Raw genomic sequence first — 57,671 nt, forward strand, 5'->3', positions numbered from 1 at the left:
CCGAAGCTTTCAGCTGCGTGCGCTACGTTTACTCGGCCCTTGCTGCGAATGCTGAGGCGAAACTGGTTGTCAGATGGCAGTTCGCGCAGGAACACAGCAGACTCGACCCCTGCGATGCTAATCAGGTGGTTTACGACACCTTCGCAGTCCTCCGGGGTAGCGCCTGCGCGATGCAGGTCCTGCTGCGTGACCCAACTCCATGCTATCTGACCGTCACATTCCAGATTGGAGAGTGCTGCGCCTAGAAGTTTGACCTTGCTCAAGGGCGAGGTGAAGAGGACGTCACGGGCGATCTGGCTTGGGCTTGCACCTTTGACAGCAAGGGTATGAGCAAGTTCGAAGGTCTCCGCCGAGGTGCCTGGATAGGTAAACGACCCGGTATCGGACATGACGGCTGTATAAAGACAGGTCGCCATGGATGGGGTGAGGTCAACTTTCGTGGCCTCCGCGATGCGGTAGACCAACACTGCGACGGCACATGCGTTCTCATCAATCCAGTTAAAGGCACCGTAAGGTCGGCCGCTCGCATGATGGTCGATGTTGATGACAAATCTGCTGCCCAGGTCCAGTAAACCGGTGCGCTCGATGCTGTCACACTCCAGAATGACGACAGCGCCTTCCTTGCCTCCGACGCGGGTAGCTCGCCGGATTCGCCCCACATTGGGGAGCGTCGCATAGATCTCCGGAACCGGGTCGGCGAAGACGATCTCTACATCGTGGCCCATCTGATCGAGGATTTCAGCCAGGGCGAGCGCCGAGCCAACTGCGTCGCCATCCGGCCGGGCGTGAGCTGTGACGATCACATGGTGGTGCGCTTGCAGAACCTGCAGCAAGGCGACGATATTTTCTTCGTGGGTCATGACTTAGCTGCGCTCTCCGTCGGGGCAGCAGCGGCATCTGCGCGCTTCTTATCGCGTTTCCGCATACGGCCGAGCAGCTCATCCATGCGCTCTGTCATCTTCTCGGAACGGTCAATTGCGAAGGTGAGTTCAGGTACGTGGCGCACACCCATTCTGTCGCGGAGCATGGAGCGAATGTAGCCGCGGGCGGTCATCAGGCCGGCGAGTGTCTCATCCTCCTCCGCGGCGTCTCCATGGACAGCCACGAAGATGCGGGCAGCCTTGCCGCCGGGGGTAAGGACTACCTCGGTGACGTAGCAGGGAGCTATTCGGGGATCCGAGAGTTCGCCCTCCAGCATGGCTCCGATTTCCTCGGAGAAGGTACTGGCAACGCGATTTCTATGATGTGTTCTTGCTCGAGGTTCTGGCATTTGTTTTTCTAGTACAACGCTTTAGCATACCAAGTTCCAGCGGGGTCGTTCTGTAAAACTTGCAGGGGGAGGCCTACTCCGTGATAACTTCGGCAAACGAGTCCGAGAGTTCCGCCCCGAGATGGGTGAGAATTCGGTTGACAGCGCTATCGATTTCTTCGAGCTGGCCCATCAAATAGGCGTTTGATCCGGAGATGCAGACGATGCCAAGGGTTGCTCGGTTCCAAACGACACCTTCGTCAAGCTCGGCGATGGAGAGATTGAAGCTATGCCTAAGTTTGTCCTTGAGAGATCGAACGACATGGCGGCGGTCCTTCAGCGACTGCGCATGAGGAATGCTCACCTCCAGCATCAGCTTTCCAATCGGCATCGATCATTTCCCCTTTGCAACGAAGAATGGCTGCTCGGAGCATAACCCGAGCAGCCGTTCTTCGCGGTAGTGCAGTCTAGTTCAGGTTATTTAATGGCTCCTCTTCGCGTCACAGGCACCTTCTTGGCTAAGACGGCCATGGCAGGTACTTGGACTGCATTCGACGTCGTTGGCAGATAGGCGTCGGGAGTCGAAGGCATGTACGTGGCTGAGACCTGATGTGAGATTGCGTCCTCAGTAAGGCCACTAAGGGTATAGACACCGGTTTGCGTTCCGAGTTGGATGCCCAGACTGACGCTGGCAAAGCTCGTGACAGCAAAGTCCGGTTTCCCATCCCCGTTCAGATCGCCGATGGACAATTGATATGGTGCTGAGACGGAAGGAAATGTTACCTGCGCATTGAAGGTACCGTCACCCTTGCCCGTAAGAACACCGATGGTGTTCGAACCGTAGTTGGTGACTGCCAGATCCTGCAATCCGTCGCCATTGAAATCGACGACCGCAATCGAGGTTGGTTCGATGCCTGTTGCATAGGTTGTCGTGGCGAAGCCTCCACCGGCCTGGTTGAGCAAGATGGTGACACTTCCCGTGGTAGGAGGAGCATTTGGGTCGCCGAGGTTGCTAATAGCCACGTCGGGAAGCCCATCCTGGTTGAAGTCACCGACGACAGCTGAATACGGCGTTCCGCCCGTGGCGTACGTGATCGCTGCGGAATGATTGAAGCTCCCACTGCCATCTCCTCGCAGGTAGAAGACGTTATTCGGGAAGCTGTTGACCACCATCAGGTCAGGATTACCGTCGCCGTTGAAGTCCGCCACAACCGAGAGGAATGCATCTTTTCCGACGGGAGTAGAGGTGGGTGCAGCAAAGCTGCCATCGCCGTTACCCAGCAGGATACTGATGGTCCCTTCCGTCATATTGGTGGTCACTAGGTCCTGGAAGCCATCCTTATTGAAGTCTGCGATGGTCAGGCCGTACGGCTCAGGGAACGTCATTGCGCCGGGCGTACCGGTGCTGCCGGTGTTGTAGCTCTGTTGAGCCTGGAAGGTTCCGTCTCCAATCCCAAGCAGAATGCTTACTGTGCCGCTGACAAGGTTACTGACCGCGAGATCTGCCTTGCCATCGTTGTTGAAGTCGCCAACAACGACACCATATGGTGCTCTGCCGGTTGTGTAAGCTACCGGTGCTTTGTAGGAAGGAGTTGCACCACCGTTACCGAGGAGCACGCGAACCGTATTGTCTCCTAGGTTGGTGATCGCGAGGTCTGGAATGCCGTCCTTGTTGAAGTCGCCGATAGCGGAGACCAGGGAACTCGTGCTGGTTGCGCCGGTGTTCAAGATGGTAGGTAGTGCCATCGTTGGGGTGAGCGAGGCTAACGTGCCGACAGTATCGGTGCTGGCCGTGGAGTCGTTGAAGTGGACCTGGCCTCCTGGTACGGACAAGCCCGCGAAGGTCACGGTATCCGTCAGGCTGTACGAGGAGCCCGAGGTGGTGAAGGTCAGCAGGCTTGAGGTGAGATAGGTGGAGGTTGGTGTGACGACGAAGGAACTTTGCTGCGAGTTGGAGGGAAGAACGCTCGTCGTGCCCGGGAACTGTGCCTGAAAGCTGTGGCTTCCTGCGCCGGGGGTGAAGGTGAAGGTTGCTGTTCCCGCAGAGGTCAGCTCCGCCGAGCCAATGAGCGAGGAGCTTGTCATTGTGTCATAGAAGTTGACTTTGCCGGCGGCGACGGGAGCTCCTGCGGTGACCGTCGCGGTGAGCGTGACGACAGTGCCGCTGTTGACAGGGGAGGCAGGGCTGGTTGCAAGCGAGGTCGTTGTGGCGGCCTTGATTGCAGCGACTCCCTGACCTGATAGCGATGAGGTGTAGGTGGCGTTGCTCATCGCGACGATCAGCGTTCCAGTGCGCGTGCCGGTGGTGATTGGCGTGAGGGTGACGTTGATCGAGCAGGTGGAACCGACCGCGAGCGTAGTGTTGCAGTTAACGCTGGCGGCGTAATCGCCCGTGGCGGTGACCGAGGTAAAGCTTATGGCAGTTTCGCCGGTGTTGGTGATGGTGAATACCTGACCGGTGGAGGCGACGCCGACGGTGTTCGTCCCGAAGTTAGCGGACGTCGGCGTGAGCGTGGCGCTTGAGATCGGAGCAGGAAGGATGAAGTAACCTACTGCAGCATCATGATCCGAATTACGGTCCGGGACTGTTGCGTTGTTGTACGACGACTCCGGGAAGTCCGCGTTCATGTGGGCGTAAGCAAGGTGAGCACCCGCGCTTGCGAGATCCTGTGTAACGACCATATGGTCGAGGATCTGCGCGCTCCCGTCCTCCTGATACGACCAGCGTTCGGGCTGGGGCAGAGTAAGCGCGAGATCGACGAGCGGAGGAGTTACAAGTCCAGCAACACCGGGCTGCACGACCTGATCCGCGGGAAGGACGTTCACGTTCGTGTAGGTTGCGAGCGTGTCTGTGTAGCCGTCTGAGAACTCAAACGCGTTGAAGTCGCCGCCTGAGATGACGTGCTTGCCGGCTGCCTGGAGGCTCTGGATGTACCTGGTGATGTCCTCGGCTTGAAGCTCTTTCTTCTGACGAGTGGAGGTGGAGGTGGGACTGTTTACGTTGATCAGCGACTTCATGTGGTTGACGATGACGGTGACCGGGTAGTCCGTGGCACCGGCGCGCTTGATACCGGCGTTCAGGACCAGCCATGGCCGATCGTTTAGCGTGATCGGGCTGCTTGCGCCTGTGGGTGTAAAGGTCTCACCCGCACCGAACTGGGAGAAGCCGAGGTTGTCGACTGTGTTCTTGACGAGGAAGCCGACTGAGATGCCGGTGCCGTCCTGCGTGAAGTAGGTTGAGTTGTCCGTGCTGATGCCGGTATACAGTCCGGGTGTTCCCGCGTCGCTGTTGATCTGATTGGCGATGTCGTTCGCAACGCTCTGGTTCTCAACCTCTTCGATGGTGACGACGTCAGGAGAGTTGAGAACGTTCCGAACGGCAAGTGAAACTTTTTGCAGTCGGCGCGTGTAGGCGGCCTGCGTCAGGTCGGGATGATCCGGTGTAGCAGTGGCGCCGGTCGACGTCTTGTAGATGTCGTCAGAGGCCAACGTGTTGAAGAAGCGTTCAATGTTGTAGGAAGCGACGGTGAACTCATTCGCCGCCTTCGGAGCTACAGGCTGGACTGTCAGACCCGGCGTCACCTGCGAGCGGTCATAGGTCGCGTCGAGAATGAGGCGGCTGGGATCGTAGAAGCTGTCTGTGGTGAAGGTGAAGTCGAGAACGCCGGTGACGTTGTTGAGAACGGTTCCGGTCGAGAGCTCGATCGCGCTTCCGCCAGCTATGTCGGAGTCGACATAAATCCGCTCTGGGTTGTCATCAAAAACTGCGACGTTGGCCGGTCTTCCGGGGACAGTCGGGTCGCGAAGATCGATACCGGGTTCGCGGAAGGGTCGTGGGGTGCTGCCGATGACGGTATAGAAGGTGCCATCGCTGGCGATTGTCTCGCTGGCCTCAGTGAGGCTTCCAGCAGTGCCGGAGGTGGTTGTCAACGACGAGAAGGCAACCCGCATACCTTCATACGGCGTGAGTTGGAAGAGGCCCCCGCCGGGGGTGAGGTCTGCGGGAGTGAGTGTGATGGGTGCCGGGAGCGGACTACCTACGCCGTTGACAGTAGTCGTCGGTCCGCTGATCTCCGTCGCCGGCGTGCTGCTGCCTGCCACGGTCGGAGTACTAAGAGCAGGAAAGGTGGCAACAAGCCCAGTCACCGTCACGTTGGCACCCACCACTACATTCGTGGGAACTTTACCAGTTCCATAGAAAACCTGGATGCCCTCTGGGGTAAGAGGATCACCGTCCTTTGCGGAATCGGGAGTCTGTATGAAGAAGGCGGCCGGAATGACAGCGGTGACGATACCGTTGGTGGTGACCTGCTGTCCCGCGTAGGGCGATAGCACTACCGAGGACTTGGACTTGCGGCCTTGAATGACGTCAATTGCGACCGTAGCAGTAGGCTGATTGACCGTCAGCGAGATGCTGGCGGAAGCCGTATGCGCCTGGGCATCCGTGACCGTAATCGGGAGCGAGATGGCTCCTTGTGCAGTCGTTGTTACCGTTGCCGTGGCCGAGTAGGTCCCGTCGCCGTTGATCGTGAAGGCCTGGGTCTGCGAACCACCGATGAGTCGAAGGTCACCGACGACGGTGATACCAGTGCTCGCAGGGGAAGTGGCAGGCGTTACGATCACTGTAAGCGTGACAGGATTGCCCGCGGTGACTGCTGCTGGATTTGCGCTACCAGTTGCGCTGAGGGCGCCTACTGCACCGCCGCTGCTTGAATTGCGCGGGTTCGGGGGGCTCAGAAGCGTGAAGTCGGTGTTGTTGTTGCCTGAATAAGCTCCGCGCACGTCAGAGTGGGTGGCGTCAGGTGCAGGGGCGAAGCTGGTGCCCTCAAAGCAGGTTGCCGTGGTGCCGTAGCCGACAAAATCAATAATTCTTGCGTCAGCCAGAATGATCGGGCATGTATTGTCTGCTGACAGCAGACTGGTGATGTTCGCCAGAAAGATCTTACCGGCGCTGGCGGCTGCGGAAATCGCGGGTGCTGCGGTGGCATCTGGCGTAGGCAACGCAGCGCCAATGCCAGTCGGTGTAGACAACTGAACAAGAAAGTAGTGGCCCGGGACGATGGTTACATTGGGCAATGCAAATGAACTTGATGGCGCACCGCCTGCGGACGCGTACTGAACCGAAAGGCCGCTGGTGCTCAGACTGCCGCTAGTTGGATTAAAAATTTCGACAAAATCGGCGTTGTACGTCGCGCCAGAATTGCCGCCTGCGCCGTACATCTGGGAGATGACGAGGTGATTTGGAGTCTGGCTATAGGCCGACAGTGTTGAAAGAGCGATGAGCGAGGAAAGCAGATAGGAGAGTCGGGTGAAGACTGATTTTTTCAAGTAAACCTCGGACAGAATGGATGACCGTGAGACATGGCATGATGAAACGGATAAAGTTGGAAAGCCGTCGAGAGGCACGGTGCCATGGAAAGTACTAATTAGGTGTGTATTTGTTTGTAGCATTCAGCGCGTGGAAACAGGCAGGCAGACGTATTAATTCTTACGAAATACTTAGTGCTGGGGACAGTAAAGACCCGCGAAAGCTATCGCTGTAGGGCTTACTCACGGCGAGCACCTGATCGAGCATGGTGCTCCTAGAGTGATCTTTATTTGGTCGAAGGAACGTCAAACTTCCAACAATGGCCCGGCCGAAAGCGTCGGGCCATTATTGCGCTGGTCTTTGAGAATTCAAGATCAGATCCAGGTAAGTCGCATGGCACTTAGCGTTGCAGATACATGTGACAGCAACAATCGGAGCACACCGACAGCATGTCAGTTCCTGGTGGATGCAATTCGAAGCAGGGTGACGCCATGTGCCGGAACCTGCGTGTCGAATCGATCACCGGTCGTGGCTACGGCGGCGTGCTTCCAGAGATCGCGCGCCTGAACCTTCTTGCCACCGAGACCGCCGGGGAGAGTAGCCCAGGCAAATCCCGACTGAGCAGACTGGTCGCCGCGATTGAAGATGCCGACGATGATCGAACCGTCCTGCATCCCTCTCCATAACGTCTCGACCGAGCCATCCTTGGAGAGCGACTGTGTCGGCTTCGCAGCAGGGTCTTGATCGATAGCGATGACCTCGCCGTTCATCAGGATGGACTTGGTCTCATCCGTCATGGTGCGAAGGTCGTTGCCAGCCAGCAGCGGAGCCGAAAGCATCGACCAGAGACTCATGTGCGTGCGGTACTCGTCGGCGTTCATGCCGCCGTTGCCGACTTCGAGCATATCCGGATCGTTCCAGTGACCGGGCCGCGTGTACGAGGCGATGGCGATCTGGCTGAATCCGATCTTGTCCATTGACGCCCACTTATCCTCGATGTCGCCAGTAGTCCGCCACGAATTGCCGCTGACCTTTGCACCCCACTTCCAGGGGTCAAAGTCGCCGTACTGACACAGGCTGTAGACGATAGGCCGGTTGGTCTTTGCAAGTGCCTCACCCATCTTCTGGTACAGCCCACGCTCCGTTGCTTCGGAGAGGGTGTAGACATCACGAGCGCCGCAGAGGTCGTACTTCAGATAATCGAACCCCCATGCAGCGTAGGTCTTTGCGTCCTGTTCTTCGTGGCCGAAGCTGCCCTCATAGTTGGCGCAGGTCTTTGGTCCGGGCGAAGAGTAAATGCCGATCTTCAAGCCCTTCGAATGCACGTAGTCCGCAAGGGCCTTCATGTTCGGAAACTTGCTGTTCGTCGTGATGTTGCCGGAGCTATCACGACCCAGCTCCCAGGTGTCGTCGATATTGATGTAGACATAACCAGCCTTACTCATACCGCTCGAGACCATAGCGTCTGCCATGGTGCGTACGTCGGCATCGGTAATTCTTCCGGCGAATTTGTTCCAGCTGTTCCAACCCATCGGCGGCGTGCGGACGAGGCCGTTGTCTGGCAGATCGCGGAGCACGGGCAGGGGGAGGGGAGCTGGTGGCAGGGCAGCCTCTTTGGTCGTACGCACTGCATCGCCCTTGCTGATCTCGCTGCGGCGGTTTTTGGATTCGAGCGTTAGCTTATCTCCCTGATACGTGCCGTCGAAGATCATCGGGGGACGGGTCCTGCCTGCCTCGACGGGCGGGGTTGCGACGAGATGCACCGCGCTGCCGCTGATCGTGCCCGCAAGGGGAATACCGTGTGGTCCTCTGCTGAGAAGACGGCCCGTGATGGCTTCGCCATTGGCGTTGAGCTCGAAGAAGGTTTCTCGGGAGGTGCCGTCACCGACAGGGATTCGCAGATCCCAATAGCCAGTGATGCTGTTTTGCGCGTGGGCAGAGGGAGACGCTGCGGCCAACAGGTTGAGCGTGCAGGCAAGCCCAACGCCCAGGCGCAACGAACGAGACATGCGAGTTGCGGACATTGATGGTTCCTCTCAGATCAAAGACGTTGGACTGGGTGCGTAAATACGGGTCTAGAGCGAAGCCTCTGAAATGTAACCAACTACATCACTATGTGCAAGTGGAGAGACTACGCGACTTCGTAAAGCTCTCTCGCGCGCGCCAAAGTCTCAGGGGTATCTACATCGAGTTCACCGCCGGGCAGGTCGACTGTTCTCGCGGTCTTCAATAAATCGCGAGCACCAGTGTCGCCCTGCAACTCCATCAAATCCTCGAAGGTTGCCGCAGGGAAGTACGCTGGAACACCGCGGCGTCCCGCATAGGCTGAGGCGGCGACTTCGTTCGTCTGCATGAGTGCCAGTAGATGCGACACCGTAAGAGCAGGCTGATCGCAAGCTAGCACGACAGCAGCATCGACACGGCCGTCTATCGCAGCGACGCCGCACACGATCGACTCAGCCATCCCATCTTCCCAATCGGCATTGATGACGATCTCTGCGTTGCCAAGATTGGAGGCTGTAAGGATCGTTTCAGCCGATGCTCCAAGTACGACGATCACCGGTTCGCATCCGGCTTCGGCAGCGATGCGCACCGTTCGTTCCAGCAACAGTTCACCGCTGAACGAGATGAGCTGCTTCGGCTCTCCCAACCGGGTCGACGCGCCTGCAGCAAGGATGATCGCGCCAACGCTCACGAGGCTGCATCCAGAGCGCATTGTGCCTGGAGGTAGTGGTTCGCACCGCCTTTGGCAATCTGCTCGTCGACATCCTCCGAACGGAGCTTGCGCGAGACGCCGAGCTTACCCATGCAGCAAGCCTGCACCTCGGCGATTACTGCGAGGGCAATTGCTTCAGGGCCGTCACCGCCGAGGTCGAGACCAACGGGCGCGTAGATTCGGTCACAGCACGCCGCTACACTCCAGCCAATGCGAGCTGCTGTCTCGCTTACCAACAAGGCACTGCGATGGCGTGCGCCAAGCAATCCTAAGTAGCGTGGCCCAAGCGGGAGGATACGCTCAAGCAACTCGCGATCCTGCTCATAACTGTGCGTCATGAGGACGACCGCATCATCCTTCCTCATCTCTCGAACGGCCAACTCCGCATTCATCACGCTCTCTGCCGCAGGGAAACGCTCGGCGCGCGCGAACTGAACCCGGCCATCGGCGACCGTTACATGCCAACCAAGGAGTGCTGCCATACTCACGAGCGGCTTTGCGTCATCGCCCGCTCCCATAACGAAGAGGCGCTGCGGCGCGAGTAGCTCCTCGACGAAACGACCCTCATAGACTTGCCCCGGCTGAAGTTCGCGTGCGCAGTCTAGCTTGACTCGATCCACTCTGTCGCTGGCGAAGATGACGTTGCCATCGGTGTCATAGATCGCTCGGCGCAACCCCCTGCCGTTGCCAGGCAGAAAGGTGACAACGCGGCTTTCATGGCCACGCAGGGAGTCTCCGATTGCAGAGACCAGGGCCTCGAACTCAGGCGTTCCCGTGGGCTCGATCAGGAGGTCTACCGTGCCGCCGCAACCCAGGCCGAAGGGGATCTCGGCGGTGTCGTCGAAAAGAGTCGAATAGCGCTCGACGATTGCGCCCTGGCGCACCATCCACGCGGCTTTGCGGATCACCTCGGCCTCAAGGCATCCGCCGCTTATGGTTCCGGCGTACTCGCCTGAACTGCTGATCATGAGTCGCGCGCCTGGCCGACGATAGGTCGAGCCTTCGGAGCCTACCAAGGTGACCAGTACCGAAGCGGTGCCTTGCCGCCATAAGTCTACGATCTGTCTCCGCTCCATGGATCTTCCCTCTTTACCTCCGATCCTCGCATACTCAGCGAAGCTCATGAGGAATGGCAATTGGATGCGTCTGAGCTCTCTTCAGCACCCAAACGCTATTTCCTTCGGATTGGATAGAGGTTCGAGTTGTGTTGGCGGCTTCGATACTCTGCTAAACTATGTCAGTCGGTATAGCGGATCAGCAAGCCTGCCCGAGGCGCTTGAGCTACACGAAATGCGAGTTCTGACAGTTCCTCCACAGTATGTTCGGAATGTAGCGCAGCCTGGTAGCGCACCTGCTTCGGGAGCAGGGGGTCGAGAGTTCGAATCTCTCCATTCCGACCATTTCCCAATCCCCATCTATAGCAGGCGCAGGAACTCTTCGAGGAGATTCGCGGCGACGGCGCTGCGATATTTGCCCGTGCTTCGGATGTCATCGATTGGGCGTGTCTCGCTCAGCAAGGCTGCCCGTGCTTCGGCGATTGTACTGTCGGATATGCTTTTGCCGCGAAGGGCGGCTTCCGTCGCGGTGAGGCGAATCGGTGCGTCGCGCATGCTGGCTGCGCCGATGCGGATATCTTCGATCAGACCATTGCTTACTCGAGACAGCGCGGCGATGGCGACCTTTGAGATAGCTTGTGCATTGCGCGTTCCAACCTTGCGCGAATAGGGAACATACCCGCTGAAGTCACGTCTCATGGTGATGCTATGCAGTAGTTCGTCCGGGCGAATCGCCGTCTTCTTGTAGCCCAAATGGAAGTCGCGATAGGGAATCGTCCGTGTTCCGCTTGCCGAGATCAACGTGAGAACAGCGTCGTAGACGAGCAAGGCTGGCAGCGAGTCGGCGGCAGGCGACGCGTTGATGACGTTACCGCCGAGCGTGCCGCGATTCTGATTGGCGATGCTGCCTGTCCAACTTGCAGCCTGGCTAAGAAGGGTGAAGTCGCTGGCGATGACGGAATTGCGGCGCAAATCGGTGAACGTCGTGCCTGAGCCGATGGTGATGGAATCGCTGGTGATATCAAGGAAGCGGAGTTCCTTCAGGTGATTGATTGACAGGAGAGGCTTGTGGGGAAGACGTCCTGCTGCGAGAGCGACCATCAGTTCGGTGCCTCCGGCGATCGGCGTGTAACGGCCGTCACTGAGTGCGGCAAGTGCGGCGTCGAGCGTCGCCGGAGCGATCAGGTCGTACTCACTTACATTCGCGCGCATGGGCTCCTTTCGTTTAGTGCGGGCTGAAGTTACCGAGGATGCCGAAGCAGATAAGTACCGTTCCGACGAAGTTCAGGACGGCTCGGCAGAACCACTGCGGGTTTTCACCGTCAGGACTTGCACAGGGAGAGAAGCTACTTCCGCCACGCACAATGCCGATCAGGATGGCGAGAATACCGAGGGCGAGAGGGATGTCTCTGAGGATGTTGATGTGCATGGAAGACCTCCATGAGCAGCATTCTTACTTGCGCAGGATTGTACAGCGGCGAAGATACGGCTGTAACCAGTGCAGCGGCAGAGATTTCCGGCGAGACCTTCCTGGATCTGGGGCAAAGTTGGCGTCGGATGTTTTGCAAGCAGATGATGCGTTGCGAGAATCATGCCAGGAGTGCAGATGCCGCATTGAGCACCGCCCTCTTCGAGGAAGCATTGCTGGATCGGGTGGAGCGTTTCGCCTATGGCAAGTCCCTCGATGGTGATGATGGTTGCGCCGTTCGCCTGAAGAGCAGGAACGAGGCAGGAGTTCACAAGGTCGCCGTTCATCAGGACAGAGCAGGAGCCACATTCGCCTTCGCCACAGCCTTCTTTTGCGCCGGTGAGTCGAAGATCTTCGCGCAGTAGATCGAGCAGGCGTTTCATGGGAGGTGCTGCGAGCGCGTGAGTGTTGCCATTTAGCGTAAAAGCGATCTCTGTGTTCTGGCTCATCCATACGCTCCTTTATGGTGCAGGTGGGGCGACCCCTCCCCCCGTACCAAAGTGACAAAGTATTCAAAGTAAACTACTTAGGTGGGTACTTAGAACGCCTTAGGTACGAAGTAATTAACATTCGGCCATGCTGTTACAGTGCAGTAGGAGAAGCGATCTGTCCATAGTATAGGGATGTGACCAGAGTGGCTCTGCCGCGTCCGGTAGGCGGTGGCGGTGTGTTCCGCTAGGATTCGAGTTGAGTGAGGAAGGACCATGATGGTGTACCGCTTCAAGAGTTTTCGTACCCGGGGAACCATGTTCCTGCTTGTGGCCTGTGCCGCGTGGTCTGCGCGGGCGAACGGGCAGGACCCGCTGAAGACATTGCCGAACAACTACAAGCTCGCCTTTGAGAACAGCGCGGTGGCGGTGATTCGGGCTCACTATGGACCGCATGAGAAGGTTCCGGTCCACGACCACGCCAGTTCTTCGACCGTGTTCGTTTACCTGAATGACTCGGGGCCGGTGCGAATCGAACATGAAGACGAAGGAGTTATCTCGTCGGTGGTGCGGCCGCCGACGTTCATCGGATCGTACCGTATCGCTCCGGCGCTGAAGGAGCGGCATCGCATTGAGAATATGGGCGACACGAGCTCAGACTTTCTGCGCGTTGAACTGAAGCAGGTTTCGCTTGACCTCAAAGAGCCGTTTCGTGGGAAGGCGCCCTCGATGCCGCTACAAGCTGAGGATCTTGTTGAATTCACCGCTCCTGCCGTCCAGGTTGAGCGGATTGTCTGCGCAGAGAGGTCTCCATGCGACCTCAAGGCTGCCTCAGCACCCTCGCTAGTAATTGCACTGACTCCGCTCGAGATGGGTGAGAAACTTGCGGTTGGAATGACACGCTGGGTTGCTGCCGGGCAGGCTTTGACGATGCGGCCGGATGGAGCTTCACCGGCGCATATACTCCGGATACTGCTTCCAGACACGGCTAAATAAAGACCTATCTATATAGATAGATGTAAGCGCCGATTAGAAGCATTCGACCTGCGCCTGGAGTTCAGGACTGGACTTGTAGTAGATGCTCATTGCTGACATGAGCCTGTTGACGGCGGGTTCGCTGATCCGTTCTCGCAGCTTCGTAATGACTTCGGGTACGCTGCTCAGATCGAGGCAGACCTCGCAGATGCCCGTGTAGCTGCTTCGAACGGGCAGCGTGTCCTTCAAAGAAGGCTCATCTTTAATAAGGTTGAAGAGCGCGTATGGGCCAACATTGCTGATCGCCTCAAGCAGGGGATCGTTGACTGAGCGACTGAAGATGCTCTCGAGCGATTCATCATTGGTGTTGCCGAGGGTGAGCGGCGAATCTGGATTCTTGAGGCCGCGCGATGGCCCGCAGCAGCCGTAGACCTGACCATTCGGCTCGATGACGGGCTGGAGGACCGTGCGACAGCCGCGCATGTGCGGCATCTCCCCGAAGGTAAAGTGGCTTTCCGGGAGCGTTGCAGCAGCGCCAAGGCGCAATATTTGTGCTTTTTCGTACCGAACACCGATGGTGATCAACTTCTGTTCGATGCGCGGGATAGGGCCGGCTGTGTTTACGACGCCGCGAACTTCGACGGGCAATCCAATTTCCTTGGCCGTTTTGACGACCAAAAGAGCGTTCTCCTGCGGCGAAAACTCTTCATGATACTCGTCCCAACTGACCGTCAGCGAGTTGAGTCCCGCTTCCTTCAAGCCGGCGATACGCTCCCTTGCGATGTGGGGCTTTGCCGTGCTGACCCAGCCGCAGCCGGTGACGAGGGAGACGCCGAGGCCAAGGGCCCTGGCTTCGCGGATGAGCGGAATAATTTCGTTGTAGTAGAGGAGCGGCTCGCCGCCTGTAAAACAAACCTGGTCGGAATACCGGGCGATGACTTTGATGTATTCGCTGGCCACGCTCTGTTCCATCTTCTCCGCAACTTTGGGGGAAGACTCAATGATGCAGTGTCTGCAGGCGAGGGGGCAGGTGCGGGTATAGAGCAGACCGATTGTGAGATATCTCATCATGGTTTGGTGTACCGGGCTCGATCTTTCGCAGCGGCGAGAGGGAATTGCCCGAAGGTGCGTACGAGCACATTAGTACGCACCTTCAGAAGAACTTGGCTCAATGGAGCTTAGAACGTTACCGAGGTAACAGACTGAATTACGACTGCGACTGCATCGGGAGATGCGAGGTCTGGGTTGATGAGACCAAACACTTTCGTGCTCTCGACAAGAGAGCCATACTCTGTCACGGTTGGCTTGCTATAGGGACGTTTTGATACCTTTTCGGAGATGTTGTTCATAGAGTGCTCCTGTCCGGGAGAAATTGGTGTTGTTTCGAATGTACTAAAGTTCTCGAAGTAATCAAGTAAAAAGTTACTTCGGCTAGTATTTGTGTCTTAATGCTCGGAAGCAGACAAGTTGCTCGTGAAGTGTGAAAAAGATCTACAAGCAAAACCAAACTACCCCTAAGTAGTTTTGTTTGCCATCTTTATGTCCGCATGAACTTAATTGAGGGCACGGAAAGGTTTGACCTTTGTTAGAAATGTGACTTTAGTTTTTGTGAGTTGTAATGGGAGTAAATTGTGCCTTATGGGTTCAAGAGAACTCTACCGGGAGATCATTTTATGTCGCTGCGGCAGTTCAGTGAGTCATGAGCTGGAAGATGTCTTCAGGAAGCAGCGGTATCTCGGTGAAGGCAATATCGGTAGCGTGCTCGATGGCGTTCAGAATGGCCGGGGCGGGACCATCCATGGGAAGCTCGCCAATGCCCTTTGCTCCGAAGGCTCCGTGGATGCTTGGGATCTCTTCGAAGTGAACGTGGATGGGTGGGAGATCGGCGCTGGTAGGCATGATGTAGTTCGTCATCTGATTGTTGGTCATGCGGCCGTCGTTGTAGACGCATTTCTCATAGAGGGCATAGCCGATGCCTTGTGCTACGCCACCCTGAATCTGACCAGCAGCGAGGATGGGATGCAGCACCTTGCCGACCTCCTGCAGTGCGTGGAAGTTCGTTACGGTGGCGGCGTAGGTGGTGGTGTCGACCGCCACCTCGGCCACGTAGACGGCCCAGGCATAAGTGGGATAGGCGTCGCCTTTGTACTGGTCGTCATCCCAGAAGATGGGCGGTGCGCCAGAGGGTAGCTCGTAACGGGCGCTGACATTGAGTGACCCGTGCTGGGCGAGGTAGTGCAGTGCTGCCGTCCGGAACTGCTCGGGCGTGTAGGGCAGTTCGAGATGGCCTGAGCTGACGAGTGCGGCGCAAAGTTTCTGTGAGGCTGTTTCAACGAGTTTGCCGACGATCATGGCGGTACGGCTGGCGACGGTTGGCCCGGAGTTGGGAACGCGGGCGGTGTCGGGCTGGGCAATGAGGACTTCGCTATAGGGTAGGCCGAGCGTCTCGGCCGCTACCTGGGTGAGGATGGTGTTCGTTCCCTGGCCGAATTCGGTGGAGGAGGCGAGGAGGTTGGGGCGACCTTCCGGGGTGAGTTCGATCTCGACGAGGGAGTTGAGGCGGCGCTCGCCGGAGCCGGTGAAGCCTGCGCCGTGCATGAAGCTGGCGAAGCCGATGCCGCGCTTGATGGTGCTGCCGGGGTTGGTGCGGTCGAACTCGGCGCGGCGCTGGTGGTAGTTCGACTCGGTGAGGGCGCGGGTAAGGAGATTCTGCATGTCGACCGGATCGCTGAGGTGCTGGCCCGTGGCGGTGTGGCCTCCGGGTGCGAGGAAGTTGCGGCGGCGCAGCTCTTCGGGGGTGAGCCCGATGACTTTGGCGATCTTGTCCATGTGGCGCTCAAGAGCGAAGATGCTCTGCGGTGCGCCGAAGCCGCGAAAGGCTCCATGTGGCGGGACGTTGGTCGCCATGGCTTTGGATGAGACGCGTAGAGTCGGCCAGTGATAGGGTCCGGGAGCGTGGATGGTGCCGCGCGAGAGGACGACGGGCGAGAGGGTGGCGTAGGCTCCGCCGTCGATGGCAAACTCGATCTCGCCGCCGAGGAGTTTGCCGTCCTTCGAAACTGCGGTGCGGTGGCGGGTGCGGCTGGGGTGGCGCTTCGTGGTGCCGGCCATGTCTTCTGCGCGGTCGTAACAGATCTTTACGGGGTGGCCGGACTTCATGGCGAGCAGGGCGGCGTGCGAGCCGATGACGCTAGGGAAGTCTTCCTTGCCGCCGAAGGCTCCGCCGGTCTCGGTCTGGATGACGCGGCACTTTTCGGCGGGAAGGTTGAAGACGAGGGTAAGGGCGTGGACGAGATAGTAGGGACACTGCATGGAGCCCTGGACGGTGACGCCGGCCTCGGGGGAGTATTCGGCGATGATGCCGTTGTTTTCGATGTAGAGCTGCTCCTGCGCGCCGGTGCGGTACTCGCCTTCGACGATGAAGTCGGCCTCGGCGAAGATGCTCTCGAGGTCTTCCGGCGAACCTTTCTCCATGAGGTAGGTCTTGAAGGTGTTGGGGGTTCCACCGTGCTGGCTGCCGTGCCAGATCACCCTGGAGGCATCGCCATCGGCTCCGATCTCCGCGTCTTCGATGGTGAAGACGCCGGGTAGTTCGTCGTAGGTAATCTCTACGGCGAGAACAGCGGCGGGCAGGACGGAGCGGTCGGGATGGGCGAGAAGGACGATGGGCTCCTCGGGATGGTTGACGTAGCCGTCGGCGAGGCAGGGGTGATCTTTGGTGAGATGGACGATGGTGTTTTCGCCGGGAATGTCGGCGGCGGTGACGATGGTGAACTCGTGCCAGGGAATGTGCGGCGGGAAGGTGATGGAGGTGATGCGGCCACGCGCCACGGCAGAGCGAACGGTGGCTCCAAACCACATGCCGGGAAGGCTGATGTCGTCGACGTATTGAGCTTTGCCCAGGACCTTGGCGCGGCCTTCTTTGCGGATGGGGGAGCGACCTACGGTCTGGAGAGGATCGGACATTTCGGGTGTTCGGTAAGGATAGAACGAAAGGCCGAGCGCGTCATTTTTCTGACGGTGTGGACCATGCAGAAGGCCCATCCGGGTGAGCGGATGGGCCTTCTGCAGTACATGGCGCGAGCCTTACTTTGCGGCTTTGGCTTTCTTTGCAGCTGCCTTGTTCGTTGCTGCGGCAGCACCGAGCAACGTGACGATCTTGTTGCCGATTGGGGAGCCGAGGCCGGTGCAGGCGTCCCAGCCGGGGCCAGCCTTGTAGGTTCCATTGTTGCCGGAGGTAATGTCGCGGAAGGCAGACTTGCCCTTCGCGGCGTAGATCGTCGGCTGGATGAAGCCTGCGGATTTTTTGTTGGCTGCATTGCTGACGGCGATGAGACCGGCCCAGAGTGGAGCGACGGCGCTGGTGCCGCCGATCACAATGGTCTGGCCGTCAACCCGGATGGTGTAGCCGGTTGCCGGGTCAGCGTCACCTGAAACATCGGGGACGCCTCTGCCGACGAAGGTGCCGATCTTTGGCACGGCAGAACTGGCCTGCCAGGAAGGAAGGGCGAACTTGGTGCTGACGCCGCCACCAGTTGCGCCTTCATTTGCGGCAGTCTCGTTCCAGACGACCTCAGAGGAGATGGTCGATCCGGAGCCGACGAGCTTGGTGCCTCCGCAGGCGAGGACGTGAGGGCTGGAGGCTGGAAAGTCGACGTTGTTGCCGGAGCCTCCGTCGCCTGAGCCGTTATCGCCGGCGGCTACGGTGATGGTGATGCCGAGGGCTGCGGCAGACTGGCAAGCGGCGTCGAGCGCGGTAAGCGACTGCTGCGTCCAGCTGGACTCGCGCCCGCCCCAGCTGATGGAGATGACGCTTGGCTTGTTCTTGGTGTCATGGACGGCAGAGGCGATCGCGTCGATGAAGCCCTGGTCGGTGTTGGGCGCGAAGTAGACAACGATCTTTGCGCCGGGAGCGACTGCGGCGGCCACCTCGATATCGAGCATCACCTCACCGTCGGCTCCGTTGATGCCGTCGGACTTGCTCTTGCCGCCGTCTACCGAGACTGCGGTGACGCTGGGAGCTTTTTGGCCGAGCGTCTTGAAGTAGGCGGTGAGGTCTGCTGTCTTGTAGCCGCCGCCGAGTTCGATGATGCCGATGGTCTGGCCTGTTGCGCCGGTAGTTGGGAAGCCGTAGAGCGCAGCGATCTGGACGGGAGTGAAGGAGGTGTTGGCAGCGGCAGCGTTTGGACGGATGCCTGACCCTGGTGCCGACTCTTTCAGAATGCGAAAGTGGGGCTGTGCCTGAGGACGATTGTCGAGGCCGAGAACGGCGACCACAACGCCGGCCAATTCTGAGGGAACGTAAATGGCACCTTCACGAATGCGAAAGCTTCCGCTGTCGGTAGTGACCTGCTTCAGCGTGACGCCGAAGGCCTTCTGCATGGCGGCTGCCGATCCAGAGATCAGGACGGTACGGCGTTCGGGCTTGGGTGTGTCTTTCTCGACCGTCAGGCCGTACTCGGTGGCAAAGGCTTTGATGAGCTTCAGGTCGGCCTTGTCGGCTGCGTGATTCTTGGCGTACTCCGTCCGGGTGAGGCGTACCTTACCGAGGGTTTTAGTGTTGAGCGGCGACTTGCGCCGTACGACGACGGAGACAACAATCTTACCGGTCGCGGCCTTTTCAGCCGCAGTGTGAAATGCCTCTTTCTCGCTTCCGGGGAGAACCTGCTTTTCCTGTGCTGCGAATCGAGCTGCAATTTTCTTGGGAGCCATGGACGTTCCTCGTAATTGAAGTGTGTTGCCTGTGAGCGGTGGCCCGGGCAGATGAGTATGTAGTCTTCCGCGCAATGATAGTAGCCCGAGATGAACGGAGAAGAAAGAAAATATCGCTCATTTTTAGGACGTCCTGTGGAAGAGACTACGGCTTGTGTCTGGGTTAGACTGACACCACTTTGACGGGTTAGGTTTCTGAGAGAAGGATAGGGCTTATGGCAACGAAGAAATTTCAGACGATCGACGCGCACCATCATCTTTGGCGATATTCGCGGAGCGAGTTCGGTTGGATCGACGATTCGATGGAGACGTTACAAAAGAACTTTTTGCCAGCCGACCTGATTCGCGAGATGGCAGCGGCTGACGTCGATGGTGCCGTCGCGGTGCAGGCGCGTCAGACTTTGGACGAGACGCGATGGCTGCTGGATCAGGCAGAAGATTGTGCAGCGATTCGCGGTGTGGTGGGATGGGCACCGATCGCCGGTGAAGAGTTCCCGGGGATTATGGAAGAGTTCGAAGACAGGCCGAAGTTGAGAGGGCTGCGGCACGTAATCCACGATGAGGTGGACGATGAGTACATTTTGCGTGAGGACTTCAACTCAGGAATACGTGCGATGCGGGGGAGTGGGCTGGTCTACGACATACTTATCTTCGCGCGGCATCTGCCGCAGACAATCGAATTTGTCGATAAGCACCCGGAGCAGGTCTTCGTGCTGGACCATGTGGCAAAGCCGCTGATTCGGGATGGTGTTCTTGAGCCATGGGCGGCGCAGATGCAGGAGCTTGGGCGGCGCGATAACGTGTGGTGCAAACTCTCCGGCCTGGTAACGGAAGCAGACTGGACATCGTGGGATGACGCTTCCCTGAAGCCGTATTTTGATGCCGCCGTGACGGCATTTGGCCCGGCGCGGCTACTGGTTGGATCGGACTGGCCGGTGTGCCTGCTGGCTTCGGAGTACGAACGATGGTTTGCGGTGTTGCGGCGGTACTTCGCGGCCTACAGCGAAGATGAGCGAGCCGCGATATTCGGCGGCAATGCTGTAGAAGTGTACGGATTGTAGGAGAGGGATCGATCCCTCTCCTACACATCAGAAGTGGCGCAGCGGTTCGGCGGTTTCGCGGACGGGAACGGCCGGATCGACCGGGTAGATCGGGTCCGGCTTGTTGTCGACGGTGCGCTCAAGAGAGCGGCTGACGATGTCGCGAGAGCCGAGTCCGACGGCGAGCGCAAGGGTAAGAACGATGCCGCCAAAGAGAATGCCAAAGGCGAGTTCAACGACCGTCCCGCCGATCTGGAGATGATCGAGGACCATCGCCGCAGTGAGTACGAGAACGAGCCACTTGACGCCAAGTGAGAGGAATCGTGCGTACTGAAGCTGCGCATTGACCGCGCCGATCAGGATGGAACGTGCGAGGAAGCGGGCTATGATGTTGCCGATCAGGAGCAGAAGAAGCGCGCCGACCGCGTGGGTGAAGTAAGGCAGAAAGGAGAAGTTCAATGTAGAACCCGTAGCGTAGGAGGCGTCGAAGGCGGAGAAGCCGATGACGAGTCCAAGGAAGACGCAGACCCAGAAGGCGACGCGGCCTACGAGAGCCGTGGGGCTGTGGGATGGCGACCAGTCGGCGACCCCGGTGCTCTGGTTGCGGGCGAAGCGCTCATCGAACTTGAGAGCAGTGAGGCTTCGGCGCAGGATCCAACTGAGTAGAATGCCTAAGCCGGTGAGCACGGCCAGCGCGATGATGAGGGCGAGCAGGCCGGGGAGAATCCTGACGAGCAACGAGACGACGCTATAGGTCGACTGCTGCAGCGCGTCGGTCATGTGGCTCCAGACGGAGGTGTTATCCACGTAGGTCGGCTGCGGATAGTTCAAGACCGGCTGGTCGGGCTGCTGAAGCTGCTGCTGGAGGAAAAGGGTAAGTGAGTGACCCATGTCGAAAAACTCCTTCTAGCTAAATCATTTTGTCGTCGATGCGTGTCGCGTTCTGAGCTTGTATGCAGAGAAATGCAGTTAGATCAAGGATTGAAGCGATCCGGCCATCGCCAGCGAGAGACGAGGTAGGGCTTGTCGGCCTCGAAGGCTGCGGCCTGTGCTTCGATGTGCGCCTCGGGACTTGTCCCACTATTCGCGAGCAGAATGTGTGAGGCGACCCAGGCAAGATAGAGCGGTGTCAGCGCGCCGAGCAGGTGGCCACGGTTGATCGTGCGCAGACGCCACGCGAGAATAAAGTCGTACACGATGCGCGCCCAGAGAGCATCGGGCATACGGAAGCTTGCAGGCGGCATCTGCGAGAGGCGTTTCAGGCCGAGCAGGGAGTTCGGCGGCAGGACGAGTGACCAGATCTCGTGGAGGTTGGTGTACGCGATGCGGAACGAATCGAGCATCGGCTGCACGTCCGGCATGCTTGTGTCGGTGACTGGAGGGAAGCTGGTAGTGGGAGGCTGAATGCCGCGAGCGCGCTGCCAGTAGCTTGCCTTCAGTTCGACGTCGCTGAATAGCGAGCCCGTGATCTGGGCAAGCAGCGAGTTGAGGTCTGGCGAGTTCGGCTGCGGAATGATTCGTGTGCCTACTTCAATCTCCGTAATGGAGAAGTTCGCAGAAGCAGCTTCGGCGATGGGCCAGATTAGAGCGTCGTTCTGGTTGACGGCGGTAAACTTCTGCGCCGCGGTGGCAAGGCGTTCTGCCATGCGTATGGAGAGGCCGAGGTCGAGCGCCAGCGGGTAGCGTGGCGCGGCTCCGTAGATGGCTCGGCTGACTGGATAGAGAATGGCCGAATTGACTAGGCCGTCACGAGGACCCACGTCGTAGCAAGCGACGGCAAGATCAACGCGGGTCGCTGCAAGCGCTAATTCGCGCAGTGCACCCGGATGCAGCGATTGTGCATCGGCGCCGAGCACGAGGCACGTTGCGGCTTGGTGCTCCTTCGCAATCCTATAGGTGTTGAGGTAGTCGGCGGCCGAAAGCACCCAGCAGTTGGGCGAAGGAGCCGGAGGCGTGTAGGGTACCAGTTGAATCGCTTCCGACGGTATCGTTATCTCCGTGGCGTCGGGAGAAGCCACCAGAACGTCTTGACCAGGGAAGGCCGTGGTGAGATTGGCGAGTATCATCTGCAGAGAGTCGTGAGGAAAAGACCCCAGGCTGACGAGCAGGCCAGGAATTTTGCCCGGTTCGGCGGGTGTATACGCTGCTGTTGCGGTAGTCGTTTCGAGATTAGCCATCGGACTTTCTTCTTCCTGGAGGTGGCGGCACTTCTATATCGGATGCTACTTGATCAAGGCAAGAATACCGGCAAGAGGAATACGGACCCATGCGGGACGATTGTTCAGTTCGTACAGAAGCTCATAGAGCGACTTCTCCAGAAGATACGCATCGAGAAGCAGTTGCGCCTGCCGGGGCTTCGGTATGAGATGCGGATCAGCACTGACGGTCTGTTTATAAGCACGTAGAAACTCGGTCGCGACGGCATTCTGCCAGAGGCGCGCCCAGGGCTCGATGCTTCTCGCGGCTTCAGGGCGGCGCTGCGAGAACTGCTCCAGACCAGCGTAAGCTGCGTAGCTGAAGGATCGCAACATGCCGGCAACGTCCTTGAGGGGTGACTGCTTGGCGCGGCGTTCAACAAGCGGGCGGGCGGGTTCGCCTTCGAAGTCGAGGATGACGTAGTCGGCTTTGGTGCGGAGAATCTGACCGAGATGATAGTCGCCGTGGATGCGGGTGCGTCGTCCTGCCTCGGCGGGCGGTGTGGCACCGATGGCGCTGGCGCGGGAAAAGAGATCGATGCGTCGGCTGAGGAGGAGCGCGGCGCTGTCGGCGGTGAGGTCCGGAAGCTGGGACATACCGCGCTTCATGGCCTCGAGCGTCTGATTGATCTGGGTGTCGATGCGTTTGGCGTCGGCGGAGAGTGCGTCGGTGGTGAAGGGTTCGGAGGCAAAGGCCGGATCGTCAGTTGGCGTGGCGAGCGCGAGGTGCATCTCAGCGGTGCGTCGTCCAAGCAGGGCGGCTGCGTCTAGGTAGAGTCCGGCGTGTTCGAGTGCGAGTGCAGGTGTTGCCGTGTCCTTGAGGAAGCTGGGAGTGCTGCCGAGATCTTCCGGTATGGGACAGTTAGCGCAACTGTCGTAGTAGCGGCTTAGCTCGTCGAGCGTCCACTGCCAGCCATCTCCCTCGTTCTGGACCAGGCCTTGCAGCATGGCGAGAGTGGTTGGCTCGCCGCTGGTGGAGTTGAGGGTAATGTCGCCGAGGAATGGAGCGATGCGTGGGAAGTGAGCCACGTCCGTGAGGAAGCGACCGATCTCTGTATCGGGGTTCTCGCCCGGCTGCAGGCGGCGAAAGAGCTTCATGATGAGCTTGCCGCCGTAGAGGATTGAGGTGTTCGACTGCTCGGCCGAACCGGTTCGCGCGGGTAGCGTGCCGGTGCCGCGCAATTCGTCAAAGGCCGAACTCTTGTTGCCGCGCACCGTGTCTGGATGGGTGTGCAGACTGGCTGAGGAGTTGGGATCGACGTGCGGGTAGAGTTCGTGGGGCCGTAGATGGACCTCAGCATCCTGATGGAGCAGGACCGCCTCAGCATCCCCTGTCGCAATTGCCTCCGTCGCTGTCTTCCCGGTTTCGGCTGCACTGAGTGATGCCGCTACTTCGAGAGCCGCTGTGGTCGTGGTGTTGAGTGGTAGTGAGGTGTCCGTCTCGATAAGCGATAACAGCGTCTGGCGCAAGTCTTCGCGAGCAACAGCATCGTGCAGTACGGCTGGTCCTGTTGGAGTATTGAGAGTGGCGAGGACGGTGGCCGGAGCGGTTGCGAGGATGACTTCGGCATCGTGACCGGTAGTGAAGGCGAGCGGGAACTGATAGGTCTGTGCCGTGCCGTCCGTGTAGGTCAGGTTGAGGAAGAAGATTGCCGTGCCGAGGGTGCTCGCCTGCGGGAGCGCGGAGGTCGGCAGGATCAGCGGATCGACAAGCCCGGGCGTGTTGCTGTGCGGCGTAGTGCTTTGCTCGCTCATGCCCGGCATTTCAATCCACTCGGTGACCTGGACGTTCTGAATGGTGCGCGACTTTGCTCCGAACCAGCGCTGGTTGGGAAGGTACTTCGGCAGGGCCTCCTGCAACAGCGCGAGACCGTGACCGGACAGAAGACCCGACCAGCCCTTGGTGAGCAAATCGAGCGCTGGCTCCTCGTCCTCTTCATCAGAGGTGACGATCGGTGCCGGCGCTTCTACCTGCTGCGGCGCAGGCTGAAGTTCGAGCCAGAGGAACGAGTAGGGCGCGACCGTCAGTGGGTAGGGGGCGGTCGTGATCGGCGGGAAGGAGACATAGCCGAGCATCTCGACTGGCTGCATACCGGCAAACTTGCTGAGGTCGAGCGAGACCGGCTGGGCGAATCGGGAGAGATTTGCCACGCAAAGAACGGTCTCGACGTTCGAGAATGAGTTGGGAATAGAGGCAGCCGTCTCCTGCGCGGAGGCAGCGTCCGGGTCATAGCGACGGACGTAGGCGAGGATCTTGCGGTTCTCAGGGCTCAGGAATTCAAGCGTGCCGCGACCGAAGACCTGGAAGAGCTTCCGCAGCGCGATCATGTTGCGTGTCCAGTGCAGAAGTGAGGATTGATCGGACTGCTGGGCCTCTACGTTGATCGCCTGATAGCCCCAGATGGGGTCCATGATGACGGGGAAGTAGAGCTTCGCGGGCACGGCCTTGCTGAAGCCGGCGTTGCGATCGGAGTTCCACTGCATCGGCGTGCGAACACCATTACGGTCGCCGAGATAGATATTGTCACCCATGCCGATCTCGTCGCCGTAGTACATGATCGGCGTGCCGGGGAAGCTGAGGAGCAGGGAGTTGAGAAGCTCGATGCGGCGACGATTGTTGTCTACGAGGGGCGCCAGGCGGCGACGGATGCCGACATTGATGCGCATGCGGGAGTCTGCGGCGTAGGCAAGGTTCATGTAGTCGCGCTCGTCGTCCGTGACCATCTCGAGGGTGAGTTCGTCGTGGTTGCGAAGAAAGAGACCCCACTGGCAGCTGTCGGGGATGGCGGGCGTCTGCGCCATGATGTCAGTGATCGGGAGCCGGTCTTCCTGCCGAAGTGCCATGTAGATGCGCGGCATCAGTGGGAAGTGGAAGGCCATGTGGCATTCATCGCCATCGCCGAAGTAGGGGCGTACGTCGGCAGGCCACATGTTGGCTTCAGCGAGTACAAGGCGGTTGCTATATTCAGCGTCGATGACAGCGCGAATCTGCTTGATCTTTTCGTGGGTCTCGGGGACGTTCTCACAGGAGGTGCCATCGCGCTCGACGAGGTAGGGGATCGCGTCAAGACGAAGGGCGTCGACGCCCATATCCATCCAAAAGCGCATGGCGTTGAGAACCTCATCCATGACGCGGGGATTATCGAAGTTGAGATCGGGCTGATGGGAGAAGAAGCGGTGCCAGTAGTACTGCTGTGCGACCTCGTCCCAGGTCCAATTCGATTTTTCGGTATCGGTAAAGATGATGCGTACGCCCTTATAGAGTTCTTGCGTATCAGACCAAACATACATGTCGCGCTCAGGTGACCCGGGAGGAGCGAGCCGGGCGGCCTGGAACCACGGATGCTGATCGCTGGTGTGATTGATGACAAGCTCAATCATCACCTGCATGTCGCGCAGATGGGCCTCGTTAAGGAACTGTTGGAAGTCGTCGATGGTGCCGTAGCTAGGATTTACGCTGGTGTAGTCGGAGATGTCGTAGCCGTCATCGCGCAGGGGCGAAGGCATAAACGGGAGCAGCCAGATGCAGGTAACGCCAAGGTCCTGCAGGTAATCGAGCTTCGAGAGCAAGCCCTGGAAGTCGCCAATGCCATCACCATTCGAGTCCATAAAGGCTCGAACGTGGATCTCGTAGATGATGGCGTCCTTGTACCAAAGGGGATCGGAGGCGCTGCCGGCTTTCTTCAAAAGAGACACTCTGCTTTCTTTTAGACGATCTTTCTGGTGACGCGAAGGATATGGGCAGGCATTACGTCGGGTCGAAGCGCGACGTAGTTGCTGCGGCCATTCCACTGATAGTGTGTGCCGGTGAGGAGGTCTTCTACATCGAAGGTCTGCTCATGCGGGATACCGAGATTCTTGAGATCCAATTCTATCCAGCCCGCCTGCTCCTGCGTCGGATCAAGGTTGATGGCCACGAGGATGATATTCTCGACGCCGTCACTCGAAGCAGATTTGCTGTAGCAGAGAAGCTGCGAGTTATCGACTGGGTGGAAGTGTAGCGAGAGGTCGCTCTGCAGTGCGACGTTTTCGCGCCGAATCTTGTTCACGGTCGTGATGAGCGGTGCCAGGCTGGTGTCAATGGAGCGATCCCAGTGGCGAATCTGGTACTTCTCGCTATCGAGGTACTCTTCGCTGACAGGCTTTGCGGGGCGGCCCTCGCTCAACTCAAAAGCCGGCCCGTAGATACCGTAGTTGGCGCCAAGCGTCGCTGCGAGGATGAGGCGCTGCATAAATGCAGGTCGTCCGCCGGTCTGGAGAGAAGCGTGGAGAATGTCCGGTGTGTTCGGCCAGATATTCGGGTGAAAGAAGTCAGTGACCGGAGGCTTGGTGATCTCTTCGAAGTAGGTCTGCAACTCGGCTTTTTCGGTTCGCCATGTGAAGTAAGTGTAGGACTGGGTAAACCCTCCCTTGGCCAGCGAATACATGACGTGCGGGCGCGTGAAGGCTTCAGCAAGGAAAAGCACGTCGGGGTGGCTATCGTGGATCTCGGCGATGCACCACTCCCAGAATGGCAGGGCTTTGGTGTGCGGATTGTCGACGCGGAAGATCTTCACACCGTGACGAACCCAGTAGGTGAAGACGGAAAGTAGTTCCTCCCACAGACCGCGCCAGTCCGGTGATTCAAAGTTGAGCGGATAGATGTCCTGATACTTTTTGGGCGGATTTTCGGCGTACTGAATGGAGCCGTCCGGGCGAATGATGAACCAGTCCGGGTGTTCTTTGACCCACGGGTGGTCGGGTGAGCATTGGAAGGCGATGTCGAGCGCCAGTTCCATGTGGTTCTTCCCGGCTGCGGTCACAAGCTTCTTGAAGTCAACCATCGTGCCAAGCTCGGGCAGGATGGATTTGTGGCCACCCTCCGCTGCGCCGATAGCCCATGGACTGCCAAGGTCCCCAGGTTCTGCAGTGACTCGGTTGTTCGGACCCTTGCGATAGGCCACGCCAATCGGGTGGATTGGCGGCATGTAGAGTACGTCGAAGCCCATTGCTGCAATCTCCGGCAGGCGGGCAGCTACGTCGGCGAGGGTTCCATGCCGGCTGGGGTCTGGAGACGCTGACCTGGGAAAAAGCTCGTACCATGTGGAGTATCGCGCGCGTTCACGATCCACCCAGATGGGCAGATCCTGCTCGTACTTCGTCGCGAGGGACAAATCGGGATAGCGACCGACCACCGCAATAATCTCGTCGGTAATTGGATTTTCGTAGTTGAAGGCGTTCTGGTCAGCCATCCAGCGAAGCGAAGCGGCGATTTCTTCGAGATGCTTGGCATCGCGACTCTTGGCGCGTGATGCCGCCTGGTCGACGAGGAGCGCTCCTGAACGCAGAGCCAAAGGAATGTCCTGCGTGGGCACGTTAACGGTGGGCTGCTTAGGGTCCGGTTGCGCCGCCAACCGCTTCTTCAGATCGTCAGACCAGGTATCGAAATGATCGACCCACGCCTGAATGGTGTATTGCCAGGTTCCAAGTTTGTCGACGGTGAAGTCAGCCGACCAGAGATCATTGTTGATAGCGGTGAACTGTGCTGTTCTCCATCGGCGCTCGCCCTCGAACTTGTACAAAAGGCGAGCGGCGACGTGGTCGTGTCCATCCCCAAAGGCGGCACAGGTTACGGTTACGACGTCCCCGATGATTCTCTTAACTGGATAGCGACCACCGTTGACCTGGGGTGATACCTCTTCGATGACAATACGTTTGCGGCCCTCAGCAGGTTTCATTGCGTCAAATCTCACTTACTTCTAGTTTGAGCGTTGTTGGAAAGAGCATTCGATCGGCTCACGCTTCGCATCTTATTCATGCTAGTGCCAATCAGTACAGATGCCATGTGGGCGGTCGGCGGTTGCTGACAGGGACGCATTGGTGGCACTGTGATTATCGACGGAACATGTGAGGGACCTTTGGGACAATCGGCGATCGGGCGCGAAGAGAGTAAACCACTTCACGCTGCACTCATTGAAGACTATGCCATGATTGGCGATACATTGACTGGCGCGCTGGTGTCGCGCGATGGGTCGATCGATTGGCTCTGCTGGCCGAACTTCTCTTCCGGTGCCTGCTTTGCCGCTCTACTTGGCACAAAGGACCATGGTCATTGGCAGATTTTTCCGACAAAAAAGTTTCAGTCGTGTAAACGCCAGTACGTACTCAACACGATGATCCTTGAAACTCGCCTGGAAACCTCGACGGGCGAGGTGCTGATCACAGATTTCATGCCGCCAGCGGTTGATAGTGCGCAGAAGCTACGGAGCCTTCACTCAACTCTAGTCCGGATTGTGACGGGGGTGAGAGGCAAGGTCGAGATGAAGATGGACCTTGCGATCCGATTTGACTATGGCCGAACCGTGCCATGGGTTACTAAAAGCGATCATGAGTTACGCGCCGTTGCAGGGCCCGATATGGTCGTCCTGCGAGTAAAGTGTCACGGCGTTCGGCAGGTTCCGCTTGATGGAGAGGGGCTATCGACCGTCAGCACCTTCAGCGTGCGCGAGGGCGAGACGGTCGAATTTATTCTGACCAACTCATCCTCACTCGAACCGGTAACAGATGAAATTGATGCCAAGGCAGCGCTTACGGACACCCAGAAGTATTGGGAGGAATGGACGTCGCGCAGCAACTATAAGGGGGATTACGCCGACGTCGTCAATCGCTCTCTAATGACCCTAAAGGCGCTAACGTATCGACCATCGGGCGGTGTAGTCGCTGCCTTGACGACCTCCTTGCCGGAGAAGATTGGCGGGGAGCGCAACTGGGACTATCGCTACTGCTGGTTGCGAGACACCTCCTTCACGCTGATGGTGCTGATTCACGCGGGGTACACGGAAGAGGCCGTAGCGTGGCGCCGGTGGTTGCTGCGTGCGGTCGCCGGTTCGCCTGAGCAGGTGCAGACGATCTATGGAATCTACGGCGAGCGCCAGTTGCCGGAGTGGAACGCGGACTGGCTGCCGGGCTACGAGCATTCGCTCCCCGTTCACGTCGGAAACGGTGCTGTCGATCAGTTCCAGCTTGACGTATTCGGGGAGGTCGTCGCGGCACTTTCGCAGACTCCTCAGGCTGAGGATGATATCCGCGTCTCAGCGAGTGCGTTGCAGGGGGCGATCGTGAATCATCTATGTAAGGTCTGGCCGGAACCTGATGAGGGTATCTGGGAGGTGCGCGGGCCAAGACGGCACTTCACACACTCAAAGGTTATGGCATGGGTGGCCCTCGACCGCGCCATCAAGCAGCACGAGCGGTATGACGGTGCTTCCGTTGACCTGAAGCGATGGAAGAAGAACCGCGACATGCTGCATAAGGAGATCTGCGACAAGGGCTTTGACAAGAAGCTGAACAGCTTCACGCAGTCGTACGGCTCGAAGGCGCTCGACGCCTCCTGCCTGCGCATTGTGCTGGTTGGTTTCCTCCCTCCGGAGGATGCGCGCATCCGTGGCACCGTCGCGGCCATTGAGAAGCAGCTGATGAAAGATGGCTTCGTGATGCGTTACGATAGCAACAAGTCGAGCGACGGCCTTCCCGGCGGCGAGGGCGCTTTCCTGGCGTGCAGCTTCTGGATGGTCACGAACCTTTGGCTGATCGGGCGCAAGAGCGATGCCCTCAAGTTGTTCGATCGCCTGCTCTCATTGCGTAATGACGTAGGCCTGCTTTCGGAAGAATACGACCCGGTTGCGAAGCGGATGCTTGGAAATTTTCCACAGGCGCTTTCACACATTGCGCTGATTCACGCTGCATTTACGATCTCTGGCGCTTGGCGTCCCGAGAAATGGGATCCGAACCTTTAGCTTGGAGCTACGTGTGCAACCCCGGGCATGCGGGGTTGCTCTAACTCAGAACTACCTTGTGGAACTGTTGAATTACTGTGCCGTGCGTTCTCCAACCTTTTTTGATCGGCGCTGATGACCATGTTACGAACTCCAGGTTCCACCTATAGGGTGCAACTTCACAAAGATTTTACGTTTGACGACGCAGCCAAAATTGCTCCGTATCTTCAGGACCTCGGGGTGACGCATATTTATTGCTCCCCCTATTTACAAGCATCGCCGGGCAGCATGCACGGGTACGACGTCGTCGACCATCAGCGTGTCAACGACGAGCTTGGTGGCAGGGCAGCGCATGGCCGTTTTTGCAGGACCCTCGGCGATCTTGGACTTGGGCAAATTCTCGATATCGTTCCGAATCACATGTCGCTTGGCCGGGAGAATCGCTACTGGTGGGATGTGCTTGAGAATGGCACGTCGAGTCGCTATGCTTCGTTCTTCGACATCGACTGGCAACCGCAGGAGGAACGCCTTCGCGATAAGGTACTGGTGCCAGTGCTCGCGGATCAGTATGGTCGCGTTCTGCAGGCTGGCGGCATCAAGGTTGTTCGCAGTGGCACGACATTTCTCGTTGAGGCGGCGAGCCAATCGCTGCCCGTTTCGCCACGCTCGCTTCCAGTGATTCTCAGCCGTGCTGCCGGCTACGCAAAGTCCGACACGTTGAATTTTCTTGCAGCTTCATTCGGGCGGCTGCCCGAGCCGGAGTTGTGGGACCGATGGAAGATCCTCGACCGCCATCGCGATAAAGATGTGCTGATGGGACTGCTGCAGCGCCTATGTGCTGAAGAGCCGGGAGTCTGTGAGGCGATCGATCGCTCCGTCAATGAGCTCAATGCAAATCTTGATGGCCTCGACGATTTTCTCAACCAACAGAACTATCGCCTCGCCTACTGGAAGACTGCAGATCAGCAGCTAGGCTACCGCCGTTTCTTCGACGTCAATACGCTGATTGGTCTGCGGATCGAGCGCGAGCACGTGTTTGAAGAGACGCACGCGCTGATCCTCGACTGGCTGGAGCGCAGGGTACTTGATGGTGTTCGCGTCGATCATCCAGATGGCCTTCGTGATCCACTCGAATACTTCAAGCGGCTCCGTGCGGCGGCCCCGGATGCATGGATTGTGGGCGAGAAGATCCTTGAGCCCGGCGAGTTTCTGAGGGAGAGCTGGCCGATCGAGGGTACCAGCGGCTATGACTTTCTGAATGTTGCGAATGCAGTGCTGATGCGTCACGAAGGCTTGCTGGAACTCAACACTATCTATGGCGACTTCACTGGCGAGTCCACCGACTTCAAGCTGATTGCGCACGACAAGAAGATCAACGTTACGCAGGAAGCGCTTGGAAGCGATGTCAATCGGTTGACCACGATCTTCGTGGAGATTTGTGAGGACAATCGTAACGAGCGAGACTACACACGCGCCGAGATGCGGCGTGCCTTGCGCGAAGTGTCCGCATGTTTCCAGGTGTACCGAACATACGTCGTGCCGGAACGTGGCGAGATCACCGAAGAAGATCGCTCACACATCACGCAGGCCACCGAATGTGCGAAGAAGAACCGGCAGGATATCGACGGAGGTCTCTTCGACTTCTTACGCGATGTCCTCACCATGGATGTGAAGGGTAAGCGCGAGTCGGAATTTTTGCTGCGCTTCCAGCAGTTCACCAGCCCGGTCATGGCAAAGGGCGTGGAAGATACCGCCTTCTATTGCTATAACCGCCTTACCGGGTTGAACGAGGTAGGCAGCGATCCCGGCGAGGATGGCCTGACTGTCGAAGAGTTCCACGCCTACAACGCGAAGATGCAGGCGACGCACCCCCTGACTATGACGACGCTGTCGACTCACGACACCAAGCGAAGCGATGATGTCCGCGCCCGGCTTGCAGTGTTGTCAGAGATGCCGGGCAAATTTGGCGCAGCGGTGCAGCGCTGGTCACGAATGAACAATTCGCTAAAAACTAACCAGATGCCGGACCGAAATACCGAGTACTTCTACTATCAGACGCTGATTGGCGCGTGGCCGCTCACGGTTGAACGTGCCCAGGCCTACATGGCCAAGGCGACGCGAGAAGCCAAGCAGCAGACATCGTGGGTAGCGAATAACAAAGACTTTGAAGAAGCGCTGAATAAGTTCATCGAATCGACAATCAGCTCACCTGCATTCGTCGAAAAGCTCGAACAGTTTGTAGAGCGCGTCAAGGCTGCAGGCCGAGCCAACTCCCTTGCGCAGACGCTGCTGAAGTACACCGTGCCAGGCGTGCCGGACCTGTACCAGGGGAGCGAATTGTGGGATCTCAGCCTCGTCGATCCGGATAACCGTCGACCCGTAGATTACACGGAGCGACTGAATTTGTTGAAAGAGCTGCGCACCCTATCCGTGCCAGAAGCAGCGAGGCTCGCGGTCCAGCGGATGGATGAAGGTATGCCGAAATTGTGGACGATTCACCGCGCGCTGCTGCTGCGAAAAGAACATCGCGAGTGGTTCAGTGGTGATGCTGCCTACGTGCCACTCATAGTAGAAGGTAAGTCGGCTCAGCATGCTATCGCTTACCTTCGTGGGGAGTCCGTTGTCACGGTTGTCCCAAGGCTGTCATACACGTTGAATGGAGCATGGCAGAAGACCACAGTCCAACTGCCCGAAGGACGTTGGAAGAATCGATTGACAGACGCAGTTCTGCAGGGCGGTACGGTCGCGATTGAAACGCTCCTCAAAGATTTTCCAGTAGCGCTACTAACGCGAGAGGTGGAGAGCGATGTTTGAGTTTCAGGTATGGGCGCCCAAGGCAAAGAAGGTATCGGTAGAAGTAGCGGACACCTGCAATGAGATGACTGGGCCCGACAAGCACGGCATGTGGAAAGCCTCAGTCGCCGCGGCTGAGTACGGCATGGACTACGCATTTTTGCTCAACGACGAACCCGTGGCCTTTCCAGACCCTCGCAGCGCATGGCAGCCACACACCGTTCACGGACCCTCGCGCCTCTACGATCAATCGGTCTTCGAATGGCATGATGAGCGCTGGCAGGGCCCGCCGCTGGCCGGCGCAGTCATCTACGAACTGCACATCGGCACCTTTACAGAAGCAGGCACATTCGACGCGGCCATTGAGCGACTCGACTATTTGTTCGATCTCGGGATCACCCACATCGAGATCATGCCCGTCGCTGCCTTTCCAGGCGACCACGGCTGGGGCTACGACGGAGTCTCACTCTTTGCCGTTCGGGATATTTATGGCGGCCCCGATGGTCTAAAACGGCTGGTCGATGCATGCCACGTTCGCGGGCTCGCTGTCCTGCTCGACGTTGTTTATAACCACTTCGGCCCGGTTGGAAACTACACCTGCAAGTTCGGCCCCTACACCACAGATCGTCACCACACCCCGTGGGGTAGTGCAATGAATTTTGAGGCAGAGGGCAGTGACGAAGTGCGACGGTACTTCTGCGACAACGCCCTTATGTGGATGCGCGACTATCACATGGACGGTCTCCGCCTTGATGCCGTGCATGAGTTTGTGGATCGGTCGGCCATTCATTTTATGGAGCAACTCTCTTCTGAAGTGGATGTGCTGTCCGCAAGGCTCGGTCGCCGATTGGTTCTCATCGCCGAAAGCGATCTGAACGATCCGCGCATAGTGACCCCGCGCGAGGCAAAAGGCTATGGCATGGATGCCCAGTGGAGCGATGACTTTCATCACGCGCTCTTCACGCTTCTGCATCTCGACGAGGGCAACGGCTACTACGACGACTTCGGGTCGTTCTCCGATCTGGCCAAAGCGCTGACAAAGATGTTCGTCTACGATGGCAACTTCTCGAGCTATCGCGATCGTAGCCACGGGCGTCCCGTCGATGGGCTCTCGGCGCACCACTTTATCGGATTCATCCAGAATCACGATCAGGTAGGCAATCGCGCTACCGGCGACAGGCTGCAACACATCGTCGGCATGGCTCGCGCCAAGGTCGCAGCCGGCATTGTGCTGACGGCACCGTTTATTCCCATGCTCTTCCAAGGCGAGGAGTACGCCGCTTCAACCCCATTCCAATACTTTGCCGACCATGAAGACCCGGAAATGGCCAAAGCAGTCTCTGAAGGAAGGAAACGGGAGTTCGCGGCGTTCGGTTGGAACGCCGGAGAAATTCCCGATCCCGAGAAGCGTGAGACCTTCGAGCGATCAAAACTCGACTGGACCGAGATCCATGAGGGGGAGCATGGCGAGATGCTGGAATGGGTAAAATCGCTCATCCACTTCCGACGCAACTCCGTCTCGCTGAATGATGGTGATACCGGACACGTCAAAGTGCAGTTCGATGAGGACAAGCGCTGGCTCACGATGGATCGTGGCGCGGTAAGAGTCGCCTGGAACCTCGGCGAAGAGACCGTGGAATTGAAGAACCCGGACTCCTGGCCAATCAGTCTGTCGTCCAACCCAGGGATTGCGCTCACCGAAACCGGCATCGCCCTTCCACCGGATAGCTTTGCTGTGCTCAGCACACAAACATCCTAGGCGGCGACACGTTGGCGCCTGAAAGTTCAGGGCGCCAACATTCTTTTCGTTCGAAATGATACTGATCAGCTAATCTTAAGCCTTATATCTGACAATTGAGTAGATCGGCATGGAGAGTCGTTCTATCGACAGCAATACGTACGATAGAAACTTTCTCCTCTCCTATCCGTATTATCTTCAACGGGCATTGTTCACCGTCGCTCCTACTAGCGGCTTTGGATCAATCCGCGCGGGCTCAGGATTAAGCTTAAGGATGTCTATGATGGCGTGGAAATTAAGTGGTTCATTGGCAGTCTTCCTGGCCGGTGCGATGGCTATCTCCGCATCAAGCACCTCGATGTCAACGCCTGCCTTCGCGCAGGCTCCGGCGGCTACGCCAGCGGCGCGACAGATCGGTACCGTCAAGGCTGTAGCGGGTAACACTCTTACCATCTCCACTGACACCGGTGCGCAGCAGGTCACGGTGACTGTCGCTGACGGCGCGCGTATCGTGCAACTGGCTCCTGGCAGCACCGACCTCAAAGCAGCCCAGGCGATCGCTCTGACCGATATCGGTGTGGGCGATCGAATCCTGGTTACGGGCAAGCCCGGCGAGGCGCCAGATGCTTTCGCCGCCAGCCGCGTCATTTTGATGAAGTCTGGTGATCTCGCCCAAAAGCATGCGGCCGAGCAGGCCGACTGGCAGAAGCGCGGCATGGGCGGCATCGTGAATGCCGTCGATGGCGCTTCGATGACGATCTCGTCCGGAGCAAAAAAAGTCCAGGTCGTCACGTCGAGCACCACGGTCTTTCGTCGTTACGCGGGGGACTCGATCAAATTCGAGGACGCGAAGCCCGGCACGGTGGCACAGATCCAGGCTGGCGACCAGCTTGAGGTTCGCGGAGCAAAGTCCGAGGACGGCACGTCGATCCAGGCTGAGGAGGTCGTGAGCGGCTCCTTCAAGAATCTCTCCGGAACACTTGCAACGATCAATCCTTCGAGTGGCACAATCACACTGAAAGATCTGACGACCAAGAAGATGATGACGGTCACCCTGACCGCAAACTCTGACATTCGCAAGCTGCCACCGGAGGTTGCCGCTCGGTTCGCAGCGCGTCAGCGTGGTGGCGCAGCCGGTGCAGCCGGAGAAGGTGCCGCAGCAGCGCCCGCTGCACGTCCTGCTCCTGTGGCAGGCGAAGCAGGTGGCCAGGGCGGCGCGCGGGCAGGTGGTCGCTCCGCCGGTATGGACCTCTCGAAGATGCTGGCGCGCCTGCCCGCTGCAACGCTTGCGGATCTCCACACAGGCGATGCCGTGATGATCGTTGGCTCGCAATCGCAGACCGGATCTGACGCTGTCACCGCAGTTACGTTGCTCGCGGGTGTCGAACCCATTCTTGCTGCAACGCCGACCGGAACGCAGACCATGACGCTCTCCCCATGGTCAGTTGGTGGCGGAGCCCCTGAAGGTGGCGGCGGTCCGCAGTAGGCTCGCCGTGTTGACCGAAGTTTGTCGTGGTTGGTGTACGGATCTGAAGCACTGTCATTTTGTAATTGAGGAGTTGGAATGTCTTTTCGCTTGAGCCTTAAGTTCGTCCTGTTGCTTGCATTTGGGATCTCGTCATCCGTCGCTGGGTTTGCTCAGCAGACAGGAAGCACCGTTCGGGGTGTGGTCGCTGACCCGGACAGCGCCGTAATCCCGGGAGCAACCGTGACGCTGACTCCTGCCTCTGGGAAGGCTTCCACAACGGAGTCGCAAAGCGATGGAACATACACCGTCCGGAACCTGGCCCCCGGTACCTACTCAATCACCGTAACGATGAACGGATTCGCTACGTTCGTGCGGCAGGGCGTTAAGATTGCATCCGCCCAGACCCTCACGCTTGACGCAAAAATGGCCATCCAGGATCAAGAGCAAGTTATTCAGGTCACCACGCAAAACAACACCCTCAGCGTGGATCAGGATAGTAACGCAAGTTCGACCGTCATCAAGGGTAAGGATCTGGAGGCGCTCTCCGATGATCCCGATGAGCTCTCCTCTGAGTTGACTGCACTCGCTGGTCCCGCAGCCGGACCAAACGGAGGTCAGATCTACGTTGATGGCTTCACAGGTGGCCAACTGCCGCCGAAGTCCTCCATTCGCGAAATTCGTATCAACCAGAATCCTTTCTCGGCACAATACGACAAGCTCGGCTACGGACGCGTTGAGGTCTTCACGAAGCCCGGTACGGACAAGTTCCACGGCTCAGGCCAGCTCAATGCCAACGATTCTTCGTTCAACACCGGCAGCCCGTTGCTGAATAGCGGCCTTAGCTCAAGCCTCGCACCAGTTGTGCAGCCGCCGTATCACACGATTTTCTTCTTCGGGAATCTCACCGGACCCATCTCCAAGAACGCATCATTCTCGGCCGGTGGCTCTCACCGCTCTATCCAGGACAATGCCATCGTGAACGGAACCGTCGTCGGTTCCGCCACAAACCCCATCTGCGGTCCGGGCGACACGACGTGCGTTTTGACTCCCTACCAGGCAGCCGTTCCGGTGCCGCAATCCCGCTCCGACTTCACGCCGCGTCTCGATCTCGCGTTCGGTCAGAAGAATACTCTGACTGCTCGCTACCAATATGAACAGAACGACCAGACCAACAACGGTGTCGGTAGCTTCGTCACCGCAACCGCTGGAAGCAGCACAGCGAGTTCTGAAAATACAATCCAGATCAGCGATACCCAGATCGTCAGCAACCGGATCATCAATGAGACCCGGTTCGAGTATCAACGGGAAGCTGCGGCAGTAAATGCAACGAGCACGGCGGCTGCAGTCAGCGTTCAGGGTGCCTTCACGGCCGGTGGCTCCAGCGCCGGCAGTTCAAGCGACATTCAGAACCACTTCGAAGGTCAGAACTATACCTCCATTCAGTTGAAGAAGAACTTCATCCGTCTTGGTGGGCGCCTGCGCACAACGACGGACAACAACATCTCCGTTGCCAACCCCAACGGCGTGTTCACCTACGTCAATCCAGCCGCCTATATTGCAAATAATCCGAGCCAGTTCACCATCACCAAGGTCAACAGTGGCTCAAAGGCAACTACTGTCGACGTAGGCGTTTACGCAGAGGATGACTGGAAGGTCAAGCCGAATCTGACCGTTAGCTACGGTATCCGCTACGAGGCACAGAACTTCATCTCGGAGCGCCACGACATCACGCCGCGCCTCTCCTTCGCCTACGGCCTGGGCAGTGCAAAAGGAACACCGAAGACTGTGCTGCGCGGCGGCTTCGGTATCTTCTACGACCGCTTCACGCTTGCTGACCAACTGATTACGCAGCAGGAGAATGGCATCAGCCAGTCACGTTCGATTGCGATTTTCAACACACCACCGGCCCAGGTCTGCTCGCCGACCACAGTAAGTGCCTGCCTCGCCTCCGCTGCATTGCGAGGAAATCAGACCTATGTCTCCGCGTCGAATCTGAGGTCTCCGTACACGATGCAGTTTGCGATCGGGGCGGACCAGCAACTGTTTCGTGGCGCGACGCTCTCGCTGAACTACCTGCATGCAGTCGGCAATCACCAGTTCATCAGCCTGGTCACCTCGACGGCTCCGGTCCAGTATCAGTTCAGCTCCGAAGGTACCTTCAAGCAAAACCAACTGATCGCCAACTTCAACCTTCGCAGCAGCCGGTACTACTCGCTCTTCGGTTATTACGCTCTCAACTTCGCGAACTCTGACACCGCCGGAGCATCGTCCTTCCCGACGAACTCGAACAACATCCGCGCCGATTACGGCCGCGCTACCTTCTCTACTCGCAACCGCCTGTTTCTTGGCGGCTCGATCACCGCTCCCTTCCACATCGCGATCAGCCCCTTCGTGATCGCAGCTTCAGGAACGCCCTACAACATCACCACCGGCACCGACGTCAACGGCGACAGCCAGTACACCGATCGTCCGACCTTTGCCAACGGCTCTTCCGGTCGCTGCACCGTCAAGGGCGACTTCGTTACACCCCCGAACGGTACGACGAACTACACTCCCATTCCAATCAACTACTGCACTGGCCCGGCGCTGTTCACGGCGAATGTACGAGTTTCGAAGACCTTCGGTTTCGGTCCTCTCACAGATGCTGCAGCAGCACGCGCAGCCCGAGCAAGCGGCGGAGGGCCGGGCGGTGGCGGTGCTCCTCGCGGCGGCGGTGGCCCGGGGGGTGGTGGTCCCGGTGGTGGTGGTCCCGGTGGCGGTGGTCCGGGCGGCGGTGGCGGCGGACGAGGCGGCCCAGGCGGCGGCGGTCCGGGTGGTGGGGGTGCCAGCACAGGCAAACGCTATAACCTCGCTATCGGTGCACAGGCCCAGAACCTCTTCAATTACAAGGATCTCAGCACGCCTGTAGGCACGCTGACGTCACAGCAGTTCGGCCAGTCGCTTCAGCTTGCGGGTAATCCGTACACCAGCAACTCAGCGGTCGAGCGGCTTCAGGTTTTTATGTCGTTCAACTTCTAATCGGCGATCGACAGAAAGGGAAAGGGGGTGCCAATGCGGCACCCCCTTTCTATCTCTAGGCAACTACGACAGTCTTTGCATGCATGAACTCACGCATCCCTGCTGCAGAGAGTTCACGGCCATAACCCGAATGCTTCGTCCCGCCAAAGGGCAGACGCGAATCGCTGGCCACCATCACATTCACGAAGACTGATCCTGCCTGCAGTTCGGCCACAAAGCGCTGCTGCTCAGCCTGCTCTTGTGTCCACACAGAAGCACCAAGGCCAAAGGGTGTGTCGTTCGCCAGCGCAATCGCTTCGTCCATATCTGCCACCCGAAAGAGCAGTGCAACGGGCCCGAAGAACTCCTCGCGATATACAGCACAACTTCGCGGCAGGTCGACCAGAACTGTCGGCTCAAAGTAGAAACCATCGCCCACCATCCGCACCCCGCCAGTCAGGATGCGAGCGCCTGCCTCAATCGCTTCAGAGACCTGCTGCTCCAGTCGCTCGAGGATACGTGCGCTCGCCAGCGGCCCCACATCGATGTCGTCGCGCATAGGATCGCCAACCCGCATGGCCTCCATGCCAGCGACAAACCTCTGCTCGAACTCCTCATAGATCGAGTCCGCGATGATGAAACGTTTTGCGGCTATGCAGGATTGCCCGTTGTTCACACACCGCGCCCGCACCGCGATCTCTACCGCATGATCGAGGTCTGCAGAAGCCATGACGATGAACGGATCGCTGCCCCCTAGCTCGAGCACAGACTTCTTGATCAGCCTTCCTGCGAGTGAAGCAACGGCGCTCCCAGCGGCCTCGCTCCCGGTAAGTGATACCGCCTTGACGCGCTCATCCGATATCACCACTTCTGTCTGCTCCACCTCGATCAGCAGTGCCTGAAAGATGCCGCGCGGAAACCCTGCTCGCCGCACCAGCGACTCAATCGCAAGCGCACATTGCGGCACATTCGGAGCATGCTTCAGCAGTCCCGCATTGCCAGCCATCAACGCAGGCACAAGAAAACGAAAGACCTGCCAGAAGGGGAAGTTCCATGGCATCACCGCCAGCACAACGCCCATCGGCTCCCAGCAGACATAGCTCTGGCTCAACTCCGTAGCAATCGCAATGGGCGTCAGCATCTCGGCAGCGTGGTCCGCATAGTATCTGCAGCAGGTGGCGCATTTCAGCGCCTCCTGCCGTGCGGCATCAAGCGGCTTTCCCATCTCGAGCGTCATCACCTGTGCCAGGTCGTCAGCTTCCTGCTCAAGCTGTGCCGCCAGTTTTCGCATCCACATCGCACGATGTTCCAGAGGAACCTGCCGGTATGCGCGAAAAGCCTCATCCGCTCGATCGATCTTCTGCAGGATCGCCTCTGCAGTAAGCGCCTCAAAGCTGCGAACCAACGCCCCCGTAGCAGGATTGATGGAGGCAATTGCCATGGCTATGCCGTACCTTCCGGCTCCGAGGCAAGTCGCCCAAGCGTCGCCGCCAGCACCTTGGTCCCGCGCACAATGTCGGCGTCGCTGGCATACTCATCAGGCCGATGGCTCACACCATTCCGGCAAGGAATGAAGATCATCGCGACTGGCGCAAGCTGTGCAATGAACAGAGAGTCGTGATACGCCCGGCTGACCATCTTCTTCGTTGCAATCTCTAATTCTTCGCAGACCTCCTCGATCACACGGATGATATGCGGGGAGCTCTGCGTCGGATCATCCGCATTCACCATCGTCTCCTCGATCTCAACTCCACGCTTGAGCCGAAGCGCATCGCAATCCGCCCGCACAGCCCGCATCACGTCCTCTCGGCGCACAGGGTCGGTGTCGCGAACATCGACCTGTAGCGTCACGCGACTCGGCACACCATTCACCGCACCCGGATACACCTCACAGGTCCCCACAGTCGCCACCGTATCGACTCCACCCGATGCAGCATTCGCTGCCAGCGCATGACGTTCAATCGACAGAATCAGCTCGGCGGCGGCACACAGTGCATCGCGTCGATCCGGCATCAGCAGCGCGCCAGCATGACCGCCAAAACCGCTGATCGTAAACCGATAACCTGCCGGAGCCGCGATGTCCGTGACGATACCAATAGTCAGCCCCTCACGCTCAAGAAGAGGCCCCTGCTCGATATGCAACTCCACCCATGCGTGATAAAAATCCGCAGGCAAGCGCACATCGATAAGCGAACCACGAAAGCCCGCAGCCTCGCGAACCTCCGCAAGCGTACTTCCGCTCGCATCCACTAAAGCATCCGCGCGCTTTACATCCAGCACGCCCGAGATCAGCCTGCTCCCCAGGCAGCCTATGCCAAAGCGCGTCGGCTCCTCCGACGTAAGCAGGAGAAGTTCAATGGACCTTAGCGGCTTGAACCCACTCTCCTTCAGTGCCCGCATCGCCTCCAGCCCACCCAGCACTCCTACGGTGCCGTCGTACATGCCCGCATGCGGAATCGCATCGACATGCGAGCCCGTTCCCACGGCAGACAACTCCGGCTTAGCCCCGACCCAGCGAATAAACGTGTTACCAACAGCATCCTCGCGAACGCCAAACCCTGCTGCCTCGGCAAGCTCCTTCAGCCATGCGCGCGCCCGCAGATCATCCTCTGTAAACACAACGCGCGTCACGGCTATCCCAATGGCCGAAGGCTCAATACCGGTGAATCCAGCCAGCGTCTTCAACTCGCCGATCAGCCGCTCTTCATTAACCTGAAACTGCATCGCCTCTCCTGTCACCACCCTCTAAGCGAGCGGATGCCGATTCCAATCCTTGTAGATCAGGTACTTCGCAGGCTGCTTGCCCAGCGCGCCAAACCACTGCGGACAGAAGGGTGCCATCCAGATGAAATCGCCCGCCGTCACCGGATACCACGCATCACCAAGCCGATAGATGCCGCCACCCTCTAGCATCAAGAGGCCATGCTCCATCACATGCACTTCAACCATGCTCAACGCGGCACCCGGTTGATAGGTCATCGTATTTACCGCGAAATCAAAGGCCGCATCCGCAGGCAGCAATCCCCGCACCTGCAGGTCGTCATCACCCATCAGGGCTGTCGGCACAACCAAATCTTCGTGCCCAATCAGCACCGCAGGCGCAGCCGTACGTGCACTCGCCACATAGTTCTTCTCGATCACCGCCACCTTCGCAGTCTGGGGCGCATGCAGTCGATGCGTGGTCCCGGCAGGAAGATACGCGAAGCTGCCAGATGTCAGAGCATGGGTCGAACCTTCAACCGTAAGCTCCGCCTCGCCCGCAAGCAGATAGAAGAACCGTTGCGCGGACGTAGCTCCAAGGGTTCCCCCGGCCTCCAACTCCGCCGTGTATTGCGTAAACTGTGCACCCGCAGCAGGAGCGATATGGACGATTGCCGTCGCCCCGCTCATCCCCGGCAGGGGCGCGCGTACGAAGGTGTCCGGTGTCTGAAGAAGATGGTCGCGCTGATTCGTGCTGCGTGTCTCGCCGAGCTTGTGCATGGGCCGTCCTGTTTCTAGACGTTAGCCTACAGCAGCATCGTCACGATCTCGCAGTGTCTTTATAAACACCATCGCCGTCGCCAGCGCAGCCTCGACATCCTGCGGCAGCACCGCCTCATCCGGATGGTGGCTCAACCCACCTGGACTTCGCAGGAACAGCATGACGGAAGGAACCAGTTCGGCGACGATCATCGCATCGTGTCCCGCGCCGCTCGTCATTCTCTCCGTGGGATAGCCCGCAAACCGTGCCGCAGAGAGAAGCCGCTCCACCAACTCCACATCCATCGGTACGGCAGCCTGTTCGTGCATCTTCGTAGCCGCGACCCTGACACCGCGCGAGACAGCAGCAAACTCAGCCCGGCTCAGCAGCGCAGCCACAGCCGTGTGGCGCACCTCATTTCGCGCGTGCCGCACATCGAGCGAAACCGTCACCTCGCCCGCGATCACATTTACTGCCCCGGGGCTTGCATCAATGCGCCCGACCGTAGCGACCAGGCCGTCATGGCAGAGCGCATACTGCTCCACTTCCACGATCCAGTGCGCCGCCGCTGCGAGCGCATCGTGCCGCAGACGCATCGGTGTCGTACCCGCATGGTTCGCTTGCCCGGTAAAGATAAGCTGCAGCCGCGTCTGACCCGCGATCGCATCCACGACCCCCAGCGACCGGTCCACACTTTCAAGCACCGGCCCCTGCTCGATATGAAACTCAAGATATGCGAAGGTCTCCGGCGCAAACTGCGCATCCTCAAGCCTTTCAGGATCGAGTCCAAAGGTCCGCAGCGCATTCGTAATACTGACCCCGCCTCTGTCGGTGCGCGCAAGCGTCTCTGCGTCGAGTTTGCCCATCAGTGCAAGGCTACCCAGAAAAGGCTTGCCGAAGCGAACACCCTCTTCTTCCGAAAAGCCGACGACCTCAATCGCGAATGGAAGCCTCTCGCCGCGAAGCTCTTCAATCACAGCTACCCCAAGCACCACCCCGAGCACGCCATCGAACGCGCCCGCATTCGGAACAGTATCCAGATGCGAAGCGATCATCAGTCTCGGAGCGTCTTCGATCGCAGCAGCATAGAACCCGCGCAGATTGCCCGCCGCATCCACGCGAACGGTCATCCCCGCAGCTTCCATCCACCCAAGCAAATCCTGATGAACGTCACGCGCAGCAGGCGACAGAAAGAGCCGCGTCGTCTCGCCTGCGACGTCGGTGTGCTTCGCGAGCAACCGGCATCGTGCAATCACTTCGTCTGCGCTGATATGTCGCTCCGGCATCATGCGACAGCAGGCCTCCTGCGGATGCGTGCTTCGATATAGCCATGCGGCTCATCGGTAGGCACAAAGATCTCGTTCGGATTGTCGAGCCCAAAACGGGACAGATCCACCAGCAGGCAGTGCTTGTTCGGCATCGCAAGCTCTATCTCGTCCACATCGCTGACCGCTCCGAGCGCGTCCTCAGCCATCGCGTAGAGCGTCTCCTGGACGGATTTGCTCTTGTGGTTCGCAAAGGTCCGCAGCATCGTCTCGCGCATCGTCGAACGTGCCGCCTCGAAGTCGATGTCCGTCCTCACGTAATGCCACTCCGCACGCACCGAAGTCCCGAAGACGCGATCCGAAGTCTCCTTCAGCGTAGTCAGCGAGTCCTGAATATAACCCTCAAACCCGGAGTCGGCCGTCTTCAAAACATGCATATGATCAAGGCCTGAGAGAATCTTGAAGCTGCCGCCCTGCGCCCGCTCCACGTGAGTCGTCTGCACCTCGGCGCTGCCATGCATGAAGGCACTGGGATGCGGTTCGCCATCCACCGTCAGCCGCTTCCATAGCGCAGCCTCGATGCGGATTGCCGCCGATGAGATCTGCACATTGCGACCCAGCAGAAAATCCGCGAGCTCCATCGCGTACGCCTCCATCGACGTCGCCTTGGACTGCCGTGCCACAAAGTAGACCGTATTCTTCATCGTGTCGGTCGCAAGAATCTTGCTGTTATCGCCTGCGGTGTGAGCTGAGTCGAAGTCCCCCTTCAGTAGCACCTGCACCGTCCACTCACGCACCTCGTTGCCATGCGGATGCCGAGTCACCTTCATCAGGCGCACGCGCGATTTACCATAGCGGTTTTCAGCGATCTCAATCATGCAGTCAGCTCCCTCGGTAGGTCGTATAGCCATTGGCAGTCAGCAGCAGGGGAACGTGGTAATGCTGCTCCGTATTTGTAACCGTGAAGGTAATCTCCACGCACGGATACAAACCTTCAACCATTTGCAACTTATAGTAGTCCGCTGTAGCGAAGCGAATTTTATAGTGAGCAGTCCGAAGCAAATGCGATTCCGGCAGCAGTTGCTTGCATCGCCCATCCTCATCTGTGCTGGTTGCATGAAGCTCGATCCACCCACCGCCCTCCGCAATCGACAACACCACCGGAACCCATGCCGCAGGTCGTCCCAGTGCTGTATCGAGAATGTGTGTCGAAATTCCCATGCCTACCTGCCCTCCAGCCATCGCCGTAAGCGAAGCTGCGTAATCTGCCGCTGGTGCTCCGCCGCTTCGTATAGTTCTGTCATCGGATCATTGCCCATGCGGCCTTCCAGTATCCCAAGAATATCCGCAGCCGACCGCCCTGACGCGCACACAATGAAGATGCGCCCGAACTTCGCCTCATACCTTGCATTGCCTTCTGCGAGTGCAACCACCGCAGCCTCATCCGGCGACATCGCGGCCTGCTGCTCCTGCTCCGACCATCGCAGCGACTCCGCTGTAGCCTGCTTCTCCACCTGCCGCTGCCCGATGCGCGGATGGCTATCAAACGCCTCCTGCCACGCCGCCTCGGGCAATGCCTTCCAAACCTTGTCCGAAGCAGCAAACAAGACAGCATCCGTCGCAATCGGCCGACGTGATGCCAGCTCCTCGGCCCATAGGGACGATCCACAGCAGGGAAGCACCTCCCGCGCCGCCGTCGCCACATCAAGCAGGTTCCACCGCTCAAGCACCTCGCTCATAGTCCCTTACTCACCAGCGCCCGTCCACGGATCCCCGGCATCACTGCCCCATTGCGAAACACAGCCTCACCACGAAGATACGTCGCCCGCACCACACCCTGCAGCGCCTCTCCAAGGTAGGGCGAGATGGGATGCCGATAGTGCAGCCGATCCGCGCTCACGACAAACGCAGCCTCAGGATCAAACACAGTAAAGTTCGCCTCGCGCCCAGCCTCAAGCCTACCCACCTCACCCTCCATCCCCGCAAGCTTCGCAGGCGCAGCACTCATCCACCGCACAACATCATTCAGCCCGAACCCGCGCCGCACACAGTCCGTCCACACCACAGGCAGTGCCACCGACAAACTCGCAATCCCACCCCAGGCACGGTCAAACCGTCCGATTTCAACCTGCTTCATCACCGGTGGACACGGCGAGTGATCTGTCACCACCATATCGATCAAGCCCTCGCGCAGGGCCCCCCAAAGCTCCTCACGATTCGCCACCCCGCGGATCGGCGGCGCACACTTCAGCAGCGTAGCTCCATCCGCAATCTCCTCCGCAGCAAAGTGCAGGTAGTGTGGACACGTCTCAACCGTAATCGGCAGTCCCTCCGCCCGGGCCGCTCGCAGATCCGCCAGGGCCATCGCTGTAGAGAGATGAACGATGTGCAGCCGAAATCCAAACTCCCGGCACAGCCGAATCATCAACCGCACAGCCTCCACCTCCGCCTCATCCGGTCGCGAGGCAAGATACGTCGCATACCGTCGCCAGTCTTCCCCCACCACTGCCGTAGTTGCTCTGTCGATCGGCCCTGCCAGCTCCGCATGCACCAGCAGCGGCAAGCCCGACTCCGCAATGAACGGCAGCGCTCGCTCCAACTGCTCCAGGTCGATCATCGTGAAGCCGTCGCACCCCGGATAGATCAGAAAGCACTTGTATCCCGGCACACCCGCCCGCGCCAGCGGCAGCAGGTCTGCCTGGTTGTCCGCAACCGCTCCGCCCCAGCTAGCCCAGTCGACAACACACTGTCCCTCGGCCACACCTCGCTTTTCTTCAAGCGCCGCCACGGTAGTCGTCTCCGGAAGGCAGTTCAGCGGCATATCCACCAGCGTCGTATACCCACCCGCAGCCGCCGCTCGTGTCGCCGTGGCAAAGCCCTCCCACTCGGTCCTGCCCGGCTCATTGATGTGGACATGCGTGTCCACCAGCCCCGGCAGCAGCGCAGCCGCGCCAAAATCCTCCACACGTGCATCGCCCGGAATCTCCGCTACATTACATACCGCAAGAATCCGACCGCCCTCCACAAGGAGCGCACCGGGCCGCGTACCCCCGGGTGTTACAACGCGTTGCGAGACAAAGGCATGTGCCATAATTTGTGTATCTGAATACCTTACCCGCGACCCACCCGTTGCGCGAGAAAGAAACGAGTCCCATGCGGCAAGGCGATCCTCTCTTCATGCAGCAAGCGATCGCGCTCGCTACCGAAAACGTCCTCTCCGGTCGCGGCGGTCCCTTCGGCGCGGTCATCGTGCGCGACGGCAAGGTCGTCGCCACCGGTGCCAACCAGGTCACCGCGACCAACGACCCCACCGCCCACGCCGAAGTCGTCGCCATCCGTAACGCTTGCACCACACTAGCGACCTTCCAGCTTCACGGCTGCCAGATCTACACCAGTTGCGAGCCCTGCCCCATGTGCCTCGCCGCCATCTACTGGGCTCACTGCGACGCCATCTTCTACGGCAACACCGCCGCCGATGCTGCCGACACCGGCTTCGACGACGGCATGCTTTACACCGAGATGACGCGCTCCCACGCCGACCGCCAGAAACCCATCACCATGCTCCTCCGCGACGAGGCACTCTCCAGCTTCGCCGCATGGAAGGCCCACGGCACACGCATCGACTACTGAGCAAGCTCAAACCAGACAGGATCGACACGCAAGCATGGCAACCAAAAAAGCTCCGAAGAAAGCATCACCCCGCACCACACTCGCACCCGTCACGAAGGTCGCGATCCTCGGCTTCGGTACTGTCGGTAGCTCAGTCGCCCGCGTCCTCGCCGCGCAGAAGTTCCCTGGCATCCAACTCACCCACATCTTCAATCGCGACGTCGACCGCAAGCGCACCTCCGCCGCCGCCAAGTTCGTCCCCAAGTCCGTCCTTTGGACCGAGTCGATCAACGATATCCTTCGCTCCGATGTAGACGTCGTCATCGAGCTAATGGGCGGTCTTAAGCCCGTCGAACTCTGGCTCACCAAGGCGCTCACCGCCGGCAAATCCGTAGTCACCGCCAACAAGCAGCTCATCGCCTACCGCGGAGCCGCCCTCCTCAAGCTCGCCGCGAAACACAAGGCGCAGCTCGTCTATAACGCCGCCGTCGCTGGCGGAGTGCCCGTCATCCCCGGTATCCTGCAGGGCCTCTCCGGCGACCAGATCACCCGCCTCTCCGGCATCGTCAACGGCACCTGTAACTTCATCCTCTCGCGCATGGAGAACGGCGCAGCCTACGCCACCGTCCTCGCCGACGCCCAGCACGCTGGGTATGCCGAGACCGACCCTTCCGCCGACGTCGACGGCTACGATGCCCGGGCCAAACTCTGCATCCTCTCCCGCATCGCTCTCCACGCCGAACTCGACCCCGACACCGTCGCCACCCAGACCATCTCCACTGTCGAAGCCATCGACTTCGCCTACGCCAAAGAACTCAACTGCACCATCCGCCAGGTCTCCCGCGCCGAACTCAACGGCAAGGCAGTCCACGCCCGCGTAGGCCCCATGCTCGTCCCCCGAAGCTCCCCCATCGCGTGGTCGCACGGTACGCAGAATATGGTCGTAGCCACCGGACGCTTCGGCGGCGACACCGTCTTCTCCGGCCATGGCGCAGGCGGCGAACCCACCGCAGTAGCCGTCGTCTCCGACCTCCTCGCCGTGGCCCAGGGCTGCACTACCGTTCACCTCCCCGTCAAAAAGCGCGAGGTCGTCAGCGACTTCCTCGCCCCCCATTACCTCCGCTTCATCGTCGACGACAAGCCCGGCATCGTCTCCGCCATCGCCGGTGCTCTCTCCAAGGTGGGCGCCAATATCGACTCCATCCTCCAGCGCCCCGGCTACCCTAAGCACCGCCTCCCCTTCGTCGTCACCACCGAGCCCTGTCTTACCTCAACCATCGAGCAGGCCATCCGCTCCATCGCCCGCATGGACTGCATGCTCGAGCCGCCCCTCTGCCTCCAGATGCTCGTAGCCGACGACAAAGCCGAAGACGTAGAGCTCCCCGCAGGTATCTAGTCATGCCCTTCTTGCCTGTAATCCCCGACGCGGTTCAACCGTCATCTCGACCGGAGCGTAGCGCAGTGGAGAGACCCCCGTATTTCGCCCTTGCCCTTGCAGTCGCCCTTGCCTTCAGCCCTTTCACCACGCAGGTTCAGGCCCAAAGCCTAACCCCCGTCATCACCGTTCCCAACCCTCCAAATACCGCCGCCCAGCAAGCCAAGCACTACGTAGTCCTCGTCTCACTCGACGGATTCCGCTACGACTATCCGCAGAAGTACGGCGCGCCCCATCTCCAGTCCATGGCCGCCCAGGGAGCCAGCGCCCCGCAAGGCATGCTCCCCTCGTACCCATCCCTTACCTTCCCCAATCACCTGAGCCTCGTCACCGGTCTCTACCCAGAACACCACGGCATCGTAGCCAACAGCTTCTACGATCCCTCCCGCGACGCCACTTACGTCTACACCCAGTCCAAGACCAACGGCGACGGAAGCTGGTACTCCGGCACCCCCCTCTGGATCCTCGCCGAGCAGCAGGGCATGCGCGCCGCCTGCCTCTTCTGGCCCGGCTCCGAGGCGGAGATCCAGGGCAAGCGACCCAGCTACTACCTCAAATACGACGACAAGTTAGACGACCAGAAGCGTACCGACCAAGTAGCCGCCTGGCTCCAGCTTCCCCCCGACCAGCGCCCCCACTTCATCACCCTCTACTACTCGAACGTCGACCACGCCGGCCACGGCTATGGCCCTGAATCGGAAGAGGTCCGCGCCGCCGTCCACCACCTCGACGACATGATCGGCGAGCTCCGGACCAAGCTCGCTGCCCTCGAACTACCCATCGACTTAGTCGTCGTTGCCGACCACGGCATGATCACCCTCAAGCCCGACAACATCGTCCTCTCCGACTTTGCCGACCTGACGCACTTCCACACCGAAGGCTTATCCCTCTACGCCGATCCGAACGACGGCGAGGCAGCCGTCACCGCCTACAACGAGTTCAAAGCCCACCCAGACCCGCGCTTCAGTGTCTACCGCCGCGCCGAAGTCCCCGCAGCCCTCCACTTCGACAGCAACCCCCGCGAAGGCGACCCGGTCATCGTCCCCAATGGCCCCTATATGATCCGCGCCCACGCCTCCGTAGCCGGTGCCGAGACCCGCCTCGGCTTCCTGCACGGCAGCCACGGTTTCGATCCCCACACCATGCCCGAGATGAAGGCCATCTTCTTCGCCACCGGCCCCGACATCAAGCCCGCCGTCCAACTCCCAACGTTCGAGAACATCAACGTCTACCCGTTCATCGCCAGCATGCTTGGCCTGACGACACCACCCATCGACGGAAAGCTGAGCGTCCTCGCGCCTGCTTTATCTACTTCTTCAGCTCAAGTAAGGCGCGGCAAAAATAAAGCTCGAAATCCAGGCTCGCGATGAAGCAGAGCCGACCATTGGTGCTCGATGACCTGCGAATGTGGTGCTGGGATTACTGACCTAAGTCGCCTACTTTGAGGACCTTGGCTGTAAGTGGCCTATTTGCAGTACTTTACCTAGGATGGCTACAGCTAACTACTACATTTTAGACAGTTTAAAGTCCACCCTCTTCCTGAAATAATGCCCAGACCGCGAAACGGCCTGGGCATCATGTCCATCGGTGTCCAAAAAAACCTAATACTTTGGCAATGACGTGTCGATCCGGTCTGCCCAGGCCAGAATGCCGCCGCTCACATTCGAGACATTCGTAAAGCCAGCCTGCTTCAAAGCAAGTGAAGCCTTCTGCGACCGGGCACCGGATTTGCAATGCACCGCGATCTCTCGATCCTTGTCGCCAAGCTCCGCCGACCGCTGCGCCACTTCGCCAAGCGGAATCAGCTTGCCGCCGATGTTCACAATCGCATACTCATGCGGCTCCCTCACATCCAGCACCAGAACATCTTCCTTCGCATCAAGCTTCTTCTTCAACGTCTCAACCGAAATCTGCGGAACACCATCGACCACGGCCTTATCCTCCACTGCCTTGTTCTGCTGCACCTCAAGTGGACCATTGCCGCTCGGCGGTGTAATCCCGCAGAACTGGTCGTAGTCAATCAACTCCGTAACAGTGGGGTTTGGTCCGCAAACCGGGCACTCCGGGTTCTTGCGAAGCTTCAGCGTCTTAAACTTCATCCCCAGCGTGTCTACCAGCAGCAGTTTGCCAATCAGCGGCTCGCCGATCCCGATAATCAGCTTGATGACCTCGGTTGCCTGGATCACACCAACCAGCCCCGGCAGAATCCCGAGCACGCCACCTTCGGCACAAGAGGGAACCAGCCCCGGCGGTGGTGGCTCCGGGTAAAGGCACCGATAGCATGGACCTTCCTTCGTCGCGAAGACGCTAGCTTGCCCCTCAAATCGGAAGATCGACCCGTAGACATTAGGCTTATCCGTCAGTACGCAGGCATCGTTGACGAGGTAGCGCGTCTGAAAGTTGTCCGTGCCATCCGCGATGATGTCGAAGTCTTTGAAGATCTCAAGCGCATTCGCACTGGTCAGCATGGTGTTGTACTTCACGACATTGAGCTTCGGGTTCAAGCCCTTCAGCATGATCTCTGCCGAATCGACCTTAAGCATCCCGACAGTGCTTGTCGAGTGAATGATCTGACGCTGCAGGTTGCTGTCATCGACCGTATCGAAGTCGATCAGCCCGAGCGTTCCAACACCAGCCGCCGCAAGATAGAGCGCCAGCGGCGATCCAAGGCCGCCAGTGCCGACGCAGAGCACCTTCGCAGCCTTCAGCTTCTGCTGCCCTTCCATGCCAACCTCAGGGAGGATAAGGTGGCGCGAGTACCGCGCAATCTCATCATTGGTCAGCTTCGGAAGCTCCGTAGCCGTGCCAACCGGCAGGGTAGCCGTGGCTCCACCAGCGATCGAAGGGATTATCGTCAACTCATCCGCATCCTTGATCACTGTCTCTTCCCTGGCTGGCAGGTAGCGAATGTCGTCGTCGTTCAGGTACAGGTTCACGAACGAGCGCAGCTTGCCTTCAGGCGTGAACAGATGCTGCCGCATCGCAGCGTGCTCCGTGACCAGCGCTTCGAGCGCCGCACTTACGGTAGCACCGCTCGCGCTTACTGAACTCTGGCCGCCGGTATACGCCCGCAGCGGTGTTGGAATGTGAATCGTCATGCCTGTCCTCTTTCGTCTTCCTTCGCCGCCATATCGATCTGGACAGCTTCATCGTCAAAACGCTTGTCGTCCTCGTTGGTGCCTGTCAGCCAAAACGAGTTCGTGATCTGTGCGCTGCCTTTTTCCACGCTCGTAATGATGTACGAGCAGCCCAGCCAATGGGCCTCAGCGATGTCGGTCTGCGACCACTGCGCTGGATGATCCGGGTGCGAGTGATAAAACCCGACAATATCCAGCCCTAGCCCGCGCGCCTGCCGCTGAATCTTCACCAACTCCTGCGGCGCGATGTTGTAGCGGTTATGCGCTGAGTCTGTTCGTGTATTGCCCGCCCGCACAGTCTGCTGCACGTGATTGCCGACACCAGCCTCAGCCTTGCCGAGCAGCACACCACAACACTCGTGCGGATAGGTCTCTTCGCCGTGCGCCCGCAGCGCCTCGTACTCGGAGTAGTGAATTCGCAGCATCGTCTACTCCTCCGTCCAGAATCGTTCACTCATATACTTCGCCGCTGAGTCGCAGAGAATCGTCACAATCACCGCCTCGCGCCCTTCAGCGACTGCCTGCTCCCCGACCTCCATCGCTGCCGCAACAGCAGCCGCAGCCGACACACCGACCAACAACCCCTGGTGCTTTCCAAGGTGCTTCACCATTTTGTAAGCGGTCTCGGTGGCCATCTCGATATTCTCGTCCGCCAGTGTCGGGTCGTAAATCTTTGGCACAATCGCCGTAGCCATGTGCTTAAGGCCTTCGAGCCCGTTGAACGGCGAATCGGGCTGCATCGAGTAGCACCGAATCCGCGGGTTCAACTCTCGTAGCCGGCGCGTCGTGCCCATAAAAGTCCCGCTCGTTCCAAGCGCCGCCACGAAGTCCGTCACCTGGCCCTCGGTCTGCTCCCAGATCTCGTTGCCAGTCGTGCGGTAGTGCGCCCGCCAGTTCTCATCGTTCGAATACTGATCCGCATAGTAATAAAGCTCAGGAAAGTCCGCCGCCAACTCGCGCGCCTTCCGGATGGCTCCATCCGAGCCATCCGCCGGATCAGTCCAAATCACCTCGGCCCCGTACGCCGAAAGGTACTTCTTCCGCTCAACCGAAACATTCGACGGCATGCAGAGCGTCACAGGGAACTGCATCGCCGCACCCAGCATAGCGTAGGCAATTCCCGTGTTGCCGCTCGTCGCATCGAGCAGTCCGCGTCCGTTTCCGAGCAGCCCGCGCCGCTGCGCATCCGTCACAATCGACGAGGCTGCACGGTCCTTTACTGACCCACCGGGATTCGCCCACTCAGCCTTACCGAGGATCTCCACGCCCGGCAGATGCGCCGTCAGGCGCTCCAGGCGGACCAGTGGGGTATTGCCGATACGTTCCAGGATGCTGCTACCGAGCGCTTTGGCCGTTGCGATCATGGGTCTAAACTCACCTTTACAGCCATCCCCAACCAGCCCCGTTGTAGGCTGCCAGCGGATGTGCGACAGTTAACTCCGAGTCTAACTTATGGCAAAGAAGACGCAGCAGCGCACCTTCAACGACGTTCTCTCCACCCTCGGCAGTCAACGGTTTGATGTTGCACCAGCGCAGGAGGGTGCAAAGCGTACGCCGGGAGCCTTCCAGGTTCGCAAGTATGAGTGCGCCGCCGAGATCGCCGACGCCGGCGACGGCACCGTAGCGCTCCTCGCCCGGCCGGGCTACATCCTCGGGGGCGAGATCTCCCGCATCCTTGATCGCGGATACCAAAAGTTTCTCAAGACCAGCAAACTCGAGATTCCGGCCACCGCCGATCATCTCCGCGCCGTCCACAACTTCAGCCAGGAGTTGAATGAGGCCACCGGCGCCACTAGCCTCTACAACGAGTCTCTAGGCACCACCAGCGACCGCTACGTCTACGACCGCGTCAAGGGCAGGGAATAGTCCTAGAGATAGCGACGATCGTATACAACCTTGCCATATGGAACCGGATAGTAAACGCAGCGCGGTCTGGAGAGCAGCGCCCAGAGCAGCAAGGCGAACCATCCGATCACGGTCCAGCCAAAAAATAAGTTCAACACCAGAACTCCCGCCCCACGGCCGCGTTGCGCTGCCACAATGGTTGGAAGGAAGTAAAGCGATACAAGAACAAGCAACGTGATCATCCGGTCGCCTCCAAGGCTGCCAACCATCATTACGCACCCAGGATCGCGGAAGTTCCGAACCGCCTACCGCCGCCGGTTCTGCTCCCGCTGCAACTCCCGATACGCCACGCTCTTCCCGATGCCACGCTCCCGCGCCACCCGCTTCAGAGCGTCCATCTCTCCAATGCCCTCAGCCTTCATCACCGCCGCAACCTCCGCAGCAATGCTCCCCTTGGCCTCCGAGGCCTCAGAAGAAGTACCCGCCAGCGCAAACATCAGCACAATCTCCCCACGGACACTTGCCCGCGCCACCAGCGTTGCCCGCATCTCCCCAACAGGTCCGCGCAGAAACTCCTCATGCAGTTTCGTCAGTTCGCGCCCGATCACCACGTGCTGGACCGCGCCAAACGTCGTCTCGACATCTGCCAGGCTATCCACAATCCGGTGCGGAGCCTCGTAGAAGACGTGAGTCCCCCCATCTCGCACCAATGCTTCAAGCGCCGTCTTCCGCGCCCCCTCCTTCGCGGGCAGAAAGCCGTGGAAGGTGAACCGCTCCGTCGGCAATCCACTCGCAATCAGGCCACTTATCGCGGCATTGGCTCCTGGCACCGGAAAGACCGGCACCCCCGCCGCAATCGCCGCCGCCGCAATCTGCCCGCCCGGATCGGCGATCCCCGGGGTGCCCGCATCGCTCACCACAGCGATCCGCCCACCTGCCAGCAACTCCGCCGTCAGCTCCTCCGCGCGGCTCACCTCGTTATGCATGTGATAGCTGACCGTCGGTGTCTTGATTCCGAAGTGATGCAGAAGCTTCTGTGTCTGCCGGGTATCCTCGCACGCAATCCTGTCTACGGACCGCAGCACTCGCAGCCCCCGCAGCGTCATGTCCTCCAGATTCCCAATCGGCGTCGCCACCAGGTAAAGCCCCGGCGCGAGCGGTTTATCTTGAACTTCAGAAGGAACGTCCATCGCTACTCCGCCGGTCGGCCTTTGCGGCTCTGGTTCAGCATGCCGATCGAGTGAGCCAGGTTCTGCGGCGTGATAATCCCGACCACGCGCTCGCCCTCGAGCACCGGCAATAATTGCGCCCCTTGCCCCGCCATCACCCGTCGCAGCGTCTTCACCAGCGAGTCATTCGGATGCGCCGTCTGGAACGACTTCGTCATCACACCCTGCACATACCCGTTGCCGTCGCTCTGCAGCGCGTCCACGATTACCTGCCGCGACACCGCCCCTACGATACTCACGCCACGCACCACCGGAAACACGTCCTGCAGTGTGTGGATGGAACGCTGCATCGCATCCTCCAGCGTGTCCGACGCCGACAGCGTGCTGAACTCCGTCATCATCACGTCGCGCATCTTCACGGAGTCGTTATCGCTCTGAAGCAGCATTCCAGAATCTTCCATATGCGCGCCAATCAGCACAAATGCACCAATCATGGTCAACCAGATATTTGCGAAGAACAGGCCGCCCAACATCAGGGCAAACGCAACAATCTGCCCCACGCCCGCCGCTGCCCGTACGCCCTTGATGCCGCCGTAGGCCTTGGCAAACTCCCCGCGAAACACCCGTCCGCCATCGAGCGGCACCGCAGGCAGCAGGTTCACCAGCCCAAGCAGGATATTGACCCAGACCAGCGCCCTTAGAAGGTGCGCCGGAGTCACCCAGGGCCGTTCGATCAGATTCACCTGGGGCGTAAGGGTCATCACCAACGCGGCAATCGTCAGGCCAAAGAGAATGTTGGCCACAGGCCCGATTAGCGCCATGCGGCGTTGCATCGCAAGCGTCGCCGCCCGCTCCGTAGCCTCATTGCTCTGGTAGGTCATCAGGCCACCGGTCGGCAGCAGCAGAATCGCTCGTACCTTGAGTCCCCACCATGCCGCTCCAAACGCCCGAGCGACCTCGCGAACCGCCACCGCCAGCAACAGCAGGAGCCACAGTCCAAAGCCCCGTCCACCAGTTGCCCCCAGCGTCGAGGCATAGCTCACCGACAGCGCCAGCAGGATCAGAAAGAAAATATGGATGCGTACATCCACGCCGAGAAATCTGCCAACCGGGAACGACCACCCACGCATTCCCCCATTCTATGCGCTATTGCGTTCCGCACCCGGCAGCAAGCAGTTCGCTACGCTACCACAGTACGATAGAAACAATGCGCGTCATCGCCGGTACTTACCGCTCCCGCCTCCTCCTCGCCCCCAAGGGCACTGAAACCCGTCCCACCAGTGACCGCCTTCGCGAGACACTCTTCAACGTGATCGCGTCAAACATCGCGGGTTGCCGCTTCGTCGACCTCTACGCCGGCACCGGTGCCGTCGGCATCGAGGCCATCAGCCGCGGCGCGCTCCACGTCTGGTTTGCTGAGAACGCTGAACCAGCCATGGCCTCCATCCGCGCCAACCTCGCCGCCCTCAAGATCACCCACGGCTTCACTCTTGAAGAGCGCGGTGTCGGAGCGATGCTTCAGCGCCTCGGCAAGACCGGCCAACTCATGGATGTCGTCTACCTCGACCCACCCTACGAAGCCTCCGACGAGTATGAAGGCACCCTCAACTTCCTTGGCAGCGCCCGAGGCCGCGTCCTTCTCACCTCCAACGCCATCGTCGTCGCCGAGCACAACAGCAAGACTCCTCTCGCCGCCCGCTACGGAGCCCTCCACTACACCCGCACCAAGAAACAAGGCGACGCCTCCCTCTCCTTCTACGCCTTCCCGCCGCCAGATAACGGCGACGCTCCCGCAGAAGGCACTGAAGACGGTGACTAGGCTGGCACGGGCGCTACCGCTCATCCTGCTGGCCCTCAGCTACTCGACTGTGTCTCAGCAGATTGCCGACCCGAACCCGGATCTATGGCAGTCACCCGACCTCGGCCTAGGCTCCGGAAAGACGATTGGCGCAGCGCTGCTCGAGCCCTTCGAAGACACCTACGAGGTCACCGTTCGCGAACCCGGAAAGCTTTCACCGGCGACCCTGCATAACTGCAAGGAGTATCTGCGCGTGGAAGACGCCATCTACGACGCAGGTCCTGCTCCCGCTTCCAACAGCCTCAACTATGTGGCAGCCCGCTGTAACGCTCTGCATCTGCTTCAGTCTGCTCGCCCGGCCGTACATCCCACATTCCGCGACTTCGACTTCAGACACCTGGCTGTGCGCAATCTACCGCCGGGCCTCGCCCTCATCATCGCCGACGAAGAACAGAAGAATGCAGACCGTATCACTCGGCACGGCGGGTCCATCCTCGATCTGGAGAAGGACGTCTCCGTGCGTGCTACGCGCCGGGACGAAGCAGATCTGGCCACGCCCGAGTGGACTGCGACGCTCACCGTCCTGGCCCGCGCAGACTTCCTCAACGACGGTCGCGAAGAACTCCTGATCCGCCGCAACGCCGCCGCCATCGGAGGAACCTACCGTTCAACCCGGATCTTTCTGCTCTCACGCAAGTCGTCCAGCGAGTCGCTAAAGATCGAACGAGCTCTGCCTTAAGGCCTCTGAAGTGAGGAGTAGCAAGTTTGATGCCTTACTTCGTAGCGAATGAACTCTCCGGATACCACGCAGGTCGTTGCGCCGTATTCGCCACCCGCACCGCAAGCTGCGCGAGATAGCTATCGAACTGTGCCGCTGCCGCCTTGTCGATCGGCTGCTCCAGATCGTCCGAAGGCTGGTGATAGCGCGTTTTCACCCAATCGTTGAAGGTCTTCATCTCGGGTGAATCCGGTGTCCAGCCGAACTTGAAGGCCAGCGCCGGAATACCCTGTGCCACAAAGTTCACCTGGTCCGAGCGGATAAAACGGTTCTCCTCCG

The 57,671-nt window shown here is 59.2% G+C and carries 46 protein-coding genes, 1 tRNA gene and 1 pseudogene (2 of these 48 running past the window's edge); 14 read left to right on the forward strand and 34 right to left on the reverse strand.

Annotated features, from left to right (window positions below; all coding sequences use genetic code 11):
- From OHL20_RS11480 to OHL20_RS11510, 7 genes are all read right to left on the reverse strand, one after another.
- Nucleotides 1-860, reverse strand: the 5' portion of a protein-coding gene (locus OHL20_RS11480; protein WP_263383325.1) for a DHH family phosphoesterase. 100 nt of this gene lie to the left of the window's left edge; 860 of the gene's 960 nt are visible here — the first part of the coding sequence; the start codon lies at nt 858-860; its stop codon lies beyond the left edge, outside the window.
- Nucleotides 857-1,270: a 30S ribosome-binding factor RbfA gene (gene rbfA, locus OHL20_RS11485; RefSeq protein WP_263383326.1), complete on the reverse strand. Its 414-nt coding sequence runs from the start codon at nt 1,268-1,270 to the stop codon at nt 857-859. Before rbfA ends, OHL20_RS11480 begins: the two co-directional genes overlap by 4 nt.
- A gap of 73 nt (nt 1,271-1,343) precedes the next feature.
- The gene (locus OHL20_RS11490) at nt 1,344-1,640 is read right to left on the reverse strand and encodes a DUF503 domain-containing protein (RefSeq protein WP_263383327.1); all 297 of its coding nucleotides are present in this window, start codon (nt 1,638-1,640) and stop codon (nt 1,344-1,346) included.
- Nucleotides 1,641-1,726: 86 nt separating this feature from the next.
- Nucleotides 1,727-6,577, reverse strand: a complete 4,851-nt coding sequence (locus OHL20_RS11495) for an FG-GAP-like repeat-containing protein (protein ID WP_263383328.1) — start codon at nt 6,575-6,577, stop codon at nt 1,727-1,729.
- A gap of 432 nt (nt 6,578-7,009) precedes the next feature.
- Nucleotides 7,010-8,581 carry a glycoside hydrolase family 27 protein gene (locus OHL20_RS11500; protein WP_263383329.1) on the reverse strand — a complete coding sequence of 524 codons (1,572 nt, stop codon included), beginning with the start codon at nt 8,579-8,581 and terminating at the stop codon, nt 7,010-7,012.
- A gap of 107 nt (nt 8,582-8,688) precedes the next feature.
- Nucleotides 8,689-9,252, reverse strand: a complete 564-nt coding sequence (locus OHL20_RS11505; protein ID WP_263383330.1) for a nucleotidyltransferase family protein — start codon at nt 9,250-9,252, stop codon at nt 8,689-8,691.
- Nucleotides 9,249-10,397, reverse strand: coding sequence for an XdhC family protein (locus tag OHL20_RS11510; protein ID WP_317890953.1), 1,149 nt, complete (start codon nt 10,395-10,397; stop codon nt 9,249-9,251). The genes OHL20_RS11505 and OHL20_RS11510 overlap by 4 nt, the downstream gene beginning before the upstream one ends.
- Nucleotides 10,398-10,596: 199 nt before the next feature.
- Between OHL20_RS11510 and OHL20_RS11515 the strand changes: the two genes are divergently transcribed.
- A tRNA-Pro gene (locus OHL20_RS11515) sits at nt 10,597-10,673 on the forward strand.
- Nucleotides 10,674-10,688: 15 nt separating this feature from the next.
- Here OHL20_RS11515 and OHL20_RS11520 read toward each other — a convergent pair.
- The 3 genes from OHL20_RS11520 to OHL20_RS11530 are packed head-to-tail and all read right to left on the reverse strand — an operon-like array spanning nt 10,689 to nt 12,245.
- Complete coding sequence (locus tag OHL20_RS11520; protein ID WP_263383332.1) at nt 10,689-11,540, reverse strand: FAD binding domain-containing protein; 852 nt, start codon at nt 11,538-11,540, stop codon at nt 10,689-10,691.
- 13 nt (nt 11,541-11,553) lie between these two features.
- Nucleotides 11,554-11,757, reverse strand: coding sequence for a hypothetical protein (locus tag OHL20_RS11525; protein ID WP_263385071.1), 204 nt, complete (start codon nt 11,755-11,757; stop codon nt 11,554-11,556).
- On the reverse strand, nt 11,700-12,245 hold the full coding sequence (locus tag OHL20_RS11530) for a (2Fe-2S)-binding protein (RefSeq protein WP_317890954.1): 546 nt from the start codon (nt 12,243-12,245) through the stop codon (nt 11,700-11,702). The genes OHL20_RS11525 and OHL20_RS11530 overlap by 58 nt, the downstream gene beginning before the upstream one ends.
- Before the next feature lie 255 nt (nt 12,246-12,500).
- Between OHL20_RS11530 and OHL20_RS11535 the strand changes: the two genes are divergently transcribed.
- Nucleotides 12,501-13,220 (forward strand): hypothetical protein, encoded by a 720-nt coding sequence (locus OHL20_RS11535; RefSeq protein ID WP_263383333.1) that lies wholly within the window; start codon nt 12,501-12,503, stop codon nt 13,218-13,220.
- A 33-nt stretch (nt 13,221-13,253) separates the two neighbouring features.
- Here the strand turns inward: OHL20_RS11535 and OHL20_RS11540 are convergent, their stop codons facing one another.
- The 4 genes from OHL20_RS11540 to OHL20_RS11555 all read right to left on the reverse strand — a co-directional run bounded on the left by OHL20_RS11540 (nt 13,254) and on the right by OHL20_RS11555 (nt 18,911).
- Complete coding sequence (locus OHL20_RS11540) at nt 13,254-14,270, reverse strand: radical SAM protein (RefSeq protein ID WP_263383334.1); 1,017 nt, start codon at nt 14,268-14,270, stop codon at nt 13,254-13,256.
- 107 nt (nt 14,271-14,377) lie between these two features.
- A complete protein-coding gene (locus OHL20_RS11545) occupies nt 14,378-14,548 on the reverse strand; it encodes a lasso RiPP family leader peptide-containing protein (protein ID WP_263383335.1) in 171 nt (56 codons plus the stop codon).
- 340 nt (nt 14,549-14,888) lie between these two features.
- Nucleotides 14,889-17,165 carry a xanthine dehydrogenase family protein molybdopterin-binding subunit gene (locus tag OHL20_RS11550; protein WP_263383336.1) on the reverse strand — a complete coding sequence of 759 codons (2,277 nt, stop codon included), beginning with the start codon at nt 17,163-17,165 and terminating at the stop codon, nt 14,889-14,891.
- Nucleotides 17,166-17,285: 120 nt separating this feature from the next.
- Entirely contained in the window at nt 17,286-18,911 is a 1,626-nt protein-coding gene (locus tag OHL20_RS11555; RefSeq protein ID WP_263383337.1) for a S53 family peptidase, read from the reverse strand.
- 215 nt (nt 18,912-19,126) lie between these two features.
- Here OHL20_RS11555 and OHL20_RS11560 point away from each other — a divergent pair, with 215 nt between their 5' ends.
- Nucleotides 19,127-19,972, forward strand: a complete 846-nt coding sequence (locus OHL20_RS11560) for an amidohydrolase family protein (protein WP_263383338.1) — start codon at nt 19,127-19,129, stop codon at nt 19,970-19,972.
- Nucleotides 19,973-19,999: 27 nt separating this feature from the next.
- Here OHL20_RS11560 and OHL20_RS11565 read toward each other — a convergent pair whose 3' ends face one another.
- From OHL20_RS11565 to OHL20_RS11580, 4 genes are all read right to left on the reverse strand, one after another.
- Nucleotides 20,000-20,842: a hypothetical protein gene (locus OHL20_RS11565; RefSeq protein ID WP_263383339.1), complete on the reverse strand. Its 843-nt coding sequence runs from the start codon at nt 20,840-20,842 to the stop codon at nt 20,000-20,002.
- An 83-nt stretch (nt 20,843-20,925) separates the two neighbouring features.
- On the reverse strand, nt 20,926-22,128 hold the full coding sequence (locus OHL20_RS11570; RefSeq protein ID WP_263383340.1) for a hypothetical protein: 1,203 nt from the start codon (nt 22,126-22,128) through the stop codon (nt 20,926-20,928).
- Between the two features lie 45 nt (nt 22,129-22,173).
- The gene (treS, locus tag OHL20_RS11575) at nt 22,174-25,833 is read right to left on the reverse strand and encodes a maltose alpha-D-glucosyltransferase (RefSeq protein WP_263384998.1); all 3,660 of its coding nucleotides are present in this window, start codon (nt 25,831-25,833) and stop codon (nt 22,174-22,176) included.
- Nucleotides 25,834-25,853: 20 nt separating this feature from the next.
- Nucleotides 25,854-27,863 carry an alpha-1,4-glucan--maltose-1-phosphate maltosyltransferase gene (locus OHL20_RS11580; protein ID WP_263383341.1) on the reverse strand — a complete coding sequence of 670 codons (2,010 nt, stop codon included), beginning with the start codon at nt 27,861-27,863 and terminating at the stop codon, nt 25,854-25,856.
- Between the two features lie 150 nt (nt 27,864-28,013).
- On the opposite strand from OHL20_RS11580, the gene OHL20_RS11585 reads away from it, so the two are divergent.
- The 5 genes from OHL20_RS11585 to OHL20_RS11605 all read left to right on the forward strand — a co-directional run bounded on the left by OHL20_RS11585 (nt 28,014) and on the right by OHL20_RS11605 (nt 38,917).
- On the forward strand, nt 28,014-29,921 hold the full coding sequence (locus tag OHL20_RS11585; RefSeq protein ID WP_263383342.1) for a glycoside hydrolase family 15 protein: 1,908 nt from the start codon (nt 28,014-28,016) through the stop codon (nt 29,919-29,921).
- Between the two features lie 114 nt (nt 29,922-30,035).
- Nucleotides 30,036-32,714 (forward strand): malto-oligosyltrehalose synthase, encoded by a 2,679-nt coding sequence (treY, locus tag OHL20_RS11590; protein ID WP_317890955.1) that lies wholly within the window; start codon nt 30,036-30,038, stop codon nt 32,712-32,714.
- Entirely contained in the window at nt 32,707-34,452 is a 1,746-nt protein-coding gene (gene treZ / locus OHL20_RS11595) for a malto-oligosyltrehalose trehalohydrolase (protein WP_263383343.1), read from the forward strand. The genes treY and treZ overlap by 8 nt, the downstream gene beginning before the upstream one ends.
- 259 nt (nt 34,453-34,711) lie before the next feature.
- Nucleotides 34,712-35,917, forward strand: a complete 1,206-nt coding sequence (locus tag OHL20_RS11600; protein ID WP_263383344.1) for a hypothetical protein — start codon at nt 34,712-34,714, stop codon at nt 35,915-35,917.
- Between the two features lie 78 nt (nt 35,918-35,995).
- The gene (locus tag OHL20_RS11605) at nt 35,996-38,917 is read left to right on the forward strand and encodes a TonB-dependent receptor (protein WP_263383345.1); all 2,922 of its coding nucleotides are present in this window, start codon (nt 35,996-35,998) and stop codon (nt 38,915-38,917) included.
- Nucleotides 38,918-38,972: 55 nt separating this feature from the next.
- On the opposite strand, the gene OHL20_RS11610 is transcribed toward OHL20_RS11605, so the two are convergent.
- The 8 genes from OHL20_RS11610 to allB are packed head-to-tail and all read right to left on the reverse strand — an operon-like array spanning nt 38,973 to nt 46,712.
- The gene (locus tag OHL20_RS11610) at nt 38,973-40,337 is read right to left on the reverse strand and encodes an NAD-dependent succinate-semialdehyde dehydrogenase (RefSeq protein WP_263383346.1); all 1,365 of its coding nucleotides are present in this window, start codon (nt 40,335-40,337) and stop codon (nt 38,973-38,975) included.
- 2 nt (nt 40,338-40,339) lie between these two features.
- Entirely contained in the window at nt 40,340-41,620 is a 1,281-nt protein-coding gene (locus tag OHL20_RS11615; RefSeq protein WP_263383347.1) for a M20 family metallo-hydrolase, read from the reverse strand.
- Between the two features lie 21 nt (nt 41,621-41,641).
- On the reverse strand, nt 41,642-42,376 hold the full coding sequence (gene allE / locus OHL20_RS11620) for a (S)-ureidoglycine aminohydrolase (protein ID WP_263383348.1): 735 nt from the start codon (nt 42,374-42,376) through the stop codon (nt 41,642-41,644).
- A 21-nt stretch (nt 42,377-42,397) separates the two neighbouring features.
- Entirely contained in the window at nt 42,398-43,645 is a 1,248-nt protein-coding gene (locus tag OHL20_RS11625) for an allantoate amidohydrolase (protein ID WP_263383349.1), read from the reverse strand.
- Entirely contained in the window at nt 43,642-44,499 is an 858-nt protein-coding gene (gene pucL, locus OHL20_RS11630) for a factor-independent urate hydroxylase (RefSeq protein WP_263383350.1), read from the reverse strand. The genes OHL20_RS11625 and pucL overlap by 4 nt, the downstream gene beginning before the upstream one ends.
- Before the next feature lie 4 nt (nt 44,500-44,503).
- On the reverse strand, nt 44,504-44,842 hold the full coding sequence (gene uraH / locus OHL20_RS11635) for a hydroxyisourate hydrolase (RefSeq protein WP_263383351.1): 339 nt from the start codon (nt 44,840-44,842) through the stop codon (nt 44,504-44,506).
- A 2-nt stretch (nt 44,843-44,844) separates the two neighbouring features.
- A complete protein-coding gene (gene uraD / locus OHL20_RS11640) occupies nt 44,845-45,360 on the reverse strand; it encodes a 2-oxo-4-hydroxy-4-carboxy-5-ureidoimidazoline decarboxylase (protein ID WP_263383352.1) in 516 nt (171 codons plus the stop codon).
- Nucleotides 45,357-46,712 carry an allantoinase AllB gene (allB, locus tag OHL20_RS11645; RefSeq protein ID WP_263383353.1) on the reverse strand — a complete coding sequence of 452 codons (1,356 nt, stop codon included), beginning with the start codon at nt 46,710-46,712 and terminating at the stop codon, nt 45,357-45,359. The genes uraD and allB overlap by 4 nt, the downstream gene beginning before the upstream one ends.
- A gap of 86 nt (nt 46,713-46,798) precedes the next feature.
- On the opposite strand from allB, the gene OHL20_RS11650 reads away from it, so the two are divergent.
- The 3 genes from OHL20_RS11650 to OHL20_RS11660 all read left to right on the forward strand — a co-directional run bounded on the left by OHL20_RS11650 (nt 46,799) and on the right by OHL20_RS11660 (nt 50,035).
- Nucleotides 46,799-47,251 carry a nucleoside deaminase gene (locus tag OHL20_RS11650; RefSeq protein ID WP_263383354.1) on the forward strand — a complete coding sequence of 151 codons (453 nt, stop codon included), beginning with the start codon at nt 46,799-46,801 and terminating at the stop codon, nt 47,249-47,251.
- Between the two features lie 34 nt (nt 47,252-47,285).
- Complete coding sequence (locus OHL20_RS11655) at nt 47,286-48,626, forward strand: homoserine dehydrogenase (RefSeq protein WP_263383355.1); 1,341 nt, start codon at nt 47,286-47,288, stop codon at nt 48,624-48,626.
- Between the two features lie 65 nt (nt 48,627-48,691).
- Complete coding sequence (locus OHL20_RS11660) at nt 48,692-50,035, forward strand: alkaline phosphatase family protein (RefSeq protein WP_263383356.1); 1,344 nt, start codon at nt 48,692-48,694, stop codon at nt 50,033-50,035.
- Between the two features lie 231 nt (nt 50,036-50,266).
- Here the strand turns inward: OHL20_RS11660 and moeB are convergent, their stop codons facing one another.
- The 4 genes and pseudogenes from moeB to OHL20_RS11675 form a co-directional block, all read right to left on the reverse strand.
- Nucleotides 50,267-51,481, reverse strand: a complete 1,215-nt coding sequence (gene moeB / locus OHL20_RS11665) for a molybdopterin-synthase adenylyltransferase MoeB (protein ID WP_317890985.1) — start codon at nt 51,479-51,481, stop codon at nt 50,267-50,269.
- Between the two features lie 24 nt (nt 51,482-51,505).
- Nucleotides 51,506-51,763 (reverse strand): annotated as a pseudogene (locus OHL20_RS25435) (MoaD/ThiS family protein); the annotation flags it as partial.
- Nucleotides 51,760-52,227, reverse strand: coding sequence for a M67 family metallopeptidase (locus OHL20_RS11670; protein WP_263383358.1), 468 nt, complete (start codon nt 52,225-52,227; stop codon nt 51,760-51,762). The pseudogene OHL20_RS25435 and the gene OHL20_RS11670, both read right to left, overlap by 4 nt.
- A gap of 3 nt (nt 52,228-52,230) precedes the next feature.
- The gene (locus OHL20_RS11675; RefSeq protein ID WP_263383359.1) at nt 52,231-53,166 is read right to left on the reverse strand and encodes a PLP-dependent cysteine synthase family protein; all 936 of its coding nucleotides are present in this window, start codon (nt 53,164-53,166) and stop codon (nt 52,231-52,233) included.
- An 88-nt stretch (nt 53,167-53,254) separates the two neighbouring features.
- Between OHL20_RS11675 and OHL20_RS11680 the strand changes: the two genes are divergently transcribed.
- A complete protein-coding gene (locus OHL20_RS11680) occupies nt 53,255-53,668 on the forward strand; it encodes a hypothetical protein (RefSeq protein ID WP_263383360.1) in 414 nt (137 codons plus the stop codon).
- A gap of 2 nt (nt 53,669-53,670) precedes the next feature.
- On the opposite strand, the gene OHL20_RS11685 is transcribed toward OHL20_RS11680, so the two are convergent.
- The 3 genes from OHL20_RS11685 to OHL20_RS11695 form a co-directional block, all read right to left on the reverse strand.
- On the reverse strand, nt 53,671-53,889 hold the full coding sequence (locus OHL20_RS11685) for a superinfection immunity protein (protein ID WP_263383361.1): 219 nt from the start codon (nt 53,887-53,889) through the stop codon (nt 53,671-53,673).
- Between the two features lie 63 nt (nt 53,890-53,952).
- On the reverse strand, nt 53,953-54,837 hold the full coding sequence (gene rsmI / locus OHL20_RS11690; RefSeq protein ID WP_263383362.1) for a 16S rRNA (cytidine(1402)-2'-O)-methyltransferase: 885 nt from the start codon (nt 54,835-54,837) through the stop codon (nt 53,953-53,955).
- A gap of 2 nt (nt 54,838-54,839) precedes the next feature.
- Nucleotides 54,840-55,946 (reverse strand): site-2 protease family protein, encoded by a 1,107-nt coding sequence (locus tag OHL20_RS11695; protein ID WP_263383363.1) that lies wholly within the window; start codon nt 55,944-55,946, stop codon nt 54,840-54,842.
- A gap of 11 nt (nt 55,947-55,957) precedes the next feature.
- Between OHL20_RS11695 and rsmD the strand changes: the two genes are divergently transcribed.
- Together rsmD and OHL20_RS11705 are read left to right on the forward strand one after the other, a co-directional pair.
- A complete protein-coding gene (gene rsmD, locus OHL20_RS11700) occupies nt 55,958-56,635 on the forward strand; it encodes a 16S rRNA (guanine(966)-N(2))-methyltransferase RsmD (RefSeq protein ID WP_317890956.1) in 678 nt (225 codons plus the stop codon).
- Complete coding sequence (locus OHL20_RS11705; protein ID WP_263383364.1) at nt 56,628-57,353, forward strand: hypothetical protein; 726 nt, start codon at nt 56,628-56,630, stop codon at nt 57,351-57,353. Before rsmD ends, OHL20_RS11705 begins: the two co-directional genes overlap by 8 nt.
- Nucleotides 57,354-57,387: 34 nt before the next feature.
- On the opposite strand, the gene OHL20_RS11710 is transcribed toward OHL20_RS11705, so the two are convergent.
- Nucleotides 57,388-57,671: the 3' end of a M28 family peptidase gene (locus OHL20_RS11710; RefSeq protein ID WP_263383365.1), read on the reverse strand. The gene runs 1,342 nt beyond the window's last position; the window shows 284 of its 1,626 coding nt (coding positions 1,343-1,626); its start codon lies beyond the right edge, outside the window — the gene reads right to left on this strand; its stop codon occupies nt 57,388-57,390.

Origin of the sequence: Granulicella arctica (assembly GCF_025685605.1) — a bacterium.
Taxonomy (GTDB): domain Bacteria; phylum Acidobacteriota; class Terriglobia; order Terriglobales; family Acidobacteriaceae; genus Edaphobacter; species Edaphobacter arcticus.

What these genes read in the sequence shown, in the direction of transcription:
- rbfA (WP_263383326.1), bottom strand. Translation starts at nt 1,270, where the DNA reads ATGCCAGAACCTCGAGCAAGAACACATCATAGAAATCGCGTTGCCAGT.
- OHL20_RS11490 (WP_263383327.1), bottom strand. Translation starts at nt 1,640, where the DNA reads ATGCCGATTGGAAAGCTGATGCTGGAGGTGAGCATTCCTCATGCGCAG.
- OHL20_RS11500 (WP_263383329.1), bottom strand. Translation starts at nt 8,581, where the DNA reads ATGTCCGCAACTCGCATGTCTCGTTCGTTGCGCCTGGGCGTTGGGCTT.
- OHL20_RS11510 (WP_317890953.1), bottom strand. Translation starts at nt 10,397, where the DNA reads ATGAGCTTCGCTGAGTATGCGAGGATCGGAGGTAAAGAGGGAAGATCC.
- OHL20_RS11520 (WP_263383332.1), bottom strand. Translation starts at nt 11,540, where the DNA reads ATGCGCGCGAATGTAAGTGAGTACGACCTGATCGCTCCGGCGACGCTC.
- OHL20_RS11525 (WP_263385071.1), bottom strand. Translation starts at nt 11,757, where the DNA reads ATGCACATCAACATCCTCAGAGACATCCCTCTCGCCCTCGGTATTCTC.
- OHL20_RS11530 (WP_317890954.1), bottom strand. Translation starts at nt 12,245, where the DNA reads ATGAGCCAGAACACAGAGATCGCTTTTACGCTAAATGGCAACACTCAC.
- OHL20_RS11535 (WP_263383333.1), top strand. Translation starts at nt 12,501, where the DNA reads ATGATGGTGTACCGCTTCAAGAGTTTTCGTACCCGGGGAACCATGTTC.
- OHL20_RS11540 (WP_263383334.1), bottom strand. Translation starts at nt 14,270, where the DNA reads ATGATGAGATATCTCACAATCGGTCTGCTCTATACCCGCACCTGCCCC.
- OHL20_RS11545 (WP_263383335.1), bottom strand. Translation starts at nt 14,548, where the DNA reads ATGAACAACATCTCCGAAAAGGTATCAAAACGTCCCTATAGCAAGCCA.
- OHL20_RS11550 (WP_263383336.1), bottom strand. Translation starts at nt 17,165, where the DNA reads ATGTCCGATCCTCTCCAGACCGTAGGTCGCTCCCCCATCCGCAAAGAA.
- OHL20_RS11555 (WP_263383337.1), bottom strand. Translation starts at nt 18,911, where the DNA reads ATGGCTCCCAAGAAAATTGCAGCTCGATTCGCAGCACAGGAAAAGCAG.
- OHL20_RS11560 (WP_263383338.1), top strand. Translation starts at nt 19,127, where the DNA reads ATGGCAACGAAGAAATTTCAGACGATCGACGCGCACCATCATCTTTGG.
- OHL20_RS11565 (WP_263383339.1), bottom strand. Translation starts at nt 20,842, where the DNA reads ATGGGTCACTCACTTACCCTTTTCCTCCAGCAGCAGCTTCAGCAGCCC.
- OHL20_RS11570 (WP_263383340.1), bottom strand. Translation starts at nt 22,128, where the DNA reads ATGGCTAATCTCGAAACGACTACCGCAACAGCAGCGTATACACCCGCC.
- OHL20_RS11580 (WP_263383341.1), bottom strand. Translation starts at nt 27,863, where the DNA reads ATGAAACCTGCTGAGGGCCGCAAACGTATTGTCATCGAAGAGGTATCA.
- treY (WP_317890955.1), top strand. Translation starts at nt 30,036, where the DNA reads ATGACCATGTTACGAACTCCAGGTTCCACCTATAGGGTGCAACTTCAC.
- treZ (WP_263383343.1), top strand. Translation starts at nt 32,707, where the DNA reads ATGTTTGAGTTTCAGGTATGGGCGCCCAAGGCAAAGAAGGTATCGGTA.
- OHL20_RS11600 (WP_263383344.1), top strand. Translation starts at nt 34,712, where the DNA reads ATGATGGCGTGGAAATTAAGTGGTTCATTGGCAGTCTTCCTGGCCGGT.
- OHL20_RS11605 (WP_263383345.1), top strand. Translation starts at nt 35,996, where the DNA reads ATGTCTTTTCGCTTGAGCCTTAAGTTCGTCCTGTTGCTTGCATTTGGG.
- OHL20_RS11610 (WP_263383346.1), bottom strand. Translation starts at nt 40,337, where the DNA reads ATGGCAATTGCCTCCATCAATCCTGCTACGGGGGCGTTGGTTCGCAGC.
- OHL20_RS11615 (WP_263383347.1), bottom strand. Translation starts at nt 41,620, where the DNA reads ATGCAGTTTCAGGTTAATGAAGAGCGGCTGATCGGCGAGTTGAAGACG.
- allE (WP_263383348.1), bottom strand. Translation starts at nt 42,376, where the DNA reads ATGCACAAGCTCGGCGAGACACGCAGCACGAATCAGCGCGACCATCTT.
- OHL20_RS11625 (WP_263383349.1), bottom strand. Translation starts at nt 43,645, where the DNA reads ATGATGCCGGAGCGACATATCAGCGCAGACGAAGTGATTGCACGATGC.
- pucL (WP_263383350.1), bottom strand. Translation starts at nt 44,499, where the DNA reads ATGATTGAGATCGCTGAAAACCGCTATGGTAAATCGCGCGTGCGCCTG.
- uraH (WP_263383351.1), bottom strand. Translation starts at nt 44,842, where the DNA reads ATGGGAATTTCGACACACATTCTCGATACAGCACTGGGACGACCTGCG.
- uraD (WP_263383352.1), bottom strand. Translation starts at nt 45,360, where the DNA reads ATGAGCGAGGTGCTTGAGCGGTGGAACCTGCTTGATGTGGCGACGGCG.
- allB (WP_263383353.1), bottom strand. Translation starts at nt 46,712, where the DNA reads ATGGCACATGCCTTTGTCTCGCAACGCGTTGTAACACCCGGGGGTACG.
- OHL20_RS11650 (WP_263383354.1), top strand. Translation starts at nt 46,799, where the DNA reads ATGCAGCAAGCGATCGCGCTCGCTACCGAAAACGTCCTCTCCGGTCGC.
- OHL20_RS11655 (WP_263383355.1), top strand. Translation starts at nt 47,286, where the DNA reads ATGGCAACCAAAAAAGCTCCGAAGAAAGCATCACCCCGCACCACACTC.
- OHL20_RS11670 (WP_263383358.1), bottom strand. Translation starts at nt 52,227, where the DNA reads ATGCTGCGAATTCACTACTCCGAGTACGAGGCGCTGCGGGCGCACGGC.
- OHL20_RS11675 (WP_263383359.1), bottom strand. Translation starts at nt 53,166, where the DNA reads ATGATCGCAACGGCCAAAGCGCTCGGTAGCAGCATCCTGGAACGTATC.
- OHL20_RS11680 (WP_263383360.1), top strand. Translation starts at nt 53,255, where the DNA reads ATGGCAAAGAAGACGCAGCAGCGCACCTTCAACGACGTTCTCTCCACC.
- OHL20_RS11685 (WP_263383361.1), bottom strand. Translation starts at nt 53,889, where the DNA reads ATGATCACGTTGCTTGTTCTTGTATCGCTTTACTTCCTTCCAACCATT.
- rsmI (WP_263383362.1), bottom strand. Translation starts at nt 54,837, where the DNA reads ATGGACGTTCCTTCTGAAGTTCAAGATAAACCGCTCGCGCCGGGGCTT.
- OHL20_RS11695 (WP_263383363.1), bottom strand. Translation starts at nt 55,946, where the DNA reads ATGCGTGGGTGGTCGTTCCCGGTTGGCAGATTTCTCGGCGTGGATGTA.
- rsmD (WP_317890956.1), top strand. Translation starts at nt 55,958, where the DNA reads ATGCGCTATTGCGTTCCGCACCCGGCAGCAAGCAGTTCGCTACGCTAC.